The organism is Oribacterium sp. C9, assembly GCF_002007235.1.
GTDB lineage: Bacteria > Bacillota > Clostridia > Lachnospirales > Lachnospiraceae > Oribacterium.
In genome coordinates this window covers 1-57,671 of record NZ_MUHW01000025.1, presented here as the reverse complement: position 1 = coordinate 57,671, position 57,671 = coordinate 1, and the positions used below count along the sequence as shown (strand labels likewise).

Sequence of the window (57,671 nt, the reverse complement as noted above, 5' to 3'; positions counted from 1 at the left end):
GTAAACGAGCATCTGCCTGAGATGGCGAACAACATCTTCTGTGAGTATATGCCTATGGACGTTCTCCGCTGGCAGGGATGTATTCCCGATGTAGACAGTGCAACTGTTCATAACAATTCAGAGTCCGGAGATGCAGGAAGAGCCGCAGGAGGCGGAGATTTCCCGCCATTCATTTTCTCTTTTATTCCTTTGAACTGGGAAGAGGACTTCAAGGGAAAGGGAAGAACCCTTGAGGACGGTCCTAATTACCGCTGGCAGTTCCTGATCCAGTATCCTGAGGGATGCTCAAAGGAAGAGGGAGAAAGATGGTTCCATGAAGAGGTGGTTCCTTTCCTCACAGGAAGCGTTCGCGTAAATCGTGTTGTCAGCAGCAGGGTAATAAAGAATTACGGAGCTCCCGAGGCGCAGTTCGACAGAGTATGCGAAGTGTGGTTCGACGGTCCGGAAGAATGGTATGAGCTTTGCGTAAATCTCGCAAAGACACATCTCAAGAAGCCGGAGTGGGCGCAGCAGGATGCATTCCCGTTCCTGAAGCCGCAGCACAACATTGCATCCATGTTCCTCGGTGACAGATGCACTTCCGATAATCTGAGTCAGTACAGAGGCTACATTACATTGAGGTAAAGAATGAAATTAATTGATGAAGCATTGAAAGAAGGGCGTTCAAATTTCGTGCTGATAGGAGGAGCCGGATGCGGAAAGAGTGAGATATCACTGAATCTTGCAAAGGTTCTGAGGGATAAAACAGAGAAGACAGTTCATCTTTTTGATATGGACATGACAAAGCCTTTGTTTCGTTCAAGGGATCTGCTTGATTCGGATGAACTGAAGGGAATCGAATTTCATTTTGAAGAGCAGTTCTATGATGCGCCCACTTTGGTCGGCGGAGTCAGAAGGTTTCTCAATGATCCCGATAGCATAGTAGTTATGGATGTGGGAGGAGACGACATCGGTGCCCGGGCAATCGGAGGGTTCATGGCATCCGCAAATCGGTCAAAGATGCTGGTAATGTATGTTTTGAATTATTACAGACCTTTCTGCAGAGACATCGAACATATCGGCAGATTTCTCTCAGATATTCTGGCGGTTTCCGGATTGTCATTTAAGGATATTCGCTTTATTGATAATCCTAATTCAGGATTAACAACTACAGAGGATGAAGTGATTGAAGGTGTGCAGAAAATGAAAGAGATGCTTAAGGATCACTGCGATATAGAGATGATCTGTACAAATGAGAAGCTTGCCTCATCGGTGGAAGGAAAACTTCCAAAAGATAAGATCATGCCGCTTCATCTGTTTCTGACCTATGAATGGTTGAAAGAAGCCTGATATGAGGGTTTCCAAGAGAAAGATTTTGAGAGGTTAAATTATGGCGAAATTCAGTATCAATGTAGTTGCAGAGCGCTGTAAGAGCTGCGGCTACTGTATAAAGTTCTGTCCCAAGAAGGTTCTGGAGATAGGAACCAAGGTCAATGCAAAGGGCTACGAGTATGTGGTTGCAGCCAGAACAGAGGATTGCGTAGGTTGTCTTACATGCGGAAAGATCTGTCCTGACGGCGCTATCGAAATATATAAGGAGGACTAAGATGGCTAGAACATTTATGAAGGGCAGCGAGGCTGTTGCGGAAGCTGCAGTGAGAGCCGGCTGTCGTTTTTTTGCAGGTTATCCCATAACTCCTCAGAATGAAGTTCCTGAGTATTTTTCCAGAAGACTTCCTGAGGTGGGTGGTGTGTTCGTACAGGGAGAATCGGAAGTGGCATCCATAAATATGGTTTATGGAGCAGCTTCCACCGGAGTCAGATCCATGACTTCTTCATCAAGCCCGGGAATCGCTCTTAAGAGCGAAGGTATCTCATACTGTGCTGCAGCACGTATCCCGATTGTGTATACAAACTTTGCAAGAGGAGGCCCAGGTGTAGGTTCCATCCAGCCTGCACAGATGGATTATTTTGAGGCTACAAAGGCAGCAGGCAACGGTGGTTTCCAGATGATAGTTCTGGCACCTTCAACAGTTCAGGAGGCTGTGGACCTTACGGTTAAGGCATTTGAACTTGCAGACAGAGACAGAAATCCTGTTCATATCCTTGCAGATGGCGTTATCGCCACCATGATGGAGCCGGTTGAGCTTCCTGATATGATGCCAGAGGAGAAGGTAAAGGAAATCAGAGAGAGCAAGAGAAAGTGGGCATGTGTAGGACATGAGCTTGACTATAAGAACCGTGCATGGATAGAGCCCGGACACTGGCTCACATCGAAGCAGCAGGAATGTAACGAAGAAGCGGCTGCGATGTATGAGGAATGGAAGAAAAAGGATGTGATGGTTGAGGAGTATATGGTATCCGATGCGGATATCGTTCTTACAGCCTACGGAATTTCAGGCCGTATCGCAAAGTCAGCTGTGGAGCTTCTCAGAAAGAAGGGAATAAAGGCAGGACTTATCCGTCCGATAACATTGAACCCGTTCCCAGTTGAAGCCTTTGAAAAGCTTGATTATTCAAAGGTCAAGGCAATTCTTGATGTTGAAATGTCTATCCCGGCCCAGTATGCAACTGATGTGGAGGCTGTAGTGAGACGTCGTTGTCCGGTTGAGAAGTGCTTATGCTCAGGCGGAAACATCATGTCACGAGAAGCTGTTATTGATGCGGTAATGAAGATAGCAGGACAGGAGGCGTAACATGGCAGAGTGTTTATATAGCAGAACCAAGACGATACAGGAGGACAAGGTTTCAGGATTTTGTCCCGGATGTATGCATTCAACAGTAATGAAGCTTATCGGTGAAGTGATAGATGAGATGGGAATCATCGACAGGACAGCAGCGGTTCTCGGAATAGGATGCTGCGGACTTCAGATGGATTACATGGCATACGATAACATCACTTCACCTCACGGAAGAGCCTGCGCTGTTGCCACAGGAATGAAGAGAGCAAATCCCGACACACTGTACTTCACTTATCAGGGTGACGGAGACCTGGCATCCATCGGACTCGCAGAGACAGTCTCTGCAGCAAACAGAGGCGAGAACTTTACGGTCATATTCATTAACAACGGTATCTACGGTATGACAGGAGGACAGCTGGCACCTACAACACTCTTCGGTATGAAGGCATCAACTGCGCCTAAAGGAAGAATAGCTGAAGAACACGGTTATCCCATGCATGTTTGCGAGACCCTGAACCAGCTCACTGCGCCTCAGTATCTCGTAAGAACCAGCTGCAATACTCCTCAGAATGTTATGAAGACAAAGCAGGCCATCAGAAAAGCCTTTGAATACCAGCTTGCAGGAAAAGGTTTTTCACTTGTTGAGATAGTTACAAGCTGTCCTACCAACTGGGGACTGGATTCTCTTAAGGCACTGGATTTCCTTGAGGAAAACATGCTTAAAGAGTACCCCCTAGGAGTAGTAAGGGATAAAGGTTAAGGAGGAAGATATGGAGACAAATTTATGTGTAGCCGGATTCGGCGGACAGGGTGTCATGACCCTCGGAAAGTTTCTTGCTTCCGCAACCTGTGATTCTACTGATAAGAATGTGACATTTTTCCCGTCATACGGTGCGGAGCAGCGCGGAGGTACTGCAAACTGCTACGTTGTCATCTCTGATGAAATGATAGGAGCCCCTCTTGGAGATGTGATGGATGACTTAATAGTCATGAACGGTCCTTCATTAAATAAGTTCCTGGGAACTCTTAAGCCGGGTGGAAGACTTTTTATCAACAGCTCCATCGTAAAGGATAAGATCGAAAGAACTGATATAGATATCATTTCTGCCCCTGTTACAGAGCTTGCTCTCGAGATGGGCAATGCAAAGGTCCTTAATGTCATCATGCTGGGCGTCTATGTGGGATATACAGAGGTCGTGGCTCCGGAGATAGTCTGGGGAACAGTTGAGCACAAACTTGGAAGCAAGCCAAAGCTTTTACCTCTTAACAAGGCTGCCTTTGACAAGGGACTGGAGATAGGAAGAGCAGCAAGAAAGTAATAAGAAGACGGCATCAGCCCGTATCACATATGAAAGCAGGCTGATGCTTCAGAAGATAAGAAGGTAAAACAAATGGTATTTCATAATTTTGATGAATTGATTTCAAAGGTGAAGGGTGAGCCAAGGAAGAAGATCATGGCTGTGGCCTGTGCCAACGATGAGCATACACTGGAAGCAGTTGTACATGCCAGAAGAGAAGGTATCGTTGAGCCGATCCTTGTGGGTGATGAAAAGATCATCACAGGAATTCTCAGTGAACTTAAGGAAGACATCCCGAAGGAGAACATTATCCATGTACCTGAAGAGGATCTTCAGAAAGCCTGCGAGACAGCAGTAAAGCTTGTGGGCGAAGGTAAGGCTGATTTTCTCATGAAGGGTAAGGTGGATACAAAGATCATCCTGAAGGAAGTGGTCAATAAGGAGTATGGTCTGGGAACAGGCAGACTGATGTCTCATTTTACAATGTTCCAGATCCCGAGCTATCACAAGCTGATACTTCCTGTAGACGGCGGTATGGTGACTTATCCCGATCTCAATCAGAAGAAGCAGATAATTCAGAACACTGTTGATACTCTTGTGTCCATGGGTTATGACTGCCCGAAGGTAGGGGTTCTTACCTGTGTTGAAAAGGTGAATCCAAAGATGCCGGAATCTGTGGAGGCTGCAGAGCTTCAGGAGATGAACAGAAGAGGCGAGATAGAGAATTGTATCGTGGAAGGCCCTATACAGTATGACTGTGCCATGAGAAAGGATATAGCCGATTTCAAGGGACTTAAGTCTGAGATCGCAGGTGATCCCGATGTGCTGGTAGCGCCTAACATTCATGCCGGAAATATCATGGGCAAGATGTATGCCATCAGCTGCGGAGGCAAGATGGCAGGCTTTATCGTCGGCGCAAAGTGCCCTATCGTAATGGTTTCAAGAGGTTCTTCTTCCGAGGAGAAATATCTTTCGATCGTTGTTTCAGCGGCAGCTGTTTAAATGAAAAACGCGGAGAGAAGGTAATATGAATCAGGCGTTTTCGTTTGATATCGGAACAGAGAAAGAACCCTGATTTTTTAAAATGCTTAAAGTCACGAGGCTCCATCGGCAATAAATCGAGGGCAGTACAAATCGGATTTGTAAGCTGATTAGAAGAAAGGAAGAAGAAATATGTTAAACGAAAAGATTCTGGTCATCAATCCCGGATCTACATCAACGAAAATAGCTGTATATCAGGCAGAGGAGCAGCAGTGGACAGAGAGCATCAGCCACAGTCTTGAGGATCTGAAGGCTTATGCGACCATCTATGACCAGCTTGAAATGAGAAAGGATCTGATCATGGCATGTCTTGTGAAGCACGGTGACAAGATCGATTCCTTTGGGGCAGTTGTCGGAAGGGGCGGAGCATTGCCGCCTGTGAAGACCGGTGCCTATGAGGTCAATGAAAAGATGGTGGACACGCTGCATTATCATCCTGTTGACCAGCACGCAAGTAATCTTGGTGCAGGCATCGCATTCAGCATTGCCGAAAGCATCGGAGTGAAAGCATATATCTATGATGCCATCACAGTTGATGAAATGACGGAAGTGAATAAAGTGACCGGACTTAAGGGTATCAGAATTCCTGCAAAGGGACACAATCTCAACACCCGTGCAGCAGCACTGAAGCTCTGCAGCGACAAGGGTATCGATTATAAGAAGGTCAATATCATCGTTGCCCACTTAGGCGGCGGAATCACAGTGAACCTTCATTCACAGGGCAGGATCATAGACTTTTTCAATGATGAGGTGGGAACATTTGCACCTGAACGTGCAGGCGGACTTCCTACCTACGCACTTGTTGATATGTGTTACAGCGGAAAGTACACAAAGGAGGAGCTCATGAAGCAGCTCCAGAGAAAGGGAGGAATCATTTCCTATCTCGGAACAGCGGACATGAGAGAAGTAGAAAAAATGGTCAATGAGGGGAATGAAGAGGCTGCGCTTCTTTTTGAAGCCATGGCTCTTAACACTGCAAAGACCATCGCACGCATCGCTCCTTCTGTTGACGGAAAGGTTGACTACATCGTCCTTACAGGTGGTCTTGCTTATTCAGACAGATTCGTGACTTCAATTAAGAAGCATGTAGGATTCGTCGGTCCTGTTGAGGTAATTCCGGGAGAGAACGAGATGAAGGCTCTTGCGGAAGGCGTACTCCGTGTGATCCGTGGAGAGGAAACAGCACGTATTTATGAGTGAGGTAAAAGGTGTGCAGTGTACCGCTCTAAAAAAGACCGGTACTGAGCAGTGGTTTTGCGGTGAAGGAACTGAGAAAAAGAATTGTCCGGAGGAGGAAAGAAATGAATAAAAACTACAGATGGATCTATGCAATTTCAGGAGTGATAATACTCGTTTTCGCAGGCCTGATCTATGCATGGAGCGTTCTCTCCGGACCAATCGCCGCAGACTATCCGGAATGGAGTAAGGGAAGTCTTTCCCTTACCTTTACTCTCGCCATGAGCTTTTTCTGTTTAGGCGGACTTGCTGCGGGACTGCTTTCAAAGAAATTCAATGAAAGATATATTCTGACAGCATCAGCCCTGCTCCTTTTTTCAGGCTTTGAGATCGTCAGTTACATGCATTCTCTCGGAATGCTGTACCTTGGATTTGGAGTATGCGCGGGTCTCGGCGCCGGACTCTCATATAACACCGTCATGTCGAGTGTCACAAAATGGTTTCCGGACAGGAAGGGACTCATTTCAGGAATACTTCTTATGGGCTTCGGTATAGGAGCCTTTATCATAGGAAAGATTTATGCCTTTATGCTCGCCATGTACAGCTGGAGAGCTGAATACAAGGTCCTCGGAATCATAGTGTTCGCAGTTATCTTCATAGGTGCTTTTATAGTAAGGAAACCTTACGAAGATGAGACGAAGAAATTGCCGGGCAGTGAACCGAAAGTCATAGCAAAAAAGGCTGAAAGTATATCATCAGGTCAGGCAAATGGTGCGGCTGCAGGTTCTGCTGAACACGGCACCCCCGTGGCGCATAGAGGTGACAATGATGACTTCACCACACAGGAAATGATAAAAACGCCGTCTTTCTGGCTGTTCTTCTTCTATGCGGTATTTCTAAGCGCTGCGGCTCTTGCCCTTATAGCTCAGGCAGGAGGAATCGTCATAGAGATCGCACCATCACTAGGTGCCGGCAGCATAGCAACCATCGTTGGGCTCATCTCTGTTTTTAACGGAATCGGAAGAGTGGTGTTCGGTGGGCTTTACGACAGGATAGGGCAGAAAAAGACCATGTCTTTGAACTGTGCGCTGTATCTTATTTCGATCCTTATCAATATCTTTGCCATCAATATGGGGAATCTGATGCTTGTTGTGGCAGGCTTTGTGTTCTTCGGTCTCGCTTATGGCGGCGTCACACCAACAAATTCAGCATTCATCATGGATTTTTACGGTGTGGAGCATTATCCGGTCAATTTTTCGATGATCAACCTGAATCTTTTGGTGGCATCCTTCGGAGGAACTCTTGCGGGAACACTCTACGATGTTCAGGGAACTTACCTCAGTATCTTTATGATCATGATGGCAGCAGTCGCCATGGCAGCGGTCTGCACATTGCTGATCAGAAGACCTGTGAAAGGATTGATGTATGAGCGAAAAGATGCAGTTTTTCAGGGCTAATGTTTTTGTCAATGTCTGTATGGCTCTGTCCATCAATACGGCAGCCACTATTCTTTCCGGAGGTGATACACTGTCTGGCTTTGTAAGAGGATGCTGCTGTGCATTTACCATCAATACCGTGGCAGCTGTCATCCTGCCTATGGGCAGCATAGGTTCAGGCTTTTCGGAAGGCATATGCAGACAGAAGAAGGGCAGTTTTGGTGAGATGCTTTCGCGAAATTTCATCGTAAATGCCATATATGTGACCATAGTGAGTTTTTGTATGGCCATGATAAATGCGGGTATTGGAAAGAGGCTTATCGCTGTCTGGTTTTCGACCTATCCCGCACTTCACTTAGTGGGGCTCGTTACGAGCCTCGTTATAGAGAACCTAAGTAAAAAATTAAATAAGAATAATTAAAACAACAGATTGTATATAAGTATTTGTCATGGGAAGGGAATCGGGGCAAATAAAAAGGTACAGTCAGTTGAATTCAGGAGGATTTTTATATGAAGATTTTAGGAATTTCCTGCGGAACCCGCAATGGAAATAACGACACCATGTGCAGAGTTGCGTTGGAAGCAGCAAAGGAAATGGGAGCGGAGATCGAGTTTATCCATATGTTCGACTGGGACATCAAGTACTGTTCAGGCTGTGTTGCCTGCTCTCGCGGTCTCGTAATGGGTAAGGGCATGATTTGTTCACAGAAGGATGATTTTGCTGCACTTTTCGATAAGATGGCAGAGGCAGACGGTGTTCTTGTGGTTGATCCGATTTACGAATCAGGTGGATCAGGACTGTTCCATGTTCTCTGCGACCGTATGGGTCCGGGACATGATCTCGGAATGCTTTTCATGGCAGATGGAAAGCTCAAGGAGCAGGGTAAGGCAGGCCTCGACCCTAAGTATTTAAAGAAAAAGGCAATATCATTCGTTGGTATCGGCGGTTCAGACTGGGCATGCCGTGTTGAGACAGACCATGCCATGCTCGCCATGAGTCCTTCATGGACAGTTATAGACAATGACTGGTTCTCATGGTCAAAGGATGTCATCATGCAGGATGACAAGATCGAGAGAATGAAGCAGATCGGACGTAATCTTGTCGAGGCTGCAAAGGATGTGGAGAATGCAAAGTGGATGGGAAAGCCCGGTGCCTGCCCTCATTGCAACGGAAACAATTTCTATATCCATCCGGGTACAACCAAGTGCGTATGCGAGCTTTGCGGACTTGAGGGAACACTTGAGGTAAAGGACGGAGCTTTCAAGTTCAGGTTTGCTCCGGAGGACGAGCACAAGGCTCATGATACCATGTCCGGTAAGAAGTTACACGGGGATGATATATTCAGAAACGAAGGAAGACTCATGAATCTCTTCAAGGATCCTGAATTCAAGGCACGTAAGGAGCACTACACAGCAGTCTGTGCACCGACACCATCACCTTCAAAAGCAAATAATTAAAGACCAGTTTATATATCGGTGCTTTCATGGGTTTTCAGGTAAAAATCCCTGCTGATTAGTTATGGTTAAAAGCATTAATCAGCTAAGTACTGAATCGATCCCATCATAAAAAATGAAACCCTGGGCAACGTATCTGGCTGTCCCGGGTTCTCTTTGAGGTAGAACAGCCGGTAACTGTCATATGTAAAGGAGAAAAAGAAATGGAAAAACCAAGCCTGAAATTTTTTATAGTTTTTAATCTGGTAATGAATATTCCTCTGGCAACAGCCATGTCAGTAGGAGGTATGATCTTTTCCGGCAATTCTGATAAATTGCTGACCCCGGCCCTGTTTGTCAATATCCTGCTTGGATTTGTATTTGCATGCATCGTAAATGCGGTAGTACCTATTCCCCTCATAGCCATGAATTCCCCCAAATTATTCAGGGTGAATGCAGAAAGTGTTCCGGGCAGGGTTCTTGGCAATGTTCCAGTAGTCCTGATATTCGTTATCATTATCGGACTCATCATGAATTTTGCCAATGTTCAGATCTTTGCAGGAGCACCTTTCCCGGCATTTTTGTTCGCGTTTTTAGGTACATTCATACCCATGTATATCCTTTGCTTTGTTATCGCGATGATTTTCATTCCCATAGCTCAGGGAGCCGCAGGGAAGGTCTGTGCCGTATAGCATGAAACGCTTTAATTCCTTTCTGCCTTCATGGACTTCTTGTTCTCGTACATCAGACTGTCAGCCCGTTTGAAAACATTTTCCACAGTGCTGTCATTGTACGGGTCAAACAAGGTCCAGCCTACAGCAGCAGAAACACGCTCCCAAGGCTCCAGGGTTTCATCGGATGAAAGTTCACTTATGGTATTCCTGAACTTTTCGATCAGAGCTTCTGCCTCATCATAGTCACTGTTTTCCAGGATGACTACGAATTCGTCACCGCCTATTCTGAAAACAGGAGAATGTGCGAAAGTCACGCATACCAGCCGGCACAGTTTTTTTATGGCGATATTGCCCTTTTCGTGCCCGTAAGTGTCATTTATCTTTTTCAGATAATTCAGATCGATCATGGCGATTCCGAATTTGCCGCCATCATCGTCTTCCATGTGCAGCTCTATGAGCTGCACTTCTTTTTCGTAAGCATTTCTGTTGCGGATTCCGGTCAGAGTATCACGGTCCGCCTGAATACTGAGTTCTGCATTTTTGGCCTGAGCAGTCTTCAGCTCCTGGATGGTCAGATTAAGAGTAGTGGTGTACTCATGTATGCTTTTCATCATGGAGGCTATCTGCATTGCCAGAGAGGTGACTTCGTTCCTGCCTTTAGCATTATCTATGATAATGTCTGCAACGGCAGGATCTTTGTTGTCGGTATATTTTTGAACATCAGCCTGCAGCTGTGACAGCTTTTTCAGACAGATCTCATTAATGAATATGAGCAGAATATCCATGGCTATAAATACTATCACTGCGATCATGGCCATTTCCACGAGAGCATTTTTCAGAAGCTCTTTGTTGATCGTTTCTGTAAATGTCTCTGCACCGACTATACCAACCAGCTCTCCATTCATGTAAAACGGGGTGTAGAAGGCATATGTTCGCCCGTAATAATTATCTGATTCATCAAAGCCGCTTTGTTGCTCACCGGTTTCCCAGGTTTTCCAGAACTTTTTATGTCCTTCCCGTGGCATGTCTATAAGATCGCAGATCCGCATGCGCGATGGATCATCAGCATAAGGTCTCCTGTCGGAGTCTATAATGTAATACACTTCATCAGATCCGTCGCCTTTAGGTATCAGGAGCATGGTGTATGGAACGTTCAGAGTTTTCTCAGCTTTCCAGAATATATCAGTCCAATAGAGATAGTTATATATGGCGCAGGCTTCACTGGTTTCTTTGTCGAAATCCTCATAGCTGTAATCCTTTCCGAATTCCTGATCCGGAAATTTTTTATCCATGAGAGTGTGGAAATAGTATTCGGCGTCTGAACAGTCGGTGCCGAAGTCGATGGGAAGATAAAGCTCATCTCTGTGAGCTATGAGATAATCTTTGAAAAACGGAAATTCGTCGGAGTCATCTTCTACAAGCATGCATAAGAAGCCGGAGACAGCCTGTATCTGATCCTGACAGTTCTTCAGGTATCGGCTGTACTCCTGCCTGTATGTTATATAACCGCTCGTACAAACTGCGATAACAGTGATCAGCAGAAATACGATCAGCAGTTTGAAATTTAAACTGTCGGTCTTGCGTTTCATCTCGCTCCTTCGATCTGTGGTTCATGAATTTTTTATAAGTGGTATTAAGAACCGGATAAAGCTGGGAAGATTTAAGCTACCGGATCCGGTTCACGCTATTTAGATTTATATCGACAGTAAATATGAGTTTTATCAATGGGAAATCAGGCCGGAGATTTGCCATAAGACCTTTTGTAAGTAAAGAAAATAAAATTGCATTGTATGTAGCATATTCAGGTGCTAGTATGGATTGGAAACATTGACTAAATAATAACAATTCATTTGAAATGTTGTTATTATCAAGAAAGAGGTAACAATATTATGAAAAAGAGAAATATTGGAAAGTCAGCAACAGCGGTAGTTCTTGCAAGTGCAATGACCGCTTCGGCTCTTGCAGGATGCGGATCAAAGCCGGCAGAGACAGCAGCGGCAACAACAGCTGCAGCAACGGAGGCATCTACAGAGGCAGCAAAGGTTGAATCAGGAGCTGATGGTACTTATGAAGGTACTGCAGTTGGACAGGGTGGAGAGAGCAATCCGGTTAAGGTTGCCATCACACTTAAGGATGGAAAGATTGCAGATGTCAAGATTGAAGGCCCCGGCGAAACAGATGGTATCGGATCCAAGGCAATCGAGTCATTTCCTGAGGAGATGATCGAGAGAAATACAATTCAGGTTGATGCGATTTCAGGAGCAACAATTACATCAAAAGCTATTGTAGAAGCAGCTACAGCTGCACTTGCAGAGGCTGGACTTAAGCCCGAAGATCTTGAATCAGTAGAGGCAGCCGCAGCAGCACCTCAGGAAGATATGTCTGTTGAAGCTGATGTAGTAGTTGTTGGTATGGGTGGTGCCGGAATGACAGCCGCTATCACAGCAGCTGAGGCAGGAAAGAATGTTGTTATTCTCGAGTCACAGTCAATGGGCGGAGGAAACACAGTTCGTTCAACCGGCGGACTTAACGCAGCCAAGACAGCAACACAGGATGAAAATGAGTTCGGTGAGGCTGACGGTGTAAACAAGACACTTAATACTGCCAAGGAGTCATGGGCTGACAATGAAGTTATCACAGAGCTTGCTGCTACAGTTCAGAAGCAGTGGGATGAGTATCAGGCAAAGCCTGAAGGTTACTTTGATTCTGTAGAGCTTTTTGAGCTTGATACAATGATCGGTGGTAAGGGAATAAATGATTTTAGCCTTGTTAAGACACTTTGTGAGAATACCTCAGGCGCAGTTGACTGGCTGAAGGATCATAACGCTGATCTTCCATCAGTTGGTGCTTTCGGCGGTGCATCTGTAAAGCGTATACACAGACCTGTCAATGCTGAGGGAAAGACAACTGCAGTTGGTTCTTACCTCGTGCCTATCCTTACAAAGAACGTAGAGGACAAGGACAATATCGATGTTTACTATAATACAACAGCAAACAAGATCATCATGGAAGATGGCAAGGCTGTAGGTGTAGTTGCCGAGGGTGAGACAGGTAATACTGTTACTGTTAACGCAAAGGCAGTAATTCTTGCTACAGGTGGTTTCGGTGCTGATCTTGATAGAGTTGTTAAGTACAATCCGGATCTTGAGGGCTTTGTTACAACCAATGCCGCAGGTTCTCTTGGACAGGGTATCGATATGGCGACAGCTGATGATGTTAAGGCTGACACAGTTGATATGGAGCAGATTCAGATTCATCCTACAGTGACTGTTGATGCTGATGGTAACGCTCACCTTATCACAGAGGGTATCCGTGGAGACGGTGCTATCCTTGTCAATATGGAAGGAAAGAGATTCTATGACGAAGTATCTACAAGAGATAAGGTTTCCGCAGCTGAAATCGCACAGACAGATGGATGTGCATGGATCATTCTTGATCAGAAGATGATGGATGCTTCATCAGTTTACACAGGATATTACAATTCCGGCTATGCAGTAAAGGGCGAAACATACGAAGAGCTTGCAGAGGCTATGGGCGTTCCAGCAGATGCATTTAAGGAGACCATGGACGGATGGGCTAAGATCTGGGCTGACAAGAAGGATGCCGAGTTTGGACGTACATCATTCTCAAGTGATAATGATCTTACAACGGCTCCTTTCTATGCTATCAAGGTTTCTCCGGGAATCCATCACACAATGGGTGGTCTTAAGATCGATACTTCTGCAGAAGTTATCAATACTGAGGGTAATGTTATCCCTGGTCTGTTTGCAGCAGGTGAGGTTACCGGAGGTGTTCACGGTGCTAACCGTCTCGGTGGAAATGCAGTAGCTGATATCATCGTATTCGGAAGAATCGCAGGCGATAGTGCAGTAGCATACATTGGATAATGTTTTGACCGTAGATGTCATAATCATAATACCGGGAGCCGTTCACACAATAGTGTGGCGGCTCTTTTCCGTCCCCGTGATTGCCTCATGACTTCATTTCAACTGGTAAATAATAGATGGGCGGCCACCGGTTTCATATTGATGGATTCTATGGCATTTTCCATAAGATTGTCTACGATGGATATTCTGGAGTTTCCAAGTATAAAAGCGGCAAGAATCTGATGCCGGAATAAAAAAAATAAATAGGCAGTATTAGTTAATAAAAGAGAGTTAGATGTTGCTAACTCTCTTTTATTTTACTATATTTTTGGGGTTAGCGCGCACTAACTCATTAAATAAAGGGGTTAAGTAGAGATGAAAAAGCAATTATATCGGGCAATGACGGCAATGCTGACATTGTCCTTGGTCAGTGTACCATTTTCATCGATTTCCAATGCGGCTAACACCGGAAGCATGTTCTCGATCGTTAAAGATATCGGTTTTCAATACGATGGGAAAGACTGGGTATATCTCAATGCCTTTGGAAATAAAATAACAGGATGGGTAACTGCGCCGGATGGATACAAATATCATATGAATGTCCAGAACGGAATCATGGATACGGGATGGTTTCTGGATACAGATGGAAAATGGTACTTTTTGAATGAGATAAGCGATGGAACAAAAGGGCGGGTAATGACAGGCTGGAACTGGATAGACGGTTACTGTTATTATTTCGACCAGAACGGCGTCATGGCGGCAAGTACCTTTACGCCGGATCACTATTTTGTAAATAAAGACGGGCAGTGGTCGGAAACAGACGGAACAGTTCATTATGTTGAGGGAAAGGGAATCAGAACGAGAAAAGTTCTCGGAGCAAACAGGGTAGAGCTGGGAAAGCCTGTGGTCAGAGGAGGTTCCGGTGAGTCTGGTGGAAGCGGAAGCTCAGGATGGAGAGAAAGACCGACGGAACCTGAAACAAAGCCGTCTGAGACAAAGTCGGATCCAAAACCCATGGAGTCTGAAACTGAGCCTCAGGACACTCCTGAGCCTTCAGGTGATAACGGCGGTAAAAAGGATGATCGTAAGGGTGGTGCTGTATCAGTGACAGGCATTAAGCCTCTGAGGGCAGTGTGTGTTAACTTCAAGGGTGACGAGAAAAAGACCCGTCAATATATAGAGAAGAAAATAAAGAACAGCGGAATAAGCTTTTATCTTTCAAACGGCAAGCTCACCACAGCCATAGTAACGGACTGGGAGCTTCAAGGTGATGCGGTTTCCGGTAGTATCATGAAGGCAAGACCTGTGTCCTTCCGGGTGGATGAAAGCTACAGAGATATAGAAGATCAGTTAAAGAAATATGATGTAACGCTTTCCATAGAGATCTCCAATTCAGAGTCAGGCAGTTTTGATCCAAAGAATCCTACAGAGCCGGAACAGCCGACACTGGAAGATCCAACATCAGAAGACCCTACACAGGAGGAACCGACTGCTGAGAACACAGAGAATAAGAAGCATCCTGATAACTGGGCTATCACAGGATATGTTCAGCCTGAGGCAGTGGAAACAGATTACATAGATGCGGAACTTTCAAGTTATCAGGCTTACTTCCCAAAGACTATTACATTTAAGACTAATGATGGCACAACTATAACCATTGATGCCAGATGGAACGGATATAGCGGAAGCTTCGGGCCGGGAAAAGAGATATGTGTGAAGTGCGATAACGGTTATGAGGATCTTCCTTCGGATGTAAGGACAAAACTGATGGATTCCTTTGAAAATATCGGAACGCCGACTTTCACCATCAGATTTAGGGAAAAGGAAACGGAGAAACCAAAGGATAAGATCAAAGTCACACTGGATCGTGAGCCGGTGTCAGAAGGTTCATATAAGGAGTATAGATACGCCTTTGATGAGGAGCTATGTATAGAGCTTTCAAATTACACAGGTGACGGAAGGGATGTAAGTATCACGGGAGCAAGTGGATTTAAAACCACACTTGATAAGCTGTCATTTGATGCGGCAACAGGAAAAGCAAGTGCAGATGTATCGGATTTTATGCCATCTGGACTCACAAATTATTTCTGGCTCACAGTGGAATATGATGGCGAAAATGCATTACAGGCCAAGATAAACGTTACAACAGACAGAAGCGTAAGCTTCAAAAACGGTGGAACAGGATACTCACCAAGATATGAAAATGTATCAAAAAAGAAGGATTTTGAAACTGAGCTTAGTTTTGTAAATGTGCCTTCTGAAGATATTAAAAAGCTTGTTTTTGTAAAGGGTGATGCAGACATAACAGATCAGCTTGGATTTACTGAAACCGAAGAGGAGGGAGTTTACAGACTCACAGTTCCCAGTGAATTTATAAAGAGCAACATATCCTGGGGTTCGGTCAGCTTCACTTTGAAGTGTAGAGGAGTAATGCCGGTTACAGTTTACCTTTCTGTGATGAGAGATCCTGCTCTCAGTAAAGATAAGTATCAGGGGTACTATGTGACGGAGAATCCTGTGATAACTCTAAGCAATTTCTCGTTGGATAAGAACTCGATTTCTGATCTTGAACTTAGCCTCGCAAAAAATGTTACCGGGGCAGAAGAGAGAATTCTTGTAAAGAATGAAGATTACAGGATAAGTGAGAACGATAAAAAGATAACCATCATTTCGAAGAATGCTCTTCAGACAGAGACATTGGAGGAAGACATAAAATACAGGCTTAAGGTGAAGGCGCCTCTTGATGAGGATGAAGCTTCCATAGACCTCGATTATAAAAAGGACAGGGCACTGGAAGTGATCCTTGCCGGAACCATCATCCCAGATATGCCTGTTTATCTCAGAATAACAAATCTCAATTACGGTGAGACTCTTGAGGATGTAGAGATCTATGCAGGAGAAGATAAACTTCAGGGCCTGACTGTGGTGGAAAGAAATTTTGTCAGCAAGATATGCATTCCATATGAGACTTTTTCAAAATATGTGAAAGACGGAAAGGCGGATCTCACAGTAAAGAAACCGGGTATCAAGAGTGCGGATCTTAGTATCAGTATGCCTGAGTTTACTGGAGAAGATGCACCGGTAGAGACGGCATTAACAGATAACTATGGTTATTCTAAGTTCGAGTTACAGGACGGAATCCCTGTTTTTTCGGGAAAAGGAGATGTTTATATCAAGGTGACAGACAAGGAAATTCCTAATGACATTTTGAAGGGTACCGTTGGCGTATTCCATAAGAAAGGTACAGCTCCCGGTGAAGGGGTTCCTGTGTATATAGAGGGCTACAGCGAGATATGCTCGAATTACTCTTCAAAGGAGAAATGGATAAAGTTCGCACTTTACACATACAGAGAGGAACTTGGCAAAGCTGTTGTCATGGATGGAGACAAATATTCTGTATATACCATAACTGTATATATTCCGGGTTATAAAACCGTGGATATCGATGTGGCTTTAAAGCCCGATGGTGGTTACTGATAGTAGGGGTTAAACGAGAAGTATGAAATGTAAAAATATCAAAAGGCTCACAGCGCGAGGGGTGGCTCTCACGCTGGCGACTGCCGAAATTTTCGGAACTGCGGCACCTGTAAGGGCGTATGCGGAGAAAAGGGTTGAAGAGAAAGAAAATACTGAAATGATTGAGGAGACAGAAGCGCTGCTCAGTGAAATGAGCAGTCCCTATGATGTCCTCATCAAATTCAGAAATCCTGAAGACTCAGGACTTTCGAGAGCGGAAAAGGCGACTGTATCTCAGAAGAAGGCAAAAGAGATAATAGAAAAGGCGATAGAAAACGACAGTACAAAGGTCTCGGAGTGGGAGTCCTTCTACATCACCAATGCCATTCATATTAAGACTAAGGACAAGAAACTTATTCTGGAAATCGCATCCCTTCCTGAGGTCATCAAAGTCACATCAAACGGACATGTTGAGAACATTGAACCTGTTGAGGATGACCCCATGGACAGGATGCTGAGGACCCAGCAGACAAAAATATTCGTACCTGATGAGAGAGATATCGAATGGGGTGTCAGTCTCATACATGCAGACAAGGTCTGGGAGGATTTCGGAATCGATGGAAAAGGCACTGTGGTGGGAATCATAGACGGAGGAGCGAACTACAATCTTCCTGCTCTGAAAAAACATTTTTATGATTATGATTCCACAACAGGCGAGGTGAACAAGGATAAGGAGGATGACCCGTCTACGGAAGATAAATGGGAAGGCTGTGCCTACAGAGACTTCGTTGACGGTACGAGCACTCCTCAGAAGACATCTTCTGACGATCACGGAACCCATGTGGCAGGTACCATAGTAGGCTCTGAAAATAACAGTACCAACAGGATAGGAGTTGCTCCCGGTGCAAGATTTATTACAGCCAGAGCCATGGGAGTTGACGGAGGAGAAGTATCGGATCTTATAGCTGCGGCAGAATGGATGCTTCAGATGAGACCGGATGTAGTCAACAATTCCTGGGGCGGCGCGGCTGATACAGACGAGTGGTTCAAGGATGTTACGGATGCCTGGGAAGAGGCAGGTATAATTCCTGTTTTTGCAGCCGGTAATACCTCAGGCGAGGTTCCGGGGGAAGGCACTATTTCTAATCCTGCCAACTATCCCAATGTCATCGCCGTTGCAGCAGTGGACAGGAACAAGAAGATCGGCAACTTTTCGAATAAAGGACCATCTGCCTTTGACAGTTCCCTTACGAAGCCGGAGATAGCGGCTCCCGGTGTTCAGGTACGTTCCGTTGATTCAAGGGGCACCTATGTGTCATGGAATGGAACCTCCATGGCTGCTCCCCATGTGACAGGAGCCGTAGCCCTCATAAAGGCAGCAGCAAAGAAATACGGAAAGGCAGAGGAATATGATGAGCTTTCAGAGATAAGGGAACTTATCATGGAAACAGCAGAGCCTCTTACGGATTCACAGTTCACAGAATCGCCCAACTTTGCTTACGGTGCGGGTCTTATCAATGTCTACGATGCGGTGGCAAAGATCGCAGGTGAAGATCAGTCAAGGATCATAGGAACTGTTCTTCAGGCCGGTGAAGATAAAGAAGCTCCCGTGGTGAAGCTGGATATGCAGGATGAAGCTTATGTTGGGCGAGACCTAATAATAAAGGCGGAAATCTCTGATGATATATCCATACGTTCCGCAAAGCTTAAATACTGGACAGAGGATGAGTCGAAGGCAGAGGAAAAGCTTATGACTGTAAAGTCCGGAACTCAGAAGGACGGAGTATATACTTATACGATTCCATCCGAGGAGCTTACAGTCGGGGAGTTAAACATTGTCATAGAGGCTACAGATTATAAGAATACCAAAGTAAAGGCTGAGAAAAAGATCCTCATGAGAAAGGGTGTAAGTTTCCCATGGTCTGAGGATTTTGAAAAGGCTGAAACAGGACTTAAGGGCTTCATCATAGACGGATGCTGGGAACTTTCTCACAGAGAATCGGTTAAGGAACCGGAATTTCCGAAGGGAAAGGATGGGGCAGATAATAAGACCTATATAGGAATCGACGGAGGATATCCGTATTTTGAGCGCCGTAAGGACAGCAGCCTTTATCTTCCTCCGGTGGATCTCACAACAGTTGTGATAGATAAGGATGATCCAAAGACCATACCGACACTGTCAGTCGACATGTATAACGGATTTACAGGTATATCCACAAGTAAGGTGCAGGCATCCTTTACAGGAAGAGAGGATGACTGGGAAGATATCTATGACGTTATTCTGAGACCGGATATAACAGAGAGAAACTGGGAGCATGTGACCATACCTCTCGATAAATATGTTGATGATCAGGATACTCCGGAAGAAGATAAGATAAATAAGGAGGGCAGACCTCTTCAGATCAGATTTTACTTTTTCGGACATGATGCGGATGAAGGCATAGGCTGGTATCTTGATAATCTGGAGATCACGAAAGGTGAGGATGTTGCACCGGGACAGGTACAGGATCTTCGCGGAACTGTTGAAAACAAGGGACTGAGAATTCATTTCGTTGCCAATGAAGAATCTGACATGGATCATTATGTCATAGAGAGAAAAACGGATGGAGAATCCGCTGATTTCAGAGTACTGAAGAAGATAGAGCAGAATCTTTCGGATTTTCAGTTCATAAACAAGGGAGAAGATAAGAACAGGCCAAGCTCTCATTATCGAGTGAATCTGTATGATGAAACTGCGGAAAGCGGAAAGAGCTATATCTATCGAGTCTCTGCTTATGACAAGAGCGGTAACAGGAGCGAGTATTCAAAGGAACTGAAGATCGACTTTGATACTTATGAGGATTCCGTGAGCTATGACTTCGAAACAGGAGAGTCAGGATTCACCCACGGAACTCTTTCTGATGATGCAGTGGATGACTGGGAATACGGAACAGTTGATGTCATGTCTGACGAGGAGCTTAAGGATAAAACACTTTCCTACAGACTTGCATGGCAGGGAATGAGAAAGAATAAGACCCACCTCTTTGGAACCACACTTAACGGAAAGGCTTCAAACGGACTGGACAGTTATCTTCTTATGCCTGAGGTGAAGGTAGGGGATAAGGACTATCTCTATTTTGATTCCTATTCCGGTATGGGAATGGCAGGCGCAGGAGTTGATTTCTACGTTGAGATAAAGCCTGAAGGGGCTGAAGGCTGGACTGAACTTATTCCTTCAGAACGTATCATGGATGGAGACCAGATCTTCACATGGCATCAGATAAAGCAGTCTCTCGCTGACTACAGCGGACAGACGGTATCCATAAGATTCCGTGCGGAAACATCACAGACCGTCTGGATCGACGGCTACAATCTGGGCTGGTATCTGGATAATGTCTACGTGGGAAAGAAAAGCATAGAGTTTGAAAAGCTTGCAGGCGAGAGATACGGAAAAGAAAAGATAGCTTCAGCTTCTGAAATTGTAAGGTCAGAAGAGAAGGCTGAGCTTGAAGAAAAAGAGGCAGACACTGAAGAAAAAGCTACTCCTTCAGTGCTTGTTAAGAATGTGAAAACCGACAAAGAAGAGGATAGTGATGAAAAGGAGGAAGCGGAAGATGCGGAAGATGCCGATGTAAATGATGAAGAAGATGATGATCAGCAGGAAAGCAGTAATGACGATGAAAAAGAGTACAGACTGACCAAGACAAAGGCAGGCTCCTTTGAGGATCTTTTCTATGAACTTATTGATTCCGATCATGATGGAGAGCTTTCAGAGGAGGAGCTTGAAGAAGCAAGATCAACAGGCGGAAATGCTCCTGATAAGAAGGTGAGCGCCGATGACAGAAGATATACAGCTTCCACAGAAGTGAATGAAGCGGAAGAAAAGACTCTTCACCAGTATTCAACGGAAGAACTTAACAAGCTTGGAGCAGGTCTGTACAGTGAGGGACATATTCCTCTTTCTGCTACCATTACCGTAAAGGAAACCGGAGCATATACCAGATCATCAGAGATAGATGGATCCTTCGCCCTGAATCTGACAGCCGGAGTTAACGGAGCATCAAGGGAATATACACTCCTTATCACCGCTTACGGTCATGAATCAATCGAGAAGAAGGTGAAAGTCACCGGGGGTGACAATGTCTTAAAGGATGCATTTGTGCTTTCGGAAGCTAAAAAGGCAGGCTTCAAGGGACAGGTTCAGGATGAAAACGGAGAACCTCTTTCAGGCGTAAGCATCCGTATAGACGATGATGATCAGTATCAGCTTCTTAGTACTGATGATTCCGGCGCATACTCCATGACAGAGGCATTTGCAGGAAAACATGTACTCAGATTCTTCAAGGATGGATATATTTCCGGGGAAATTACTGTTTCACTGAAGGAAGGTGAAAATACCCTTGATCCGGTGAAGCTCAGTCCTCTTGGCGCCATGAAGAGCGTAGTCACAGATTATGGTGTGAATCCTGTTACAGATTCGGAAGGATATTACGGTACCATCTTCTTTACCAGCGGTGTGAGAGGTCTCGCGGTGAAGTTCCAGTCACCATACAAGGGGTCAATGCTTAAGAGCGCAGAAATCTTTGCGGTGCATAATCAGTATTTCAACGGAAAGCATATTGAGATCGGAGTTCTTCAGTACAACAGTACGGGACGCCTTTTAGAGATAGCACCCTTCAGAGAATATGATGAGCTTAAGCCGAATGAATGGAATACCATAGATTTCAGCGAGTACAACATAAGAACTGATAAGCCGCTTTATATCGCAGTGACCTATGAGGATGATATTTCCATCACAGACAGCATGGGAGTGCTCTATGATGAAAATGCCTCTAAAAAGGCCATATCCCACAGCTTCGTATATGACGGCGCCTTCACTGCAACTGACACCATATCAACAACAGGCGCCTACGGAGTCAAGGCAGCATGGCTTTACGGGGAAGATGCCGAAAAGAATCCCGAGACGGATGATGTCATAGAGGATACTCCTGTCATCGATCCTGAAAAGGATGAATATGAGTTTGATGCGGAAACACAGACCATCACAAAATACAACGGAAAGAGCAAAAACGTTAATGTTCCGTCAAAGATAGGAGGAGTTCAGGTATTAAAGATAGGTGAGGACGCTTTTAACGGAACAGGAAAGGAGGATGATGAAAAGATAAGAACACTCACACTTCCGGATACTCTTACGGAAATTGAGAACAATGCTTTTAAGAACAACATGCTCACGGAAGTTAAGATTCCTGAAAATGTTGAAAGAATAGGATCAGGGGCTTTTTCGCAGCAGTGGAAGCTTAATCTGCAGGACCAGTCCTTTACTGTCATATGTCCCGAAGGAGTGAAGGAAATAGAGGCAGATACATTTGCGGCAGCAGGAAGTCCTTTCCTGGGAGATTTCCCCGGGGTAGAAAAAATCGCAAAGGGCGCATTCACATCCATGTATGATGTGGAGATCTCCGCTCCGCTGCTTAAGGAAGTGGAAGAAAATGCCTTCGGAAGCTACAACAAGAGGGAGTTCACTTATCCGAGAATTTACACAAGCACGGATACGGAGCTTGAAAGCAAGGATCATCAGTACCTCATCAATCCTGTAGTTGTGACAATAAAGGCTCTCAATGCAAGAGACCATGAGGATGTTCTGAGGGAGCTTCACTATTACGGAGACAGCAATACGGAGATCAACAGAACAGTACCTGCAGACAGGTTCTATAAGATGGGTGAAACAGTGACTATCAAGGCCCCGGATGTATCCTCCAAGGGAGGTTCCTACACAAGTGTTGATACGAAAAAAGAGATAAAGCTTCAGAAGGTCAATGTAGTAGAGTTCTACTATCATGCCTATTCCGCAAGACTTCGTACACCGGTACTTGAATCAGATTCGGAAATCCTTGGTTTTGCCGTGCCGGGTGCAAAGGTCTCTGTAAATATGGGTGATGACAGCTATACAGGAACAGCCAACGGAGACGGTTTCTTCGACATTTCTGTAGCTCGTCATAAAGCAGGTACTCAGGTATCTGTTACGGTGAACGGAGAAGCAAGCTATGACGGCGAGATTCGTGAGACTCCTGAAAAGGATTTTCTGGCAGAGGACGGAATCATCAGGAGATATCTCGGAATGAACAGTGTGGTCACTATTCCGAACGATATTGACGGTGCCGGTAAAATAACCGCGATAGGTGACTTTGCATTCTATGATATACCGCTGTATTCGTTGACACTGTCAAGTAAGATAGAGACCATAGGAACCGGTGCATTTATGAACTGCGGACTCACAAGCTTTGGCTTCAATCTTCAGGATATAAATCAGTCGGCTCTTGTTTATATCAATGAATATGCATTCAAGAACAATGATCTCCGGAAGGTGGAGCTTCCCGATCTCACTCATCAGGTGAGGACAGGTGCCTTTGAGAACAATTCCATAAGGCAGCTTAAGCTCGGAAAGTATACTTCACATGTCGGGGCAAGGGCCTTTAAGGATAACTTCATTGAGAGCCTTACAACCTCTGAGAGACAGGAAGAGATAGGTGAATCTGCCTTTGAGAACAACAGAATATCTTCTCTTTATGTATATGGTTTTATGGAAGGATATACAGATGGACTTACTGAAATTCCATCAGCAGCTTTCAGAAATAACCGGCTTACAGAGGCAGTGCTTCCTGCTGAGATAAATAAAGTGGCATCAGATGCTTTTGATAACAATTCAAATGGTGATCAGAGATTTATAATTCAATCCGATAATGAGGACATACTTCCCACAAAGGGTTATGATGTCCGAAGGTCAGATGGAACACTGCTTCGTTATGAAGTAAGATGATACATAGATGATTGAAAAGGTCGCGGCACCGGTATATCCGGGTTCCGCGACCTTTTTTCATATTGTATTTTGAAGATACAGCACCTTACACTCCGGATGTAAAGAACATGGTTGTTCCGCCGAAGTCGCTGAGATCAGCCCTGAGTGCATCTAAAGCGGCATCTATGTTTCCCTTTTTCAGATTATCCAGAATTTCGATGTGATGTCTGGTGTCCATGGAAAACATGATGTCCACATTGGGATTCCAGTAGAACTGAGCATAGGCACGCTTAAGCCTCACCATGCATTGCTTTAACTGGTCGGTAACGTACATGTTGCCACAGCTCTGCACCAGTTTGATATGAAATCCTATGTTGTACTCGAAATGTGTTCTGGCATCAGTATCGTTGATCTTGCAAAGCTGATCCAGACGCTCGAGTTCCGCAAAATCTTCAGCGCTTATATTCTTATAACGTTCACGGAGAATACCTCCTTCGATTGCCAGTCTGAACTGAAGCATCTCAAATATATCTTCCTTTGTGAGACGAATTACCTCATATCCATAGCGGGGAATATTTTTCAGTACTCCATCTGCACAAAGCGAAAGCAGTGCCTCACGAACCGGTGATTTACTGCAGTTGTATTTCTCTATCAATGCCTTTTCATTCAGGATATCACCCGGCGCATAGACTGATGAATAGATATCCTCCAATATTGAATTAACAACATATTCTTTTAAATTAGATGGTTTACGTTCCATGTCAGCCTCTGTTTGTTAATGTCTTGGATATAATAATAATTTTAACCGCTGCTTTTTTGATTTACAAGTTTGACATTTGGGACAATCTTAATAACCACCAATTCTACAGTGGATTTTTTGGTTAAAATCCCTAAATGACAGTTGATAATATCAGTGATAATATCAGTAGTATGAATAGAGAAATTTCAACTGTGGGAAAAGGGGCATCCGCATTTTTTTCTATGAGACAAGCATAGAAGCATTTTGAAATGAAGCGGAGTTTCCTGCGGTATAGGAGGTAATGATGGCAGAGGCAACACTCAGTAAAGAACTGATGGATAATTATACAGACATCCTTCGCAACGAATTGATACCTGCGATGGGATGTACAGAACCTATAGCTATAGCGTACGCAGCGTCTATGGCGAGAAAGATACTTGATGATGAACCTGTACACATCACTATTAACTGTTCAGGAAACATGATCAAAAACGTTAAGGGTGTAAAGGTTCCGAATTCAGGCGGACAGAGAGGGATAGAAGTTGCGGCTACTCTCGGAGTGGTTGGCGGAGATCCCGATAAGAAGCTGGAGGTAATCGCCGGAGTAACAGACGAGGACAGAGAGAAGACGAGACAGCTGGTGGCTGAAAAGTTTTGTGACTGCAATTATGTGGAGAATGTTCCTAACCTCTATATTCAGGCGATCATAAAGGGAAAGAATCATGATGCGGAGGTCATCATCTCCGAGCATCATACGGATATTTCTCTTATTAAAAGAGACGGGGAGACACTTCTTGAATCCGGCGTTAAGAATGAGTATTCAGATACTATCCGCACCGGTGACAGAAGCCTTATGACCCTTCGCGGACTGCTTGATTATGCAAATCAGGTGGATCTCAATGAGGTTAAGGATATGATGAATCGCCAGATAGAGATGAATTCTGCCATATCCCAGGAAGGTCTCGATAATCCATGGGGAGCAAGTGTAGGAAAGACCATACTTGAAGCTTATGGCAGAGATGTCAGATCCTGTGCATGTGCAGCGGCAGCAGCAGGATCCGATGCCAGGATGTCAGGCTGTCCCATGCCTGTAGTCATTAACTCAGGTTCAGGTAATCAGGGAATCACAGTTACCATGCCTGTAGTGGTATACGCAAAGGAACTTTTCATTTCAGACGAAAAGCGCATGCGTGCACTGCTCATCTCAAATCTTGTATCCATTTACATCAAGCATTATATCGGTGCACTGTCAGCATTCTGCGGAGCAGTAAGTGCATCCTGCGGTGCCGGTGCGGCCATCACTTATATGAGCGGCGGAGACTATGCACATATCGCGAAGACCATAACAAACACCATTGCAAATGTCGGCGGTATCGTATGTGATGGAGCGAAGCCAAGCTGTGCAGCCAAGATCGCTGCTTCTGTCAATGCAGCTATACTTGCACATTACATGAGCATGAATGATAAGTCATTCCAGCCGGGTGAAGGTATAGTTGAGGACGATGTAGAAGAGACCATCAAGAACATGGGCTATATCGGAAAGGTTGGAATGCAGCCTACAGACAAGGAAATACTCAATGTCATGACAGATAAGGTAGATGTCAGTGCCTGCCTGTAAAGATAGCAGTAGATATATAACTTATAATTTATTAAAATATAAATAGAGAGAATAGAAATTAATATATGATCCGATGTCCGGAGGGATGAAAAATCCAAGGATGGCCCGGCCCTCGGTTCACATAAAGTACGTGGCAGGTTCCAAAAGAATCTGGCATTAAAGCCAAAAAACTTTTTTAACGGAGGTTTAAGGGGATGGAAAAGAAAGGCTTTATTCACAGTTTACCATTTAAACTATTGTGCGCACTTGCGATAGGTATCGTCGTAGGTCTGGCACTGAATTCAAGTGATGGCAGTGCTGCATCGCAGGCGATCCTCAATGTACTTGTCTGTGTTAAGTACATCGTAGGACAGTTCATCAGCTTCTGTGTACCGCTCATCATCATCGGATTCATCGCACCATCAATCACAAGACTCGGAAACAATGCTTCCAGAATGCTTATGGTTGCACTCTGCATTGCTTATGTATCATCCATCGGTGCAGCACTTTTTGCTACAACAGCAGGTTTCACTATCCTGCCACACATGGCTATCAATCCTGAGGTTGACGGACTCAAGGAGATACCTTCACCTGTATTTGCACTTGATATCCCACAGATCATGCCTGTAATGTCAGCACTGTTCTTCTCAGTACTTGTAGGACTTGCAGCAGCATGGAATTCAAGCAAGTACATCACAGGCATCCTTGAGGAGTTCCAGAGCATCGTACTCAGCATCGTTACAAAGTTTGTTATTCCTGTACTTCCTGTCCTTATCGGAACAACATTCTGCACACTTGCATACGAAGGATCAATCACAAAGCAGCTTCCTATCTTCCTTGCGATCATCCTTATCGTAATGGTAGGACACTATATCTGGCTTGCACTTCTTTACGGAATCGCAGGTGCTTATTCGGGAAGAAATTCCATGAACATCCTGAAGAACTACGGTCCTGCTTACATGACAGCAGTAGGTACCATGTCTTCAGCCGCTACACTTTCAGTTGCACTTCAGTGTGCAAAGAAGTCAGAGCCTACACTTCGTGATGATATGGTAAGCTTCGGTATTCCACTTTTCGCAAATATCCATCTTTGCGGATCAGTTATGACAGAGACATTCTTCGTTATGGCAGTTTCAAAGATGCTCTACGGTGAGTTCCCACCTGTATCAAAGATGATCATCTTCTGTCTGCTTCTCGGAGTATTTGCTATCGGTGCTCCTGGTGTTCCGGGCGGAACTGTTATGGCATCTCTCGGTCTTATCATCAGCGTACTTGGATTTGATGAGACAGGAACAGCACTTATGCTTACTATCTTCGCACTTCAGGATTCCTTCGGAACAGCCTGCAACGTAACAGGTGACGGTGCCCTGACTCTTATCCTTACAGGATATGCAGAGAAGCATGGAATCACAGAGCATTCTGATGAGATGAAGAAGGCTAAGGCTGCCAACATTGCATAATTGAATTTATTGCCATCTGAAAAAAACTGAATAATCGTTGTATAACACAACACTAAAAAAGGAGTTCTCGAAGGAGAACTCCTTTGTATTTAGCCATAATATATTATGCGCAGGTGTATTTTTATTCGGTTTAAAATATCTATCATCTGAAAAAATCAGAAACGGATCATGATCATTTCTTGTTCTTTCCCTGTTCTACACTTTTGATTTCGTCCTGTGATGCACTCTTAAGTGCATAGGTATCAAATGCAGGAGAATCAGGGATGCGTACTTCTACACTCGTGACTCTGCAAAACTTTGCAGTTCCATCAGTCAGGCTGAGATCAAACACATGCCCGCCGTGTTTTTTATCCTCAGAGAGAAAGTGCAGATGCCATCCTGCAGCATTGATCCCATCCATATAATCGGGATAATACACACATACAAGAGTACCCTTGATGTTCTCAAAAATAAAAGCTTTCTGTGTAACACTCAGAGCATCCTTCAGTGTAACATGATGGGCCTTGGTACCTGATTCCGATCTTGCATCTACCTTTGAGAACTCACCGTCGATTCGTACCGAATACATGGAATTGAGACCAAAATCCTCTTCGATCCGAAGAGTCAGCCATTCTTTAAGCCGTTCTATAGTATCCATACGGTCAACAGTTTCTGACTTTTGCGCCTGAAAGCTGCATACGGATGCAAAGGGAACGCCTCTTTCATCCTCCGCGGGAACCACATCACCGTTGTTCTTTGCGCGATAGCATTTTCCGTCCAGAACTATCATTTCTCCATCCACATCTTCAAATGTTCCGAGCCCCATATTTCCATGACGAAGCAGTTCTTCGACAGTAACTACAGACTTTGAAAATCCAAGCGCCAATGCCTGTAATGTGGATATCTGATAATATTTTCCCATGTTATGATTAGACATAGTTTCCCCTTTCTTTCTGAGCAGGTAACTCGTTATTTGTTCTTCACGATCCTGAATTTGCTTATACAGATATTTTAGTAGCCATAAATATAAAAATAAAGACTGGTAATATGCATTGGTCTCGTTGAACATAAAAAGAACCACGACTAAACAGGTGAAAGGTCTGACAGAGTATAAGTGTGAAGATCAGACAGTAAGATTATCAGACAGTGGTTGTGACATTGGGGCAAGCGTCTCTTAACGGATGCGCTTTTTCTGATTGTATTTATCGATAAGGTATTTTCTGATTTTATGCTACTATAAGGATGCGCTGTATTTTAAAGCGTATAGATATTAAGGAGTGATTTTCGACATGACTACAAACAGCTATGAATCGGGACAAAAGAATTTTTTCATGGATATGGAACAGCACCAGACCGGATCTCAGGAATTTTTCAATCCCTTTATGCTTGAGTCTCTCGAGAGAAATTTCGGGCTTTCCAAGGTCGTGATCATGTATTTCGATACCCATGGAAAGTTCCTTTCCCAGACTGAAAAGATCGAGGGCAATATTTCAAATATAAACAGAGGTTCGAGACTTGACGGGAGCATGCAGGACAAAAGTGCGGCTTATGAAGATAAAGACATAGAAGGGGATAGCCATCCATATAGGTATTTTGAACCTGAAGATATAGTGAGACAAAAAATATATGAAGATGCTGTAAATGATCATCTCACCTACTTTGATATTGAACCGAGACTGTATCGTGGAACAGACATCGTTTTGGACTATAAGAATTCAGCCCATGTTGGTTTTCTTGAAAAGTATTTCGGGGCCCATTACAGCCTCACCATGGCCTTCGGTATCAATGCCTACATTCAGCTGGTATTCCTGAGGGATGAGGAAGAGGGAGACTTTAGCGACAAAGATGTGGAACATCTCCGGGATATATATTCTTATATAGCCACGGCTTACAAGAATTTCAAGAAGTACGAACAGGTAAAGATCATCTCGAAGATACAGGGGGAAATCATCGCTTCGGGAGAGAAGGCATATCTTATAACCGATGACTTCATGCATATACTTGATCACAGCAGTGAGGCTATGAGAAGACTTGAAGAGCTGATGGGGGGGAATCTCGGAAGCATTGACTCTGATACCCCGTGTAACTGGCTTCCTTTCCTTCTTGGAGTTTCCGAAGGAGACCACAGCGAAGTACATAACAGGACCATAAAGAATTATATTTACACCATACACGATTACAGACAGAGTTATTCAAACGGTATAGTGGATCTCTATCACTGGATCACCATACATAAGGAAACTCATGAGTCTGCCTCACAGGCAGATGTAGCCATGGATGCCGGAATCGCCAGTCTCAGTGCTCTTACAAAAACAGAACAGAAGGTGGCCCGCCTCATGGTCAGGGGATATACCTATAAGGAGATAGCGGCCTCTATGGTCATTAGTTACCACACTGTAAAGAAGCACGTTGAGAATATCTACGAAAAGTTCCATGTGAATAGCAGATACCAGCTGATGAAGAAGTTATGATACCCACTGTGTTTTTTTAATGGGGAAAAGTCTTCTTTGACTGATATATGACAAAACTCTTTAGTCTGACCATGCTGACATCTGCTGTCTTCTGACAAGATTTGCGAAGGCGCCGTTCTTTTTGATGAGTTCGTCGTAAGTTCCATGTTCGATGACTGTCCCGTCATCAAGCATGATGATGCGGTCGCACTTCTTCACCGTTGAAAGTCTGTGGGCAACCATAACGACCGTACATTTTTCCTTATATACGGACTCGAGGACCTTTGACTGAGAGACATTATCAAGAGCCGAAGTTGCTTCATCCAGTAGGAGAATGCTGGGATGGGAAGCAAATGCTCTTGCCAGAAGGATACGCTGCCTTTGTCCGCCTGAGAAACCTTTGGATCCGGATTCTGAAATTTCTGTATCCAGTCCCATCTGCAAGGTGTTTATATAATCCAGAATATCCGCTTTTTGGGCAGCCTCCACAGCAGTGTCCCTCGAAACCGGTACGGGACCAAAGGCGATATTGGAATATATGGTGCCCGGCATGAGACTGCTGAACTGAAATACAGAGCCCACGTGTTTTCTGTAGGATCTCAGGTTTATGGTACTGAGTTCATTTCCGTCGATATAGATTCCTCCGCCATCAGGTCTGAGAGCGCCGAGTATGAGCTTTAAAAGAGTGCTTTTTCCGCACCCGCTCTCCCCTACTATCGCAACTTTTTCGCCCTTTTTTACTCCGAAGGAAATATCCTTAAGGCAGCTTCTGCCGGTGCCTTCATAGGAGAAAGAAAGGTTTTCGATCCTTAGCTCTCCCCGGACATTTCTAAGGTAGGTTCCTCCCTCTACACACTCTATGTGCTCCTTCATGAGATCTGAAAGAGTTTCCGCCATGGGTTTCATGAGTATGATTTTTTCAAAGGATTCCATAAGAGATGAGCATGCGGTAACTATCAGACCATAAGCATTGATAAAAGCAAGATAGTCAGTGACATCGATTCCAAAGGGTATCACCATAGAGATCAGAATCACCGTTCCTACGGAAGAAACAAGGTCGGTTATGACGTCTTCCAGCTTTAAGATCACGGGCTTGTCCAGATCATACTTTAAAACTTTGCTGTAGCGTCTGACCCAGTTGGCATAAAGACGCCTTTCCGCACCGTTTCCCTTTACAGTCTGCACTCCTTTTATGGCTGTATATAAAAAGGAATCCGATTCCGTTTCTGCAGCAAGTGTGTTCCTGTCGTTACCTGCTTCGTATAAGGCTATAATAAAGGACAGAATGCAGCGTATAAAAAGAACGGTGAGGGCCGGCAATGCCAGTACCGCCGAAAAATCCTGCATCTGGAATATATAGGCCACAGAGAAAATAGCGGTAAAAAGAGAATCCAGTACAAATCCTGTAATCTGGTCACAAAGCCTCCTTGTGTTGCTTATCTGCTTTGCGAGATTACCCGTTGAATATTTTGTAAAGTAGCTTTGGGACAGGAGAAGGAGCCTTGCCATAACGGCGGCCTGAGTCTGGCCTGCGATTCGTTCTCTGGTTCTTCCCAAAAGGATTCCTTTTATGGCAGATATGGCGCTTCTTATGCATCCTGACAAAGAAAAAAGGAGTGCAAGTTCAATCAAAAGAGGGATTCCTTCTGAACCTTTGGGAACAACCTCTTTAAGAACAAGGGCATTCATTTTCGGGATCACCAGTCCGAGGAGGGTGACAGCTATACTTGCTGTCATCACCAGAATATAATCTCTGGGAGACAGTATATGAAGCATATATATAAGGAGGTGCCAGAGACTAAGCTTCTCACTGGGAAGAGGTCGGTAGATCGCATAGGCCTTTTGCTTCAGCGGTGTCTTATTTGTCACAAGATGTTTTTTTCCGTCCTTTGAACTGATGAATTTGTAGCCGAAAATGCCAGGTATCAGGGCAATGGCTGTACCGTCACATAAAAACCCCAGCATTAGATCGTTTCTTTTTTTCCAAGAAGGATCTTTAAGATCTGCTTCATCATACATCATTCCCAGAGGATCAAGAATAAGATCCATCATATCCTCCAGAGTGTCACATCCGTAAACTGCTTTTGCGCTGATATTGTATCTGTTTAGGATATAGTGGATGATATTTTGGGCAGCAGAAAGAGAATCGGCGCCGGAAGTCTCCAGATGATTTGTCATATTGAGATCTGCCTTATGCTCCGCGTCTCTGTCTCTTTCGTCTCTTTGAATAATAAGATTACTGAATATTCCCATAGCTTCTAAGCATTGACCAGCCGTTTATAAAGACCGTCCATCTCCATAAGTTCATTATGAGTTCCGCTTTCAACAATTCGCCCCTTTTCCATGCAGTAAATACGGTCACAGGATGCAACAGTGGAAAGTCTGTGGGCCGAAATGATACAGGTGGTGCCCTTTTTTCGTAAAGCTTCAAAAACCTTCTCTTCAGTCAGAGCATCAAGGGATGATGTGAATTCATCCAGCAGGAGCAGAGTGGGTTCCTTTGCAAGAGCTCTTGCCAGGTCCATCCTCTGGAGCTCTCCCCCTGAAAAATTTTTGCCGTTTTCAAGAACAGACCCGTAATATCCGTCTCGATCCCTCATTATCCGTTTATGGATCTGGGCCTCATTGGCGGCCATGATAACGTCATAATTTGCTATGGTGGAATCCCATAGGGTTATATTGGACATGATGGTATCCTGAAACGTCATTACTTCCTGATTGACCATTGCAAGAGATGAATGAAATACCACATCAGGAATGGCCGCTCTTTCTTTTCCCGAATATAGGATGCTTCCGGATTCGGGCTGATACATGTCTCCTATGCATTTAAGGAGAGTCGTCTTTCCGCAGCCGCTTTCTCCCACGATAGCGATGATCTCACCGCTTTTTACGGATAGAGATACATCCTGAATGGCGGGAGGATCACCGGCATTGTACCGGAATACAATATTCTTTACTTCCAGATTTCCGGGAAATTGTACCGGTTCTTCCTTTTCATGAAGAGGTATCTCATTTCTCAGGTGTCTGTTTTCGATGTCTTCGACCCGTTCTATGCTGGTTCTGGTGCTTTGAAGAGAGTTTACGGTCTGAACGCAGTTTGAGAGGCTTTTTCTCAGGTTTGCAAGAATTGACTGAAGTGCTGCCATCATTCCAAGAGTGAAATTCCCCTTTATGATGAAATACGCGCCTGCAAACAGTATCATGCCCTGCGAAAAGACGGAACGGAATCCGTTCAGAGCTGTGGATGCCTGTTTGATATTTATATTGTCAAAACGACTTTCGCGGTAAAGACGCTGTGCCTTGTTCCATCTTGAAAAAAAGACCCTTTCCACACCGCCGGCCTTGATGGTTTCAATGTTTCCAAGACCGCTTAAGGTGACGGAGTTCATGGAATTTGCACTTGTACTTAGAACTCTGGCCCGGTTTGCGATCTCAGACTGAAGGATACCGGACAGTATAAGATAGATTATCTCCACCAGAAGACAGAGGACGCCCAGCACAGGGTTAAACAGGAACATCTGAATACCATAAAGCAAGACCATCAGCAGATCCAGAAATCTTGGGACTATGCTTCTGATGAGAGACATGCTCAGATTCTTATTGGTGTCTATACGCTGCATCAGCTCACCGATGCTGTACTGCTCAAAAAACTGAAGAGGCTGGGCAAACAGCTTCTTAAAGAGGGCTGATTCAGATTTTGCAGCATTCAAAAAAGCTGATCTGAAGATGAAGAGAGTTTTTAAAACATTAACAATGGTAAGAAGGGCAAGAGACACATACATCGTGGCCAGAATAAGGCCTGAGGTATTTTGGAGCGGGGTCGGGAGCTTCATCATAAGCTGATGGTTTAAGGGCGAAGTAAATCCGGAAGCTCCTGTTGTATCTGATGCCATATCAAGCAGGATCCTCTGGCTGTTGATCATGATAAGATTCAGTACCACAGCGAGGATGTTAAGGATGATGACCTTTATAAGTACGGCCTCCATTCCCTTCATGCGCCGGAAGATAATATTAAATATCCGGGGCCTGGTTCCGCTTTTTAAAAAACCGTCACCGGGAACCATCCTTATCATGATGCCGGAGAATCTGTCTTTAAAAAATGAAAGAGGCAGGCATACATTTCCCTTTGAAGGATCCATGACATATACCCTTTCTCCGTCTATCTTTTTTACTATGCAGTAATACCTTTTCTTCCAGAAGGCCACCAGTGGGAAAGTCTGCTTACAGATGTCATCTTTTGAAATATTCAGAATTTCCGTATCCAGTCCGAACTGCTCTGCCATATCCGAAAGCTGTTCGGGAGTGGAACCGTTTCTGGAAGCCACTGTTTTTTCGCGCAGCTTTTCAAGGGGCTCGAATCTTCCGTAGGCCCCGAGCATGGAAGCTATCACAGCAATTGCGTTTTCGGCGGAATGCATCTGTATCGTTATAGGGATATTTATGTTCATGGTACATGTCCTCAAAAAATAACCATACACTTACCTTGTATTATATCAGTTGCGTCCTGTGATGGCTATCTTTACGGCATGAGCCGGCTATGATAAAATGGTAAAAAATAAGCTGTTGTAGTATATTAGAGCCGGTTTATACCGGCACTCCATGTTTATTCAGGGGGCATGAAAAGATGAATAATACAGCAACTGTTTTTGAAAAAATGCTATCTCCCGAGGTTCGGGATGCTTTCCTTTTGAGAAAGGAAGGTTCATATAACATAAGCCCGGAAGAACTTGCCGAATTAAAGGAGTATATCCTTTCAGATAAATGTAAAACGGATATAAAACGTCTCTGTAACCGTGATTTTTTTCTGTCCATACCTCACAGGACCTTACTTAAAAAGAAAAGCAGCCAGAAAAAAAGGACCATATACCGTTTTTTAGCTGAAGAGAAGATGCTCATGAAGCTCATGGCCTTTGTGCTTCATGATTATGATGATATTTATGAAGATTCGGTCTATTCTTTCAGAATCGGAAAGCATGTTTCCAGAATATTTTATGACATAAGAAAGAATGATCTGTGTAATACCAAATGGGTCCTGAAATCAGATATTAAAAGCTATGGAGACAGTCTTCAGCCCGGTATTCTTGCGGATATGCTTGATGCTTTATTTAAAGATACAGATCCGGATCTTTGCTGGTTTTTAAGGACACTTTTGATGAGGGGACGGTTTTATGCTGACGGCAGGCTCATGGAAGGTTCTACAGGAGCCCTTAGCGGATGTCCCCTGACCACATTTTTTGAGAATGTTTACCTTAAAGACGTAGATATGCTTATCAGGAAGGAATGCGATTATTACTGTCGCTATGCAGATGATATAGCGATTTTTTCATCGTCTCAGGAGGAGGCCAAAGGGATATACATAAAGCTTAAGGATCTGTTTTCAGAAAGAGGACTTTCATTTAATGAAGATAAAACAGATATACTTATGCCCGGGGAGAAATTTGATCTTCTTGGTTTTTCCATAGAAGGACGAGAGTATGATATATCAAAGCATTCTATGAAATCCATAATGTGGCGTATGAATCACAAAGCCAGAAAGCTGGTGAGGTGTCAAAAAAAGTATGGTTTGTCCAGAGAAGAGACCATGAAGAAAATGATAGACAGGATAGATATGTATTTTTTCGGAAGAGGACTTGATACCAACGAGCTCAACTGGGTTGACTGGTCCTTCAGGATACTGACTCGTTGTGACAGTCTCCGTAAGCTTGACAATTACTGTCAGGAATGTATACGCTATGTCGGAAGCGGAGGCAAGAGAACTGATTCCAAATACAGGGTCCGATATAAGACTATGCAAAGAATGGGATACCGTACACTGGTTCATGCCTTCTATCATGGTATCGATGAGAATGATAAAAGGATATAGATTTAAACTGTTTTTTTAACACCACCATCATAATGAAAAAACGGGCGGGTGCGCATACATATGCGCGTCTGCACAGAAAACAGCTCTTCGGCAAAAAACGGCTCGGCAGACGGCCGCTGTAAGGGTGTGTTTTTGACGGCACAGCCATTCAATGGAACCCCGCCCGTTTTTTGTGATATGGCACATCATTATGTCGGAAAACGACAGTGATGTGCTTATTCTTTTGGCTTGACAGAACTGTTTACATCCATTTGAAAATAAGGAACATTCCCTATATAAATAAGCAATAGGGGTAATATTAAATTCTGCCGTTTATGCCTAGAATATAACATAGTCAAGGGCAGGATCGGACATGTCTCGGGAAGAGATTCTTCGGCTGGAACTTGGCAAGAGTAAGGCTATGTAGGACACTCTCGAACGTATATGTAAAGGAATTGAAGGTAAACTAAGGATAGGTGACTAATTGAGTACAGAAGGAATTGTTTTTAATATTCAGAGATTTACCATACATGACGGACCGGGAATGAGGACAGAGCTTTTTCTCAAGGGATGCCCACTGAGGTGCAGATGGTGCAGCAATCCGGAGAGTCAGAAGCCCGGAATAGAACCGGGGCTTTATAAGAAAAAATGCATAGGACTGAAGCAGTGCGGTGCCTGCAAGGCAGTCTGTCCGAAGGATAATGTACTGCAGTTTTTCAGGAACAAGCCTGTGAGACTTGAAAGAGCTGATTGCCAGGGATGTATGGTATGCGGGGATAATTGTCCCTCGGACGCCATAAGAAGCTGGGGAAAGAAGATGTCGGTTCAGGAATGCATGGAGATTATTCTGAGAGACAAGGGTTATTATGAAGAGTCCGGAGGCGGAGTGACTGTTTCCGGCGGAGAGCCTCTGCTTCAGGCAGATTTCGTAAGAGAGCTGTTTAAGAGATGTAAAGAGGAGAACATTCATACCTGTTTGGAATCCACTTTTTCCGTTTCATGGAACGAGGTTGAAAAGGTGCTTCCCTATACGGACCTTGTGATCTCTGATCTTAAACTGATGAACAGCACCAAGCATCGCGTATATACCGGCGTTGGCAATGAGCTGATTCGCGAGAATCTGAAAAAACTTTCCGGACAAAATATAGATACCATACTGCGCATCCCTGTGATCCCACATATAAATGATGATGAAGAGAATATAAAAGCTTCTGCGGATTTCATTAAGGAAGAACTTAACAACAACATAGAGGTGCTGCAGCTTCTGAGCTTTATGCGCCTAGGTATCGAGAAGTATGAGTCTTTGGGACAGGAATATCCCATGAAAAATCTGAAGTTCAACCGCCCGAGTTTTCAGAGGCGGGTGGAAAAGATAGCAGAATACTTCAATGAGAGAGGCATTAAATGTCTTGTGGGTACCAGGACCGGAAAGTGACGGCGGATACAGTCTTCTGTGTTCATGTCCGGCATCCACAGCAGGATGTTGGACATGGTATTTCTTCAGTTGATGTTTCGTGATCAACTTTTCTCTTTTACATCATCATATATAGATATGCAGCGTCGGCTTTGCTTATCCATATCAAAGACCGGCGTTTCATCAGGAGGATATATATGACGGAGTATCATACAAATGCAAAGGGGACAGAACCCTTTGATCATCAGTGCCATCTGGGTTATGAGGTGCATCACAAGGACTGGTCACCCTTTCCGAGAATCAACTATCTGAGGCAGGAATTTCTGGATAAAAAATACTGGATAGACATAGAGCGGCTTCGTCTCGTGACGGAATCCTACAAGGCACATCCAAAAGCGCCTGCGAAGCTTCAGTGTGCATATGCCTTTAAGCACATCCTTGAAAATGTGACACTCTATATCTACGATCAGGAGCTTATATTGGGTGATAATGCCGCTCCCACGAAAGCGTCACCCATCTATCCGGAATTTTCCGTGAACTGGATACTTGATGAGGCAGTAAACCATCCTTTTGAAGACAGAGAGCATGATCAGTTCTATTTCAGAAGTGAAGAGGAGAAGCAGGAGGCCATCGAGCTTTGTAAGTGGTGGCAGGGCAGAACCGTTGCGGATGAAGTAGAGGGGCGTCTTGATGACGAACAGATCAAAGGCTCGGAAGCCGGGAAGAAGATCTTCCAGACCAATCTATATCATTACGCAGGCACCGGACATCTGGCCATAGATTACGGAAAGCTCATGAAGCTGGGTTTCAACGGGCTTATTGCGGAGGCAAAGGAAAAGAGAGAAGCATTATCAAGGAAGGACCCTGAGTTCTCCGATAAGAGAGATTTTTACGATGCCATGATCATAGAGCTTTCGGCATCGGTGGCATACATCGAAAGATATGCTGATCTTGCGGAAGAGTATGCGGAAAAAGAAAAGGATACAAAGAGGAAAGCAGAGCTTGAAAGGATGGCATTTAACTGTCATCAGATCGCAGGAGGTCCGGCGAGATCCTTCTGGCAGGCAGTACAGCTTTTTAACTTTGCAACGACCCTTATCACCATCGAAAGTAACGGTCATTCCATATCCTACGGAAGAATGGATCAATGGCTGTACCCGTACTATAAGGCTGACATAGATGACGGTGTGATCACCAAGATGCAGGCTCTGGAGATACTTGAGGATCAGTTCGTGAAGCTTAACAATCCGACGAAGCTCAAGGACTGGGGGTCAACCGCAGTAAGAAACGGTCGTGGCTTCGGAGGAGAAAGCCTCACCATAGGCGGCCTCGACAGGGATGGCAATGATGCCACAAACGACCTTACCTTTCTTGTTCTGGAAGCTTCAGAGCATACGAGGATGATGGTTCCATGGATCTGTGTTCGTTTATCGGAAAAGACACCTTATGAGCTTAAGGTAAAAACCGTTGAATGTATACGTGCGGGCTTCGGTCATCCAAAGCTTTTCAATGATGCACCTGCCATAAAGGCAATGCTCGGTAAGGGCATGTCTCTCGAAGAAGCAAGAGACTACTGCGTAGTAGGATGCGTTGAGCCTGACCTTCCGGGAGCAGAGTACGGATGGCATGATGCGGCTTATGTAAACACCCCGAAGATGCTTGAAATGGTCATCAACGGAGGAAAGTTCCTGGATTCCGAAGAGCAGTTCGGACCGGATACCGGAAGCCTCGAGACATATAAGAACTTTGATGAGGTTCTTAAAAGCATAGATAAGCAGTTCGACTACTGGTGCGACCAGATGTGTTCAAGTCTCAATATCATCGAAGCGGCTCATGAGCACAGAAAACCGATTCCATATGTATCGGCATTCTTCCAGAACTGCATGGACACAGGAAAGGATCTTACTGAGGGAGGCGCAAAGTATAACGGTATCGGTCCTCAGGCAAGCGGCCTCGGAACCTGCACCGATTCACTGGCAACTATCAAACAGCTTATGTTCGACGAGCATAAGGTGACAGGCGCGGAGCTCCTTCAGGCTGTAAAGGACAACTGGAAGGGACATGAGATGCTGTATGCTCTTGTGAACGGTTCCAAGGTTCATCACTACGGTAACGACGATGATTACGCAGATGAGCTTTTCAAGTTCATGTTCGATTGTTACACAGGTCATATCAGCGGTAGAAAGACCTACAGAAAGGGCGGACAGTTCAATCCGGGAGTATATTCTGTCAATGCCAATGTCGCCATGGGTATGGTGACCAATGCAACTCTTGACGGCCGAAAGATGGGAGAGGCCATCTCCGACAATATGGGACCTGTGCACACAGATGGAGGCTCCCATGATGTGATGGGACCGACAGCCCTGACAAATTCCGTATCGAAGGTTGATCACAGCAAGGCGGGAAACGGAACTCTCATGAATATGAAATTCCCTCAGGAGGCAGTTGCCGGAATAGAGGGAAGAGACAACATGATCGCATTTATCGACCAGTACATAAAGCATGGAGCCATGCATGTACAGTTCAATATCATGAGCTCCGCCACCATGAGGGCGGCTCAGAAGCATCCTGAAGACTACAAGGATATGCTGGTGCGAGTTGCCGGATACAGTGCGTACTTTGTAGAGCTCGGAAAGGCGCTCCAGAAGGATCTGATACAGAGAACTGAACTTAGTTTCTGATTAGCCGGGTATATGATTTTTAATATAATATGACGTGAGTGTCAAAAGTCGACATAGAATCGTTCCGCGCAGAGCGCTCTCACGATTCTCCCACATTCCGCACTCCCAGGCCGCTAAAGCGTCCTTCCATGCTCCATGTGTGGCGTGTCATGAAGTCTATCTCCTACTTTTGTGCAAGCACAAGTGGGAGATAGACTTATGACACTTATGTCATAATATGACACAGGATGTGTCACTTAAAACAGGTCTCTTTACGGTTAATGAGAAGGGGATAATAGAGAAGGGGTATAATTATGAATGATTTTTGTTTTAAAATTCCACAGACTATAAAATTCGGTGTAGGAAGTCTCAAGGAGATTCCTGAGCTTTTAAAGGGCGAAATGAAGTCAGAGCATGTATTTCTGGTTTCTGACAGAGGACTTGAAGGAATAGGTGTTGTTGCGAAGGTAAGGGATCTTATCGAGGTATCCGGCATCAAGTGCACAGCTTTCCTCGATGTTATGCCGAACCCGACAGTTGCATGTGTTAAGGACGCAACAGAGCAGTATAAAAAGTCAGGTGCCAGCAGTATCATAGCTCTCGGCGGCGGAAGCCCTATGGATGTTGCCAAGGCTGTAGGTGTTCTTGCAACATACGGTGGCGAGATCCAGCAGTACGTAGGTACAGGTAAGGTTCCCGGCCCTATCACACCTATCATCGCAGTACCCACAACAGCCGGAACAGGAAGCGAAGTTACAGCCAGTGCTGTTATCACAGATGAAGTTACCAACTTCAAGATGTCTGTTTTCAGCTATGAGCAGATCCCAAAGTTTGCAGTTCTCGATCCTGAGCTTATCATGACAGCTCCCGCATCCGTTGCTGCATCCTGTGGTATCGATGCCCTCATTCATGCCATGGAGGCATACGTTTCAAACAACGCAACACCTTTCTCAGATGCCATGGCAGAGAAGGCTATGGAGCTTATCGGCAAGAATCTCCGCCGTTTCACTGCAAACCGTAAGGATCCTGAGGCAGCCAGTGCCATGATGCTCGGCTCAAATTTCGCGGGAATATCATTTGCATGGGCGAGACTCGGCGACGTTCACGCCTTAAGCCACCCTGTAAGCGGACATTTCCATGTAGCTCACGGTGTTGCCAATGCTATCCTCCTTCCTTATGTGGCTGAGTTCAATGCAATCGCCGACCACGACGGAAAGTACGAGAAGATCTACAGATACATCAGAGAGGAAAATGGACCTGTAGTGAATTTCAGACCTGAAATGCTGGTGGAGGAGTTAAAGAGACTCAACAGGCAGCTGGGTATCCCTGAGAAGCTTTCTGATGTAGGTGTAACAGAGGACAAGATCGATGCCATGGCTGAAGATGCCATGAAGGGTCAGGCAAATATCATGGCAAACCCTCGCCAGACCACACTCAAGGACTGCATCATGCTTTATAAGAAGGCAATCTGATAATTTAAAAAGAGGCTTCTGCCGGCATCCTGATGATGCCTGTGGAAGCTTTTTTATGTGGTTTTATAAGTGCTTGTCCGCATTTACCACAAAAACAGGAATGTGAAAAGAGGGCAATTTGGATAAAATTAATAGGCTAATTGATATATAATTCACAAAAACAAAATTATGATGCATTTATGGTCGAAAACGCTCTTTACAATTGTGCAACCTACACTATAATACTAATTAATTAAATTAATTAACTAATTATTGCGAATGAGATTTATATATCCCATCCGGAGGAGGAAGTAATGAAGTTCTTTTTAGACAGTGCAAAGTTAGATGAGATTGATTATGCGTACAAGACATTTGGCATCGATGGTGTAACAACAAATCCAAAGCACATCATGCTCAGTGGCAAGCCATTTGTAACAGCTATAACTGATATCGCAAACTGGATCAAGGAAAATGGTCTTGAGGGTATCGACAAGTTCCCTGTATCAATAGAGATCAACCCACACCTTGACAAGACAGAGGATATGGTAGTTGAAGCAAGAAAGTATGCAAAGGTTTCTCCAAACTTCGCCATCAAGATTCCTGCAACAGAGGCTGGTGTAGCAGCAGCAAGACAGCTTGAGAAGGAAGGCATCAGAACAAACCTTACACTTGTATTTGCTCCTGCACAGGCTATTTTCGCAGCAAAGAACGGTTCACTTTTCGTATCACCTTTCATCGGATGGAAAGAGGACAACGGTGAGGATTGCAAGCAGTACATCAAGGACATCGTTGACATCTACAAGAACTACGGCTTCTACGGAAAGACACAGATCATTTGTGCAGCTCTTCGTTCACCTAAGCAGATGGTTGACTGTGCAGTAGCAGGTGCAGACATCATCACAGCTGGTCTTGCGATCTACAAGAGTGCTCAGCACCACGCATTTACAACACAGGGTATCGGAACCTTCTGTGATGCATGGGACAACACAAAGACAGAGTAATAAAAAGCAGATAAAAGCGCTCTGTGTAGACATTGCACATGAGAGCACTAAGGAATGGAGATAAAAGATAATGAAGATTGGTTTTATCGGACTCGGAATCATGGGCGAGTCAATGTGTGCAAATATAGTCAAGAAGCATAACGATACAGTTTACTGCTCAGACATGGTAAAGGAAAAGGTTGATGAGCTCGTAAAGCTCGGTGCAGTTGCAGCTGCAGACAATGTTGACCTCGCTGAGAAAGCGGATGTGATCATTTCCATGGTTCCGAAGTCAGAGCATTCCAGATCAGTTTATACACAGATCCTTCCGAAGCTCGGCAAGGGTAAGATCTGCATCGATATGAGTACCATCGATCCAAGCGTATCAGTTGAGATCGCAAAGATGGTCAAGGAGACAGGCGCTCAGTTCGCAGATGCTCCTGTTGTTAAGTCAAAGCCGGCGGCTATCGCAGGCAAGCTCGGAATCTATGTTGGATGTGATGAGGAGCTTTACGATACAGTTCGTCCTATCCTTGCATACATGGGCGAGAACATCATCCGCATGGGTGAGAACGGAACAGGTATCACCATGAAGATCCTTCACAATGCTCTGGTTGGTCAGATCCAGAACGGCGTAAATGAGGTTTCAAATCTTGCTGCAGTATGCGGTATCGACATCCAGACCTTCGCAACAGCTATTTCCTACGGCGGCGGACAGAACTTCTATCTGGACAGCAAGAAGGATGTTATCGAGAAGAATGATTTCACTACAGCATTCTCAATTGAGAATATGTACAAGGATGTGAACATCTGCAAGAAGCTCGCAGAGGAGAAGGGACTTCCGATGCCTGGCGAGATGAACGTAGTAAGAGTTTACGACAAGGCTATGGAAGCCGGATATGCAAAGGAAGACTTCTCAGCAACCATTAAGGTCGTTAGAGCTGAAAAGGTGTGATCATGGAGCTTTTAAAGCATTTAAATGAAGTTAATGACGTTACCATCAAGTCAGTCCTTGATCATGAAGCCTTCAAGACCTACGGACGTGTAGTCACAGGATACGATTTTTCAGAAGTTGTGGATTACATGGAAAAGGAAACTCCCATTCCGGAGCAGGGCAATGTCTATGTGGCATCTGTTCTCGAGATGGAGAGCCTTTCTGTAAAGGATAAGGTTGAAAACCTGATCTACGGAGGTATGCCGATAGAGATCGGATACTGCAACGGAAGAAATACCACCTACAACGGTTTCGAGTATCACAAGGGCAGCGAGATAAACATTGCCATAACAGACTTCATGCTCTGCCTCGGTCATGTCTGGGACATAAAGGACAATACTTACGACATAAATGATGTGCAGGTATTTTTCGTACCGAAGGGCACAGTGATAGAGATGTATGAGACAACTCTTCACCTTTCACCATGCAGAGTGACTGATGAAGGATTCAAGGGAGTTGTTATCCTGCCTAAGGGAACCAACACACCTCTTGAAAAGCTTTCACCTGTAGACAAGGAAAGCGAACTTCTTCTCCAGAGAAACAAATGGGTGATCTGTCATCCTGAGAGAGAACCTCTGGTGAAGCAGGGAGCAGTCACAGGAGTCATCGGACCAAATAAGGAGCTTCATTATTGACATGGAATTACTTGTTAAAGAGCAGACATTAAAACTTGCTGAGGGTGACAGAATAATACTTTCCGCAGATTCAGAGAGACCTTTGATATATGTCGGTCACGGAAAAGAGTCTGTGGACATGTACAGAGGAAACTACAAGATCGAGGATTATGTGGAGGATAAGGTTCCTTTGAAGCTTACAGCTTCTGAGGAAAAAGACGGAACCACAGTCCTTGATTTTGAAGGAAAGATAACTGCCACAGTTACTGTAAAGGGCGAGTGCGCGGAAATAAAGTTCGAGAATAACGACCCGACAGTAAACAGATTCTGGTTCAGAGTAGCAGCTGATAAGGATGAACACATCTACGGCTGCGGAGAGCAGATGTCATATTTTGACCTGAGAGGGAGACATTTCCCTCTTTGGACATCTGAACCGGGAGTAGGCAGAGACAAAACAACATATGTTACATGGAGATCAGACGTTGAGAACAAGGCCGGCGGAGATTACTACAATACAAACTACCCGGAGCCTACCTTCGTTTCATCAAAGAGATATTATCTCCATGTTGATTCAACAGCTTATGCAGATTTCGATTTCAGAAATGATGAATTCCATGAGCTTCAGATCTGGGAGGTTCCTGCTTCCGTCCGTATAGAGGCGGCTGAAGATTTTCAGGAGCTCCTTTTAAAGGAAACAGCTTATTTCGGCAGACAGCCTGAGCTTCCGGACTGGGTCTACAACGGACTTATCTTTGGAGTACAGGGCGGAAATGAAAGATCCTTCGGTCTCGCAGAAAAGATTCAGGAAAAGGGCGTAAAGCTCTCCGGAATCTGGTGTCAGGACTGGTGCGGTAAGAGAGTTACCAGCTTCGGAAAGAGACTTCAGTGGGACTGGCATTTCCACAAAGAGATGTATCCTGACCTTCCTGAGAAGATAGCAGAGCTTCACAAAAAGGGAGTTAAGTTCCTCGGATATGTGAATCCATATCTCGTTAATGATGGAGAGCTGTTTAAGGAAGGTGAAGAGAAGGGATATTTCGCAAAGCGTCATGACGGTACAACATATCTTGTGGATTTCGGAGAGTTCTACTGCGGTGCTGTGGACCTGACAAATCCTGAGGCCTTTGAATGGTTCAAGGGAATCATCAAAAAGTACAGCATCGATATAGGAATCGACGGCTGGATGGCGGATTTCGGCGAATATCTTCCAACTGACGATATCGTGCTCTACAGCGGAAAGTCAGCCATGGTCGAGCATAATCATTGGCCGCTTCTCTGGGCAAAATGCAACTACGAGGCAGTCAAGGAGTCCGGCAATCTCGGAAAGATAGTTTACTTCATGAGAGCGGGCGCCAACGGAAGCCAGAAGTACTGCACACTTCTCTGGGCAGGCGATCAGTCAGTGGATTTTTCAAGGCATGACGGACTTTGCACAGTCATTTCTGCGGCTCTCGGAACAGGCATGATGGGATGCGGAATCAGCCACAGCGACATCGGCGGATATACTTCACTTTTCGGTAATGTGAGAACCAAGGAAGTATTCATGAGATGGGCTGAGATGGCAGCATTCACACCTGTTATGAGAACCCACGAGGGAAACCGTCCGGATGACTGCTATCAGTTCTATGATGACGAAGACGGAATCAGCAGGATGGCACGTCTTGTAGACATTTACACTATGATGTCACCGTACACAAGGGATGCGGTAAAGGAAAATCATGAAAAGGGAATACCGGTTCAGAGACCGTTGTTCCTTCACTATGAAGACGAAAGGTGCTACACGGAGCAGTTCGAGTATCTACTCGGAAGAGATGTGCTGGTTGCACCGGTTTATACAGCAGGGCAGACAGAACGTGAAGTATATCTTCCGGATGACGAGTGGATCCACCTTTGGACAGGACGAAGCTACGGACATGGTGTCAATGTCGTAGAAGCGGAGCTTGGTGACACGCCTGTATTTTACCGTAAGGCATCAAAGTACAGAGAGCTGTTCGAAAGTATACGTGCTAAATACGGAAAATAAAAACAAATGTTAAGTACAAATTACATTTTATTCTTTCTGGCCATTTTTCTGACTCACATCATGCATGGAGTCACAGGCTTCGCAGGAACTGTGCTGGCCATGCCCTTCGGGCTTATGCTTGTGGGATATGCGGTGGCTAAGCCTATATTGAATGTGCTTGGTATAGCGAGCGGCATATATGTGTTTTTGGGAAACAGAAAACATGTGGTCTGGAAAGAACTTTGGAAGATAGTTGTGATCATGGGATGCGGGATACTCATTGGTATCCTCATCAAGGATCAGCTCTTCGGCAGGGAGAAAATGCTGTATCTCGCTTTGGGCATCTTCGTTATATGTGTCTCTGTTCATGGACTGTATAAGGAACTGATGCACAGCGGGGCCGGTAAGAAAGAAGGAGACAAAAAGGCTGTTGCTTTCACAGGGGATGTAAAGGCAGGGGAGGAAACCTCCGGGGATCCTGAAAAAGGAAATCTCAGGGACAGGCTTCTGTATCTGCTCCTTCCGGTAGCCGGTATTGTACATGGGATTTTTGTCAGCGGAGGACCACTGCTCATCAGTTATCTGACGAAGAAGCTGCCGGATAAGAACCAGTTCAGAACGACGATTTCCACAGTATGGATATTTCTGAACGGTATGGTGCTTGTAGATGACATCAGGTCGGGCTACTGGAACCTTGCACTGGTTTTCAGTGCACTTGTGGCAGCACCGTTCCTGTTCTCGGGACTTAAGATAGGCTCCATGCTTTATAAGAGGATGAGCCAGAGAACATTTATGATAATGAGCTATGTACTGCTCTTTGTCATGGGATTAAAGCTGCTTCTTTAAGCGGCATGGCAGTGATGCTGAACATAACGTATACATTGATCGGAACTGCGATATGCAGCATCAAACAACAACTGAATTATGGGTCCTGAAGGGACCACGTAAAATACAAAAAGATATAGTAAACAGGAGGAAGTTACTATGAGAAAACAATTATTGGCAGGAATTCTTGCAACAGCTATGGCTGCATTACTTGCAGCATGCGGAAGCTCAGGAGCTCCGGCTACAACAGAGGCAGCAAAGACAGAAGCAGCTAAAACAGAGACAGCTGCAGAGACAAAGGCTGAGGAAAAGCAGGCTACAACAGGCAGCGGAGAGACAGTTAAGGTTATCTGTCCTTACGGTGTAGGCGGTACTGCAGATATCATCGCAAGAAAGTTCGCAGAGGTAGCAACAAAGACTCATCCTGAATATAACTTCATCGTTGAGCAGCAGACAGGCGGAGACGGATTCGCAGCAGCTACAGCATTCACACAGGAAGATCCTAGCACAACAGATCTTCTTGTTTACGGATACGGCGTAGCTTACCGTCATGATCTCGGAAAGCAGTTCAATACAGAGGTTGTAGAGTTTGACAGAAGTGAGATCCTTCCACTTGCAACAGTAGACGACAGAACATGGATCCTTTACACAACACCTGATCAGACACTTGCAGGACTTATCGAGAAGTCAAAGACCGGCGGACTTAAGATGTCCGGAGGAAATCCTCTTTCAGATCCACATCTTGCTTTAGGTTCACTTCTTGCACAGGAAGGCGGAAAGGTAATGGTAGTACCTTACGACGGCGGTGCTGCTCAGAAGAAGGGTCTTACAGATGGCGAGGTTGACTGTTTCGTAGGAACAACACAGGCTGCTCAGGAAGACGTTGAGGCAGGTAATCTTATTCCTGTACTTGCATTCTCAGAGAATGCATTCAAGGGCTTCAAGGGACCTCAGGGTGATATAACAGTTCCTTCACTTGCAGGTGATGCAAAGTCAGCTGATCTTGATGCATCAAAGGATTACACAAAGTCAATCCTTCCAGCCGGTGGTTCTCTTGCAACACGTAAGGGTGCTTCACAGGAGTGGCAGGATGCAGTTGTTCAGGTTGCCAAGGATGTATGGGCAACAGATGAATACAAGGATTTCATCGCAAGCATCATGCTCAACGATACAGAGATCTACGGACAGGATGATGTTCAGCACTATGAGGATGCTTGTAAGGCAGCTGTAGAGGCATTCAAGCTTCTCAGCGGTCAGAACTGATTAAATAGGTATTGATCCACGTTATCAAGTATAAATTGTTGTTCATTGAATTATAAATAAGTCAAAAACTTAAGAGCTGCCCGGCATTGCCTTTGTGCAGTGCCGGGCTGTTTTGGTCTATTTTGGAGATTTTCTTATGAAAAAAACAATAAAAATTAAAACCAACCTGTTGGCAGGTATCGTAATGGGACTTTTCTCAGTCATCATGCTTCTGATAATGCCTACACAGGTAAGACTTCCGATGTGGGACTCAGGAGCACCAAGTCCCAGGATCATACCGGGTATCTGCCTGGTCGGTATACTGATCTGTTCCATAGTACTTCTCGTACAGAGCCTTGTTTTCCATAAAGAGCATATTTATGAATTTGTCTGGGAAAACGAAAGAAAAGAGCTTCTTCTTATCGGCGCACTGGTAGTGTTTGTTGCACTCACAAAGACGCTGGGATTCATCCCTGCCGGAATGCTCATTTTTTGTGCCATTCAATGGTATGAGGGTGAGAGAAAACCGCTTATCTACATTTATACACTGGCTATGGTGGTTGTAGTTTACTTCCTTTTTCAGAATGTGTTCCATGTGGATCTTCCGGCCGGAATACTCAAGGGAATAATCTAAAGAGGTATGGTTATGGGATATTTTGATTATATTACTTCCGCATTTGCTGCGGTATTTACATTAGGAAATCTGGTATTTATATTCGGCGGAATGCTCATGGGCATGGTCATCGGATGTATACCGGGTCTCAGCGTTACACTTGGAATCATCCTTTTCCTTCCGCTTACTTACGGAATCAAGGATCCAAGTACAGCTATCATTTCACTCCTTGCGGTTTACGTAGGTGGAATGTACGGTGGTTCCATAAGTGCCATCACACTTAACACACCGGGAACCAATTCGGCTATCGCCACAACATTTGACGGTTATCCGCTGGCTAAGAAGGGAAGAGTTCTTCAGGCACTTGACACATCACTTTTTGCGTCATCTTTCGGTGGAATCATCGGAGCACTTTTACTTCTTGTTCTTGCAGCTCCTATAGCAGCGTTTGTTTCAAAGTTCACATCAGTTGAGTATTTCTCAATGGCTGTTCTCGGAATCTCACTTCTTGCAGGTGTTTCCGGTAATTCACTTCCTAAGGGAATTCTTTCAGGTCTTTTCGGAATACTCATTGCCTGCATCGGTGTTGATGCTGTAACAGGCGTTTCCAGATTTACTTTTGGAGTATCCATTCTTCAGTTCGGTATCGATATGCTTCCGGCCATGATCGCTCTCGTAGCATTAAAGCAGGTAGTAGGAAAGCTTGCCGAGTTCAAAGTAAACGGCGGAAAGATGGAAGATGCCAATAAGATCGATAAGAAGGGCTTAAGCCTTTCAGAGGCAAAGTCGATCCTTCCGGCAACAGCACTTTCAACAATTATCGCTTCCTTTATCGGTGCTATGCCCGGTGTAGGCGGTGGTGTTGCCCAGTTCCTTTGCTATAACCAGGCAAAGCAGCTTTCAAAGCATCCTGAGAAGTTTGGAAAGGGTTCACTTGAAGGAATCGCAGCTGCAGAGTCTTCAAACAATGCGGTAGTAGGTTCAGCTATGATCCCTCTCATGACCATGGGTATCCCGGGAGATGGTGTTACAGCCCTTCTTCTCGGAGCATTTATCCTTCACGGTATGCAGCCTGGTCCGAACATGTTCACAAAGCAGGCTCTTCAGGCATACACAATTATCGTTGGCTGTTTCGTTGCCAACCTTTTCCTCTGGCCTTTAGGTAAGGTCATGACAAGAGCCGTTGCAAAGGTGGTTCAGGTCAAGTACACCTATCTTGCTCCAGCTATCATGCTCTTCTGTTTCGCAGGAGCATTTGCAGGAACAGGAAACTTCAAGGAGATGGTATTCTGTGCTGTACTTCTTGTGTTCAGTTATCTTCTGAAGATCATGGAGATAGACGCTATCCCTCTTCTTCTCGGACTTATCCTTGCAAAGATCATGGAAACAAACTTTGTAACAGCCATGATGTCCTATGACAGAGATTACTTTATCTTCTTCAAGAGACCTATATCTCTCATCATTCTTGTGATCACAGTTCTCCTTGTTTGGTCAATGCTTCGAATCAACAAGAAGGTGGATGCCCTTAATGAAGAGCAGGCTGAAGAGATCAACAAGATGCATAACGACCTTGAGGCTCAAGAGGCTTGTTGAAGGGGAGTGAGTGATGCCCCGTCTGAAAAGTAAAATGCGGACCCGGGCATCATTCCGGAAAAATAATACATAATTTTAATACTAAATAATGGAAAAGAGGAAATAACAATGGGTTTTCAGGTGGCTTATGTGCCTATCGGAGTAGGAACATTTCATTTAGAGAGTGCACAGATTCAGTTCGAAAAATCAATAAAGATGCTTAAGGATATCACAGAAGATGTTGTGGTTCCTAAGGAGATGCTTCTCTCTATCGATCTTTTGAATGAGTTCCTGGATGAGATCAACCCGGATCTTATAGTTTTACAGAACATTACTTTTGCCAACGCTGCATATGCAACAGAGGTACTTCGCAGATTTTCATGTCCTATCTTACTCTGGACACTGAGAGAGCCTGTTATCGATGGTGGAAGACTGAGACTTAATTCACTCACAGGTGCTTTCTCTGCAGCGAACAGTATCAAGGCATTCCGCAAGGATTCCAAGTTCGAGTATATGTTCGGCGGACCTGAAGAGAAGGAGATCATCGATAAGGCTGCAGCCGCTATCAAGGCAGCAAGAGTCAAGGCAGATCTCAAGGGATTAAAGCTTGTATCCATCGGTCATACACCTCAGGGCTTTGGCTTCGGAAGAGCTCTGGATGCAGATATCACATCGGTTTTCGGTGCAACACTTGATTCCATCGAGTCAAGAGAGCTTATCAATAAGGCAAAGTCCTATACTGATGAAGAGTGTGCACCTTACCTCGAGGATGCAAAGAAGCAGATCGTCGGACTTGATAATACACCGGAGAAGAACGTAAAGGATTTTGCAAAGCTTTACAAGGCATATAAGGATTATGTGACAGAGAATCACATCGGTGCCATTTCTTCACGCTGCTGGCCGGATTTCTTTACAGATTTCGGAACACCGGTATGTGCGGTTCTTTCACTTCTTAACTCTCTCGGAGTAAGTGCAAGCTGTGAATCCGATACCTATGGTGCTCTGTCAATGTATATCGGATCAAAGCTTACAGGAAGATCCTGCTTCTTCGGCGATCCTGTATCACTTGATGAGGGTGAGAACACCATTACATTCTGGCATTGCGGAATGGCTTCCTGTGATCTGGCAAGAAAGGATACCGGCGCTGTAGTTGGCGTACATCCTAACAGAAAGCTTGGTCCTACCATGGAGTTTGGCTGCGAGAGCACAGAGCATGCCACAATTTTCAGAGTAGGAAGAGATGAGAACGGCAAGTTCAGATTCTTTATCGCAGAAGGCGCTGTTCTTGATAAGCCACGTCAGTTCCTGGGAACATCCATAGTTGTAAAGACAGAAAATGATTCCAAGGAAATAGTTGAGAAGGCAGTTAAGGATGGATGGGAGCCACATTATGTTGTGACCTACGGAAGCTGCGCTGACGAACTTGAGATGCTCGGCAATATGCTGAATATAGAAGTATTCAGATTTTGATGATAAGAAATCAGTGAATTTGGGCTATCATCCACTTGTGTGTGCGCATCAGTGGGTGGTACACTTCATGACAAGATGTCACGTTTTGGTTTTCGTCTGTTGGTGGGGGACGGTATGAAGTACTCGGGGATAAACAGTAATGATGTAAAATCAGAAAACAGAAGTAAGATCATCCGTTTATTGAACGATAAGGGTGATATGGCGAGGAAGGACATCGCAACACAGTTGGGACTTACTGCCGCAGCCGTAACACAGATAAGCAATGAGCTTTTGGAGATAGGCATTCTCAAAGAAAACGGTGAGATGGAAGAGGAAGCTCATGTCGGTCGGAAGAAGATCCGAATAGGACTTGATGGGGATTTCACTAAGATTCTGGGTATTTGTATCGAACGAAACATAACAGTGGTCTCGGTGAATAACATGAGAGGCAAATGTTTGCTGAAGAAGACATTGGCCACGGATACTGAATTGCCGCCGGAGATTTATCTCGAGAAGATCATAGACACAGCTTACGAGCTGATGGACAGTCTTGGGCTTACTCCGGATGACATTCTGGGTGCAGGTGTCTCTGTTCCCGGTAATGTTCAGAGCGGCAGACTCAAGGAGGATGATATCACGAGCCTATGGGATGTGCCGGTGCCTGTCAGGAGAAAGCTGGAAAGAGGACTTCGCATTCCTGTGGTTCTCGAGAACAATGTCAATGCCTTTGCCATAGCGGAACTTATCTACGGGGCAGGCAGAGAGAAGGGAAACTTTGTGTTTGTGAAGTGGGGCCCCGGACTTGGTTCCGCCATCGCTATAAACAACAAGGTTTATGGAAATCAGGACGGAAGGATACCTGAACTTGGACATATCATATTGGATGAAAAGGGCAGTACTCTGGAGTCTATGGTTTCTGTGAGGACCATTACCGAAAAGCTCAGGGGATGTTTTTCGGAAACGGAGACCCCGGAACTCTGGAAGGCTTTAGGATGTGACAGAGAAAAGATAACACCGAATACTATCTCACTGTGGGGTGGTATCCATGATCCCGGACTTGAAAAGATACTCTATGAGGCTATGGATAAGCTGGCGCTGGCGCTATACAACGCCTCCATGATCATGCCGCCTGATAAGATTATTTATTACGGAAGTCTTTTCGAGCTACCGTATATCAAAGAAAACTTCAAGAAGGTCTTTACTGAACGTTATCATCTGGAAGACTCTGATTTCATCAATAAATCCACATTAGGCGATCATGAAGACTCCATCGGTGCGGTTGCCATAGTTTTCAATGATAAAATTTTAAAGTTGAAAGCATGAGAAAATCTTAGACCAAAAGCAAAAAAGCTTCGAAGCTTATTTCGGAGCTTTTTTGCTGTGTGGAATGTTTATAATTTAAGTGTGAGATTTTGATATCAAATATTTTGTGTATTTCTCACGTTAAACTATTAAATTTACGCAAACTAATATAAAAATTAAATCTTTCAAAAAGATGACAAAAAAAGAAAAAAATTTAAGATTTTTGTTGCATTTTTGTTATAAGTAGGTTATCATGATGGTGGTGGGAATATTATAGTAAGCTTATGGGCACAAAGTTCGAAGCATGGAACGTAGGCATAGGCGTGTAGAAGATAAGGGCTTGTCTTGTACACGCCTTTTTATTTTGCCTTTTTTAAAGGTTTGGACAGTGTGTGCCGGGGCTTCATCTACCAAAGATGATATATCAAGATGGGTTTACAGTAAGACATGATAGAAAAGAGATTTAAAATTCAAAGTGGATTGAAAGAACTGTACCAAATATAATAATGGCTTGTATTCTATATAAATAAAAACTATAATTATGATAAAATTCGTTTTCATGCGGTGGGTTCGGGTTTTTTTAAAGGCACGGATTGCATAAAACGGAAAAATTCGATCTCAGATCGAAAAAAGTATAGAAAATTGAATAGAAGAGGGTGATGAAACTATGATTATTGCAGTTACTTATGATCCTGATAACAAAGAGGTATTTCAGCATTTTGAAGAGACCAGATTCTTTAAGCTCTATAATATCGAGAAAAATGTTATCATAGATTCATCGGTTGCTAGTACGGACGGTCAGGGGCATTGTGCTCTTGCCGGGATCCTTCGCAGGATAGGTGTTAACGCAGTGATTTGCGGAGATATCGAAGATAATGCGTTGGTGACTCTTGCGCAATTAGGCATCAGAGTGTTTGACGGCGTTTATGGAAGCTGTGATGAGGCGGCTGAACAATTCGCTAAGGGAAATCTTGATTGTTGTGAGAGTACAGCAAACTGTGATATGGAAGAGGCTCGTTTGGCTTGAGATAACAGACTTGTTATTTTGACTGAAGTTCGATTCTGTATCGTTAAATCAGATGGTTGAATTTCAAAGGAGTCAGTCTTCAGGACGGGCTCCTTTCTTCTATAACAAAAATACTCATGACTTTAGGGGGAGTCATGAGTATTTTTGTTAGAATATAGATATTTGTTTGAGGGTTTTACATATTTTAATAATAAAGGTTGGAACTATTCCAAAGTCAATATAAAATATAGAGTATAGTTAAGAATATTTAGAGAGTATAGATGGCTTAAGGTTTAACTGCTATGTAAACATTGACCGGAAAGAGGACAAGGTTTAGACGCGGCAAGGGACGGTGCAGAATAAAGGGGGTCTGCATTGTATAAAAAAGGGGATGAAGGCCATGAATATCAATCAAGCCAGTCAGATGACAGGGGTTTCAAAGGATATGATTCGTTTCTATGAGAAAAAAGGTTTGATAGATCCTCAGAGAAACAAAGGTAACAATTATCGTGAATACAACGACCATGATCTGAATCTGATAGTTATGATTCACGAGTACAGTACCATGGGTATGTCGCTCAGCACTATAGCCCGGCTTATGAAAGGGCAGGATATAAAGGCTGCAACAGGGGAACTGGAGGAATCCATAAGAAGATTAAGAAATGAAGAAATGTGGATTCGTGCCAGGATAAACAGTGCGGTAGATTCTGCAAAGTTGTTAAGTATGGTCAGAGACGAGGTTCCATATGAAATAGGAGTACGTCGAAGCTCTTATTGTTATGTTGTGAAAAATGAAAACTTTGGCAATATACACAATTCCCTTGCAGATAATGGAGGCATTGCACATTCGGTGTTCAGAGTCAGAAAGGAGAATCTGAGGAGTGATGAATGGCCGGAGGAACATGCGTTGCTTTTTACTACTCCTATCGAGGAATTTGAAGATGAAACCGAAGAGATTCCGGAGCACAGGTACTTCAGGACTATACGAAAACAAAATAAGAGACGCAAGATTGGATACAGAGACATTGAAAGTATCATTGACGAGATAAAGGACATAGGATACAATCCCGAAGGTGAAGTGTATATTTATCAGATCATGGGCAGCTTGGAGGAAGATGTAGAGGATCTTGTCTGTCTTGAATTTGATATAGGCGAAGTATGATCATAGATAGGCGTCGTATTTTTTGGCTGACGGTGTCTGGATAGTATACACCCGGATTATACGCTACATTGGAGGATTAAACATATGTATCAGGTTAATAAGAGAGATATAGTTATATCGATTTTACTTTCTATAGTAACATGCGGTCTGTTTATGCTTTACTGGCAGTATTGTATAGCGAAAGATGTAAATGAGCTGACGGATCATAGAGAGGATACATCTGCAGGTATGGTTCTTCTCCTTTCTATCGTGACCTGCGGTATTTATAAGTTTTACTGGCTGTATCGTACAGGTACAAAGCTTGATGAGACATTCGTGAAAGTCGGCAGACAGAATCAGAGCAGGTCGATACTGTTCCTTCTTCTTTCTGTTTTCGGGATGGATCTGCTAGTGTATTCGATCATACAGTCGGAGCTCAATGAGCTGACACCTTATGGAAACATCACGATCAATATATGAGAATAGTTTTATGATTTGAAAAAGGTTGGTTATAATTTTACCTTTATATAATGAATAATACGTACAGCTGTCTGAGAACATTCTCAGGCAGCTTTTTTTATGATGTCATCGTGCGGGTATTATGCCTTTTACAAAAGCACATGGTTCTGTCTTAAAATCTTAGTTCTACTGCACTTTTTTGCATACAAAAAACAACGCGTTGGTTGGCGAATCACTGTTGAAAATGGTTTGCGCTGTATACAAAAAACGCAAAAAATAACGGAATATCGAGCTTTGTGGAATGTGCACTAGCTAATTGTTAAAAAATTATGAGGAATGATAAATAATAATCATAAATGTCCGAAAAATAACATTTGTTTTCATATATATTTCATAGTGCTACAATCCGAATAGTTGATTTTATGAAATAGAGAGGAGTAATTATGTTAGTAAAAGTTGGTATCAATGGATTCGGACGTATCGCCAGAGTTATCCTGAGAATTCTTGAGGAGCGTGACAATGACATCGAAGTATGTGCTATCAATCTGAGAAATGCAGACCTCGCGCGTATGGCTTATCAGATGGAGTATGATTCAGTTTTCGGAAGATTCAGAGGACGTGTACGCTGTACAGAGAACGAACTTGTTATCAATGGGAAGAAGATTCATGTATTCTCAGAGGATGATCCTGCAAACATTGACTGGGCATCAACCGGAGCTGAATACATCATCGAGTCAACAGGTAAGTTCCTTCGCCTTGAGGATTGTGAAAAGCATTTTAAGGGTGGCGCAAAGAAGGTTATCCTTACAGCACCTGGAAAGGACCCGGATTTCCCGACATTTGTCTTTGGAGTAAATAATGAAACCTATGATCCATCTATGAGAATCATTTCCAATGCCTCATGTACAACAAACTGCCTTGCTCCTCTTGCAAAGGTTCTCAATGAAAAGTTCGGAATAGAGCGTGCGCTCATGTCTACGATTCATGCATCAACATCAAAGCAGAAGCCTGTAGATTCCAATGGAGGACGTGATTGGAGAACAGGACGATCGGTATTCAACAACATTATTCCTTCCTCAACCGGTGCCGCTAAGGCAGTTGGTATGGTTATTCCTGAGCTTAAGGGTAAGATGACAGGTCTCAGCTTCCGTGTTCCTACAAATGATGTATCTGTAGTAGACCTCACAGCAGAGCTCAAGACAAAGACAAACTACGAGGAGATCTGTGAAGCTATCGAGCATGCTTCACGTCATGAGATGAAGGACATCATTGAGTACAATACTGATGAGATTGTATCATCAGATCTGAGAGGAAACTTCCAGACATGTATTTTCGATGTTAAGGCAGGTATCATGCTTGATGATAATTTTGTAAAGCTCATCGCATGGTATGACAATGAGTGGGGCTACTCAAATCAGTGCATCAATCTTCTGCAGTATGTTGCCCGTAAGGATGCCAAGGCTGCAGCTCTGGCTGCAAAGAATGGCAAGAAGGAAGAGCCTAAGACTGTACCTGCAGTTCAGGATGCCGATAAGAAGGTTGAAAAGAAGAAATAATCTATTATATCTGCATGATATTTTGCAGAAATCGTGAATGTAAAAATCCCATACACGATTCGACCTGTTAGTATAGAGAAAAGTTTACAGTGAGACGAGTGTAAAAAGCCGATATCGATTTGTATCAGGCTCACACTGGTATCATATATAGAGACATAGAGACAAAAAGGACTGTGATTCGAAGATATGTTATTTCCCCGGGAAGAAACTCAGGGATGCAAAGCTATCGGAAAAGCGCAGTCCTTTTTATGTATTAAATTAAATACCAAAATATGTTTGACAATGAAAATTAATACTGCTATAGTGTACAAGCTGTCAGCGAGAGCTAAACAACAGTTCTCCTGAAAAGCACATAAAGAACCTTGAAAATCAAAGATCGATTAATACACAGACCCTGAAGATTCTAAGAAATTTGAATTTTTCAGCGACCAAAGAGGTCAAGCGAATTTATTCGCAGTAAAGAATAACGGACAGAACAAGCTAAGCTAGTGAGTTCTGAACGGGATGA

General features: G+C 44.2%; 41 protein-coding genes (1 of these 41 running past the window's edge). 36 read left to right on the top strand and 5 right to left on the bottom strand.

Features of this window, described 5'->3' with window-relative positions; all coding sequences use genetic code 11:
• The 12 genes from BXO88_RS13925 to BXO88_RS13870 form a co-directional block, all read left to right on the top strand.
• Positions 1-624: the 3' portion of an acetyl-CoA hydrolase gene (locus BXO88_RS13925; protein WP_078038340.1), read on the top strand. 228 nt of this gene lie to the left of the window's left edge; the window shows 624 of its 852 coding nt (coding positions 229-852); its start codon lies beyond the left edge, outside the window; its stop codon occupies positions 622-624.
• A gap of 3 nt (positions 625-627) precedes the next feature.
• Positions 628-1,329 (top strand): nucleotide-binding protein, encoded by a 702-nt coding sequence (locus BXO88_RS13920; protein WP_078038339.1) that lies wholly within the window; start codon positions 628-630, stop codon positions 1,327-1,329.
• A gap of 40 nt (positions 1,330-1,369) precedes the next feature.
• The gene (locus tag BXO88_RS13915) at positions 1,370-1,585 is read left to right on the top strand and encodes a 4Fe-4S dicluster domain-containing protein (protein WP_078038338.1); all 216 of its coding nucleotides are present in this window, start codon (positions 1,370-1,372) and stop codon (positions 1,583-1,585) included.
• Position 1,586: 1 nt separating this feature from the next.
• Positions 1,587-2,675, top strand: coding sequence for a 3-methyl-2-oxobutanoate dehydrogenase subunit VorB (vorB, locus tag BXO88_RS13910; RefSeq protein WP_078038337.1), 1,089 nt, complete (start codon positions 1,587-1,589; stop codon positions 2,673-2,675).
• Between the two features lies 1 nt (position 2,676).
• Positions 2,677-3,420 carry a thiamine pyrophosphate-dependent enzyme gene (locus BXO88_RS13905; RefSeq protein ID WP_078038336.1) on the top strand — a complete coding sequence of 248 codons (744 nt, stop codon included), beginning with the start codon at positions 2,677-2,679 and terminating at the stop codon, positions 3,418-3,420.
• 10 nt (positions 3,421-3,430) lie between these two features.
• On the top strand, positions 3,431-3,979 hold the full coding sequence (locus BXO88_RS13900) for a 2-oxoacid:acceptor oxidoreductase family protein (RefSeq protein ID WP_078038335.1): 549 nt from the start codon (positions 3,431-3,433) through the stop codon (positions 3,977-3,979).
• Positions 3,980-4,051: 72 nt separating this feature from the next.
• Complete coding sequence (locus tag BXO88_RS13895) at positions 4,052-4,960, top strand: phosphate acyltransferase (RefSeq protein WP_078038334.1); 909 nt, start codon at positions 4,052-4,054, stop codon at positions 4,958-4,960.
• A gap of 171 nt (positions 4,961-5,131) precedes the next feature.
• The gene (gene buk / locus BXO88_RS13890) at positions 5,132-6,199 is read left to right on the top strand and encodes a butyrate kinase (RefSeq protein ID WP_078038333.1); all 1,068 of its coding nucleotides are present in this window, start codon (positions 5,132-5,134) and stop codon (positions 6,197-6,199) included.
• 101 nt (positions 6,200-6,300) lie between these two features.
• Positions 6,301-7,632 (top strand): MFS transporter, encoded by a 1,332-nt coding sequence (locus tag BXO88_RS13885; protein WP_078038332.1) that lies wholly within the window; start codon positions 6,301-6,303, stop codon positions 7,630-7,632.
• Positions 7,601-8,032, top strand: coding sequence for a hypothetical protein (locus BXO88_RS13880; protein ID WP_078038331.1), 432 nt, complete (start codon positions 7,601-7,603; stop codon positions 8,030-8,032). Before BXO88_RS13885 ends, BXO88_RS13880 begins: the two co-directional genes overlap by 32 nt.
• Before the next feature lie 89 nt (positions 8,033-8,121).
• Complete coding sequence (locus BXO88_RS13875; RefSeq protein WP_078038330.1) at positions 8,122-9,069, top strand: flavodoxin family protein; 948 nt, start codon at positions 8,122-8,124, stop codon at positions 9,067-9,069.
• Between the two features lie 200 nt (positions 9,070-9,269).
• A complete protein-coding gene (locus tag BXO88_RS13870; RefSeq protein ID WP_078038329.1) occupies positions 9,270-9,737 on the top strand; it encodes a hypothetical protein in 468 nt (155 codons plus the stop codon).
• Positions 9,738-9,748: 11 nt separating this feature from the next.
• On the opposite strand, the gene BXO88_RS13865 is transcribed toward BXO88_RS13870, so the two are convergent.
• Entirely contained in the window at positions 9,749-11,308 is a 1,560-nt protein-coding gene (locus BXO88_RS13865) for a GGDEF domain-containing protein (RefSeq protein ID WP_078038328.1), read from the bottom strand.
• Positions 11,309-11,608: 300 nt separating this feature from the next.
• Between BXO88_RS13865 and BXO88_RS13860 the strand changes: the two genes are divergently transcribed.
• The 3 genes from BXO88_RS13860 to BXO88_RS13850 all read left to right on the top strand — a co-directional run bounded on the left by BXO88_RS13860 (position 11,609) and on the right by BXO88_RS13850 (position 23,837).
• Positions 11,609-13,606, top strand: coding sequence for a flavocytochrome c (locus BXO88_RS13860; RefSeq protein WP_078038327.1), 1,998 nt, complete (start codon positions 11,609-11,611; stop codon positions 13,604-13,606).
• Positions 13,607-13,960: 354 nt separating this feature from the next.
• Positions 13,961-17,062 (top strand): N-acetylmuramoyl-L-alanine amidase family protein, encoded by a 3,102-nt coding sequence (locus BXO88_RS13855; RefSeq protein WP_139355602.1) that lies wholly within the window; start codon positions 13,961-13,963, stop codon positions 17,060-17,062.
• 22 nt (positions 17,063-17,084) lie between these two features.
• The gene (locus BXO88_RS13850) at positions 17,085-23,837 is read left to right on the top strand and encodes a S8 family serine peptidase (protein WP_078038325.1); all 6,753 of its coding nucleotides are present in this window, start codon (positions 17,085-17,087) and stop codon (positions 23,835-23,837) included.
• Positions 23,838-23,922: 85 nt separating this feature from the next.
• On the opposite strand, the gene BXO88_RS13845 is transcribed toward BXO88_RS13850, so the two are convergent.
• On the bottom strand, positions 23,923-24,576 hold the full coding sequence (locus tag BXO88_RS13845) for a GntR family transcriptional regulator (RefSeq protein ID WP_078038324.1): 654 nt from the start codon (positions 24,574-24,576) through the stop codon (positions 23,923-23,925).
• A 283-nt stretch (positions 24,577-24,859) separates the two neighbouring features.
• Here BXO88_RS13845 and BXO88_RS13840 point away from each other — a divergent pair, with 283 nt between their 5' ends.
• Both BXO88_RS13840 and BXO88_RS13835 read left to right on the top strand, forming a co-directional pair.
• Positions 24,860-26,173: an L-cysteine desulfidase family protein gene (locus tag BXO88_RS13840; protein WP_139355601.1), complete on the top strand. Its 1,314-nt coding sequence runs from the start codon at positions 24,860-24,862 to the stop codon at positions 26,171-26,173.
• Between the two features lie 194 nt (positions 26,174-26,367).
• On the top strand, positions 26,368-27,612 hold the full coding sequence (locus tag BXO88_RS13835; RefSeq protein WP_078038322.1) for a dicarboxylate/amino acid:cation symporter: 1,245 nt from the start codon (positions 26,368-26,370) through the stop codon (positions 27,610-27,612).
• A 172-nt stretch (positions 27,613-27,784) separates the two neighbouring features.
• On the opposite strand, the gene budA is transcribed toward BXO88_RS13835, so the two are convergent.
• Positions 27,785-28,528 (bottom strand): acetolactate decarboxylase, encoded by a 744-nt coding sequence (gene budA / locus BXO88_RS13830; protein WP_078038321.1) that lies wholly within the window; start codon positions 28,526-28,528, stop codon positions 27,785-27,787.
• Between the two features lie 352 nt (positions 28,529-28,880).
• Here budA and BXO88_RS13825 point away from each other — a divergent pair, with 352 nt between their 5' ends.
• Positions 28,881-30,062, top strand: a complete 1,182-nt coding sequence (locus BXO88_RS13825) for a response regulator transcription factor (RefSeq protein WP_078038320.1) — start codon at positions 28,881-28,883, stop codon at positions 30,060-30,062.
• A 60-nt stretch (positions 30,063-30,122) separates the two neighbouring features.
• Here the strand turns inward: BXO88_RS13825 and BXO88_RS13820 are convergent, their stop codons facing one another.
• Entirely contained in the window at positions 30,123-32,294 is a 2,172-nt protein-coding gene (locus tag BXO88_RS13820) for a peptidase domain-containing ABC transporter (RefSeq protein ID WP_078038319.1), read from the bottom strand.
• Between the two features lie 5 nt (positions 32,295-32,299).
• Positions 32,300-34,489 (bottom strand): peptidase domain-containing ABC transporter, encoded by a 2,190-nt coding sequence (locus BXO88_RS13815; protein WP_078038318.1) that lies wholly within the window; start codon positions 34,487-34,489, stop codon positions 32,300-32,302.
• A gap of 176 nt (positions 34,490-34,665) precedes the next feature.
• On the opposite strand from BXO88_RS13815, the gene BXO88_RS13810 reads away from it, so the two are divergent.
• The 18 genes from BXO88_RS13810 (at position 34,666) to gap (ending at position 57,163) form a co-directional block, all read left to right on the top strand.
• Complete coding sequence (locus tag BXO88_RS13810) at positions 34,666-35,904, top strand: reverse transcriptase domain-containing protein (RefSeq protein ID WP_078038317.1); 1,239 nt, start codon at positions 34,666-34,668, stop codon at positions 35,902-35,904.
• A gap of 463 nt (positions 35,905-36,367) precedes the next feature.
• Positions 36,368-37,318, top strand: coding sequence for a (2S)-3-sulfopropanediol dehydratase activating enzyme (gene hpfH / locus BXO88_RS13805; RefSeq protein ID WP_078038316.1), 951 nt, complete (start codon positions 36,368-36,370; stop codon positions 37,316-37,318).
• Between the two features lie 176 nt (positions 37,319-37,494).
• Entirely contained in the window at positions 37,495-39,978 is a 2,484-nt protein-coding gene (gene hpfG, locus BXO88_RS13800; RefSeq protein ID WP_078038315.1) for a (2S)-3-sulfopropanediol dehydratase, read from the top strand.
• A gap of 293 nt (positions 39,979-40,271) precedes the next feature.
• Positions 40,272-41,429 (top strand): iron-containing alcohol dehydrogenase, encoded by a 1,158-nt coding sequence (locus tag BXO88_RS13795; protein WP_078038314.1) that lies wholly within the window; start codon positions 40,272-40,274, stop codon positions 41,427-41,429.
• 293 nt (positions 41,430-41,722) lie between these two features.
• Positions 41,723-42,409 carry a transaldolase family protein gene (locus BXO88_RS13790; protein ID WP_078038313.1) on the top strand — a complete coding sequence of 229 codons (687 nt, stop codon included), beginning with the start codon at positions 41,723-41,725 and terminating at the stop codon, positions 42,407-42,409.
• A 70-nt stretch (positions 42,410-42,479) separates the two neighbouring features.
• Complete coding sequence (locus tag BXO88_RS13785) at positions 42,480-43,343, top strand: NAD(P)-dependent oxidoreductase (protein ID WP_044994982.1); 864 nt, start codon at positions 42,480-42,482, stop codon at positions 43,341-43,343.
• Positions 43,344-43,345: 2 nt separating this feature from the next.
• A complete protein-coding gene (locus BXO88_RS13780) occupies positions 43,346-44,017 on the top strand; it encodes a DUF4867 family protein (protein ID WP_078038312.1) in 672 nt (223 codons plus the stop codon).
• A 1-nt stretch (position 44,018) separates the two neighbouring features.
• Entirely contained in the window at positions 44,019-46,019 is a 2,001-nt protein-coding gene (locus tag BXO88_RS13775) for an alpha-glucosidase (protein WP_078038311.1), read from the top strand.
• A 6-nt stretch (positions 46,020-46,025) separates the two neighbouring features.
• Positions 46,026-46,844: a sulfite exporter TauE/SafE family protein gene (locus tag BXO88_RS13770; RefSeq protein ID WP_078038310.1), complete on the top strand. Its 819-nt coding sequence runs from the start codon at positions 46,026-46,028 to the stop codon at positions 46,842-46,844.
• A gap of 138 nt (positions 46,845-46,982) precedes the next feature.
• A complete protein-coding gene (locus BXO88_RS13765; protein ID WP_078038309.1) occupies positions 46,983-48,086 on the top strand; it encodes a tripartite tricarboxylate transporter substrate-binding protein in 1,104 nt (367 codons plus the stop codon).
• Positions 48,087-48,222: 136 nt separating this feature from the next.
• On the top strand, positions 48,223-48,699 hold the full coding sequence (locus BXO88_RS13760; RefSeq protein WP_078038308.1) for a tripartite tricarboxylate transporter TctB family protein: 477 nt from the start codon (positions 48,223-48,225) through the stop codon (positions 48,697-48,699).
• 12 nt (positions 48,700-48,711) lie between these two features.
• Positions 48,712-50,271 (top strand): tripartite tricarboxylate transporter permease, encoded by a 1,560-nt coding sequence (locus BXO88_RS13755; protein ID WP_078038307.1) that lies wholly within the window; start codon positions 48,712-48,714, stop codon positions 50,269-50,271.
• Between the two features lie 108 nt (positions 50,272-50,379).
• Positions 50,380-51,720, top strand: a complete 1,341-nt coding sequence (locus BXO88_RS13750; protein ID WP_078038306.1) for a fucose isomerase — start codon at positions 50,380-50,382, stop codon at positions 51,718-51,720.
• A 114-nt stretch (positions 51,721-51,834) separates the two neighbouring features.
• A complete protein-coding gene (locus BXO88_RS13745) occupies positions 51,835-53,022 on the top strand; it encodes an ROK family transcriptional regulator (RefSeq protein ID WP_168171722.1) in 1,188 nt (395 codons plus the stop codon).
• 646 nt (positions 53,023-53,668) lie between these two features.
• Positions 53,669-54,028: a NifB/NifX family molybdenum-iron cluster-binding protein gene (locus BXO88_RS13740; protein WP_078038304.1), complete on the top strand. Its 360-nt coding sequence runs from the start codon at positions 53,669-53,671 to the stop codon at positions 54,026-54,028.
• A 379-nt stretch (positions 54,029-54,407) separates the two neighbouring features.
• Positions 54,408-55,169: a MerR family transcriptional regulator gene (locus BXO88_RS13735; RefSeq protein WP_206099997.1), complete on the top strand. Its 762-nt coding sequence runs from the start codon at positions 54,408-54,410 to the stop codon at positions 55,167-55,169.
• 84 nt (positions 55,170-55,253) lie between these two features.
• On the top strand, positions 55,254-55,628 hold the full coding sequence (locus tag BXO88_RS13730) for a DUF4234 domain-containing protein (protein WP_078038302.1): 375 nt from the start codon (positions 55,254-55,256) through the stop codon (positions 55,626-55,628).
• A 422-nt stretch (positions 55,629-56,050) separates the two neighbouring features.
• A complete protein-coding gene (gap, locus tag BXO88_RS13725) occupies positions 56,051-57,163 on the top strand; it encodes a type I glyceraldehyde-3-phosphate dehydrogenase (protein WP_078038301.1) in 1,113 nt (370 codons plus the stop codon).
• Positions 57,164-57,671: the final 508 nt, after the last annotated feature.

Excerpts from the sequence above, each read along its gene's own strand:
- BXO88_RS13790 (WP_078038313.1), top strand. The coding sequence starts at position 41,723 with ATGAAGTTCTTTTTAGACAGTGCAAAGTTAGATGAGATTGATTATGCG.
- BXO88_RS13870 (WP_078038329.1), top strand. The coding sequence starts at position 9,270 with ATGGAAAAACCAAGCCTGAAATTTTTTATAGTTTTTAATCTGGTAATG.
- BXO88_RS13845 (WP_078038324.1), bottom strand. The coding sequence starts at position 24,576 with ATGGAACGTAAACCATCTAATTTAAAAGAATATGTTGTTAATTCAATA.
- BXO88_RS13785 (WP_044994982.1), top strand. The coding sequence starts at position 42,480 with ATGAAGATTGGTTTTATCGGACTCGGAATCATGGGCGAGTCAATGTGT.
- BXO88_RS13915 (WP_078038338.1), top strand. The coding sequence starts at position 1,370 with ATGGCGAAATTCAGTATCAATGTAGTTGCAGAGCGCTGTAAGAGCTGC.
- BXO88_RS13750 (WP_078038306.1), top strand. The coding sequence starts at position 50,380 with ATGGGTTTTCAGGTGGCTTATGTGCCTATCGGAGTAGGAACATTTCAT.
- BXO88_RS13885 (WP_078038332.1), top strand. The coding sequence starts at position 6,301 with ATGAATAAAAACTACAGATGGATCTATGCAATTTCAGGAGTGATAATA.
- BXO88_RS13825 (WP_078038320.1), top strand. The coding sequence starts at position 28,881 with ATGACTACAAACAGCTATGAATCGGGACAAAAGAATTTTTTCATGGAT.
- BXO88_RS13865 (WP_078038328.1), bottom strand. The coding sequence starts at position 11,308 with ATGAAACGCAAGACCGACAGTTTAAATTTCAAACTGCTGATCGTATTT.
- BXO88_RS13795 (WP_078038314.1), top strand. The coding sequence starts at position 40,272 with ATGAATGATTTTTGTTTTAAAATTCCACAGACTATAAAATTCGGTGTA.
- BXO88_RS13905 (WP_078038336.1), top strand. The coding sequence starts at position 2,677 with ATGGCAGAGTGTTTATATAGCAGAACCAAGACGATACAGGAGGACAAG.
- BXO88_RS13740 (WP_078038304.1), top strand. The coding sequence starts at position 53,669 with ATGATTATTGCAGTTACTTATGATCCTGATAACAAAGAGGTATTTCAG.
- buk (WP_078038333.1), top strand. The coding sequence starts at position 5,132 with ATGTTAAACGAAAAGATTCTGGTCATCAATCCCGGATCTACATCAACG.
- gap (WP_078038301.1), top strand. The coding sequence starts at position 56,051 with ATGTTAGTAAAAGTTGGTATCAATGGATTCGGACGTATCGCCAGAGTT.
- BXO88_RS13850 (WP_078038325.1), top strand. The coding sequence starts at position 17,085 with ATGAAATGTAAAAATATCAAAAGGCTCACAGCGCGAGGGGTGGCTCTC.
- BXO88_RS13840 (WP_139355601.1), top strand. The coding sequence starts at position 24,860 with ATGGCAGAGGCAACACTCAGTAAAGAACTGATGGATAATTATACAGAC.
- BXO88_RS13880 (WP_078038331.1), top strand. The coding sequence starts at position 7,601 with ATGAGCGAAAAGATGCAGTTTTTCAGGGCTAATGTTTTTGTCAATGTC.
- BXO88_RS13875 (WP_078038330.1), top strand. The coding sequence starts at position 8,122 with ATGAAGATTTTAGGAATTTCCTGCGGAACCCGCAATGGAAATAACGAC.
- BXO88_RS13770 (WP_078038310.1), top strand. The coding sequence starts at position 46,026 with ATGTTAAGTACAAATTACATTTTATTCTTTCTGGCCATTTTTCTGACT.
- BXO88_RS13755 (WP_078038307.1), top strand. The coding sequence starts at position 48,712 with ATGGGATATTTTGATTATATTACTTCCGCATTTGCTGCGGTATTTACA.
- BXO88_RS13820 (WP_078038319.1), bottom strand. The coding sequence starts at position 32,294 with ATGGGAATATTCAGTAATCTTATTATTCAAAGAGACGAAAGAGACAGA.
- BXO88_RS13810 (WP_078038317.1), top strand. The coding sequence starts at position 34,666 with ATGAATAATACAGCAACTGTTTTTGAAAAAATGCTATCTCCCGAGGTT.
- BXO88_RS13815 (WP_078038318.1), bottom strand. The coding sequence starts at position 34,489 with ATGAACATAAATATCCCTATAACGATACAGATGCATTCCGCCGAAAAC.
- BXO88_RS13745 (WP_168171722.1), top strand. The coding sequence starts at position 51,835 with ATGAAGTACTCGGGGATAAACAGTAATGATGTAAAATCAGAAAACAGA.
- BXO88_RS13835 (WP_078038322.1), top strand. The coding sequence starts at position 26,368 with ATGGAAAAGAAAGGCTTTATTCACAGTTTACCATTTAAACTATTGTGC.
- BXO88_RS13765 (WP_078038309.1), top strand. The coding sequence starts at position 46,983 with ATGAGAAAACAATTATTGGCAGGAATTCTTGCAACAGCTATGGCTGCA.
- BXO88_RS13730 (WP_078038302.1), top strand. The coding sequence starts at position 55,254 with ATGTATCAGGTTAATAAGAGAGATATAGTTATATCGATTTTACTTTCT.
- BXO88_RS13920 (WP_078038339.1), top strand. The coding sequence starts at position 628 with ATGAAATTAATTGATGAAGCATTGAAAGAAGGGCGTTCAAATTTCGTG.
- BXO88_RS13735 (WP_206099997.1), top strand. The coding sequence starts at position 54,408 with ATGAATATCAATCAAGCCAGTCAGATGACAGGGGTTTCAAAGGATATG.
- hpfG (WP_078038315.1), top strand. The coding sequence starts at position 37,495 with ATGACGGAGTATCATACAAATGCAAAGGGGACAGAACCCTTTGATCAT.
- vorB (WP_078038337.1), top strand. The coding sequence starts at position 1,587 with ATGGCTAGAACATTTATGAAGGGCAGCGAGGCTGTTGCGGAAGCTGCA.
- BXO88_RS13760 (WP_078038308.1), top strand. The coding sequence starts at position 48,223 with ATGAAAAAAACAATAAAAATTAAAACCAACCTGTTGGCAGGTATCGTA.
- budA (WP_078038321.1), bottom strand. The coding sequence starts at position 28,528 with ATGTCTAATCATAACATGGGAAAATATTATCAGATATCCACATTACAG.
- BXO88_RS13780 (WP_078038312.1), top strand. The coding sequence starts at position 43,346 with ATGGAGCTTTTAAAGCATTTAAATGAAGTTAATGACGTTACCATCAAG.
- BXO88_RS13855 (WP_139355602.1), top strand. The coding sequence starts at position 13,961 with ATGAAAAAGCAATTATATCGGGCAATGACGGCAATGCTGACATTGTCC.
- BXO88_RS13775 (WP_078038311.1), top strand. The coding sequence starts at position 44,019 with ATGGAATTACTTGTTAAAGAGCAGACATTAAAACTTGCTGAGGGTGAC.
- BXO88_RS13895 (WP_078038334.1), top strand. The coding sequence starts at position 4,052 with ATGGTATTTCATAATTTTGATGAATTGATTTCAAAGGTGAAGGGTGAG.
- BXO88_RS13860 (WP_078038327.1), top strand. The coding sequence starts at position 11,609 with ATGAAAAAGAGAAATATTGGAAAGTCAGCAACAGCGGTAGTTCTTGCA.
- BXO88_RS13900 (WP_078038335.1), top strand. The coding sequence starts at position 3,431 with ATGGAGACAAATTTATGTGTAGCCGGATTCGGCGGACAGGGTGTCATG.